Origin of the sequence: Methylobacterium planeticum (genome assembly GCF_008806345.1) — a bacterium.
Classification (GTDB): domain Bacteria; phylum Pseudomonadota; class Alphaproteobacteria; order Rhizobiales; family Beijerinckiaceae; genus Methylobacterium; species Methylobacterium planeticum.
The window spans coordinates 1-55,889 of record NZ_VZZJ01000006.1 but is presented as its reverse complement, the minus strand read 5'-3'; the positions used below and the strand labels follow the sequence as shown (position 1 = coordinate 55,889).

General features: G+C 68.8%; 51 protein-coding genes, 1 tRNA gene, 1 other RNA gene and 1 pseudogene (1 of these 54 running past the window's edge). 21 read left to right on the top strand and 33 right to left on the bottom strand.

Annotated elements, in window-relative coordinates:
• Positions 1-353 carry the end of a phosphoserine phosphatase SerB gene (gene serB, locus F6X51_RS09205; RefSeq protein WP_150962945.1) on the top strand. Its footprint begins 550 nt before the window's first position, so the window shows 353 of its 903 coding nt (coding positions 551-903); its start codon lies beyond the left edge, outside the window; its stop codon occupies positions 351-353.
• A 184-nt stretch (positions 354-537) separates the two neighbouring features.
• Here the strand turns inward: serB and F6X51_RS09200 are convergent, their stop codons facing one another.
• The 6 genes from F6X51_RS09200 to F6X51_RS09175 all read right to left on the bottom strand — a co-directional run bounded on the left by F6X51_RS09200 (position 538) and on the right by F6X51_RS09175 (position 6,872).
• Positions 538-2,070 carry a Do family serine endopeptidase gene (locus F6X51_RS09200; protein WP_150962944.1) on the bottom strand — a complete coding sequence of 511 codons (1,533 nt, stop codon included), beginning with the start codon at positions 2,068-2,070 and terminating at the stop codon, positions 538-540.
• A 167-nt stretch (positions 2,071-2,237) separates the two neighbouring features.
• Entirely contained in the window at positions 2,238-3,200 is a 963-nt protein-coding gene (gene hflC, locus F6X51_RS09195; RefSeq protein ID WP_150962943.1) for a protease modulator HflC, read from the bottom strand.
• Positions 3,197-4,354: an FtsH protease activity modulator HflK gene (gene hflK / locus F6X51_RS09190; RefSeq protein ID WP_150962942.1), complete on the bottom strand. Its 1,158-nt coding sequence runs from the start codon at positions 4,352-4,354 to the stop codon at positions 3,197-3,199. The genes hflC and hflK overlap by 4 nt, the downstream gene beginning before the upstream one ends.
• Positions 4,355-4,635: 281 nt before the next feature.
• Positions 4,636-5,127 (bottom strand): dihydrofolate reductase, encoded by a 492-nt coding sequence (locus tag F6X51_RS09185; protein WP_150962941.1) that lies wholly within the window; start codon positions 5,125-5,127, stop codon positions 4,636-4,638.
• A 53-nt stretch (positions 5,128-5,180) separates the two neighbouring features.
• On the bottom strand, positions 5,181-5,975 hold the full coding sequence (locus tag F6X51_RS09180; RefSeq protein WP_150962940.1) for a thymidylate synthase: 795 nt from the start codon (positions 5,973-5,975) through the stop codon (positions 5,181-5,183).
• A gap of 99 nt (positions 5,976-6,074) precedes the next feature.
• On the bottom strand, positions 6,075-6,872 hold the full coding sequence (locus F6X51_RS09175; RefSeq protein ID WP_150962939.1) for a CPBP family intramembrane glutamic endopeptidase: 798 nt from the start codon (positions 6,870-6,872) through the stop codon (positions 6,075-6,077).
• A 15-nt stretch (positions 6,873-6,887) separates the two neighbouring features.
• Here F6X51_RS09175 and ssrA point away from each other — a divergent pair.
• Together ssrA and F6X51_RS09165 are read left to right on the top strand one after the other, a co-directional pair.
• Positions 6,888-7,259, top strand: a transfer-messenger RNA (tmRNA) gene (ssrA, locus tag F6X51_RS09170).
• Between the two features lie 69 nt (positions 7,260-7,328).
• Positions 7,329-7,970: an SspB family protein gene (locus tag F6X51_RS09165; RefSeq protein WP_150962938.1), complete on the top strand. Its 642-nt coding sequence runs from the start codon at positions 7,329-7,331 to the stop codon at positions 7,968-7,970.
• Positions 7,971-8,224: 254 nt separating this feature from the next.
• On the opposite strand, the gene F6X51_RS09160 is transcribed toward F6X51_RS09165, so the two are convergent.
• The gene (locus tag F6X51_RS09160) at positions 8,225-9,694 is read right to left on the bottom strand and encodes a cytochrome P450 (protein ID WP_150962937.1); all 1,470 of its coding nucleotides are present in this window, start codon (positions 9,692-9,694) and stop codon (positions 8,225-8,227) included.
• A 129-nt stretch (positions 9,695-9,823) separates the two neighbouring features.
• Here F6X51_RS09160 and fumC point away from each other — a divergent pair, with 129 nt between their 5' ends.
• The 3 genes from fumC (at position 9,824) to F6X51_RS09145 (ending at position 11,757) form a co-directional block, all read left to right on the top strand.
• Complete coding sequence (fumC, locus tag F6X51_RS09155) at positions 9,824-11,239, top strand: class II fumarate hydratase (RefSeq protein WP_150962936.1); 1,416 nt, start codon at positions 9,824-9,826, stop codon at positions 11,237-11,239.
• Positions 11,240-11,314: 75 nt separating this feature from the next.
• A complete protein-coding gene (locus F6X51_RS09150; RefSeq protein ID WP_150962935.1) occupies positions 11,315-11,521 on the top strand; it encodes a DUF4169 family protein in 207 nt (68 codons plus the stop codon).
• 11 nt (positions 11,522-11,532) lie between these two features.
• Positions 11,533-11,757, top strand: coding sequence for a ribbon-helix-helix domain-containing protein (locus F6X51_RS09145; protein WP_150962934.1), 225 nt, complete (start codon positions 11,533-11,535; stop codon positions 11,755-11,757).
• 17 nt (positions 11,758-11,774) lie between these two features.
• On the opposite strand, the gene glcF is transcribed toward F6X51_RS09145, so the two are convergent.
• From glcF to F6X51_RS09130, 3 genes are all read right to left on the bottom strand, one after another.
• Entirely contained in the window at positions 11,775-13,118 is a 1,344-nt protein-coding gene (gene glcF, locus F6X51_RS09140) for a glycolate oxidase subunit GlcF (protein WP_150962933.1), read from the bottom strand.
• Positions 13,119-13,246: 128 nt separating this feature from the next.
• Positions 13,247-14,434 (bottom strand): glycolate oxidase subunit GlcE, encoded by a 1,188-nt coding sequence (gene glcE, locus F6X51_RS09135; protein ID WP_150962932.1) that lies wholly within the window; start codon positions 14,432-14,434, stop codon positions 13,247-13,249.
• Positions 14,435-14,531: 97 nt separating this feature from the next.
• On the bottom strand, positions 14,532-15,974 hold the full coding sequence (locus F6X51_RS09130) for a lipopolysaccharide biosynthesis protein (RefSeq protein WP_150962931.1): 1,443 nt from the start codon (positions 15,972-15,974) through the stop codon (positions 14,532-14,534).
• Between the two features lie 229 nt (positions 15,975-16,203).
• Between F6X51_RS09130 and F6X51_RS09125 the strand changes: the two genes are divergently transcribed.
• Positions 16,204-16,443 (top strand): hypothetical protein, encoded by a 240-nt coding sequence (locus F6X51_RS09125; RefSeq protein WP_150962930.1) that lies wholly within the window; start codon positions 16,204-16,206, stop codon positions 16,441-16,443.
• Between the two features lie 45 nt (positions 16,444-16,488).
• On the opposite strand, the gene F6X51_RS28560 is transcribed toward F6X51_RS09125, so the two are convergent.
• Both F6X51_RS28560 and F6X51_RS28555 read right to left on the bottom strand, forming a co-directional pair.
• A complete protein-coding gene (locus F6X51_RS28560) occupies positions 16,489-17,025 on the bottom strand; it encodes a GNAT family N-acetyltransferase (RefSeq protein WP_407658491.1) in 537 nt (178 codons plus the stop codon).
• Entirely contained in the window at positions 17,022-18,650 is a 1,629-nt protein-coding gene (locus F6X51_RS28555; protein ID WP_246696717.1) for a glucan biosynthesis protein G, read from the bottom strand. Before F6X51_RS28555 ends, F6X51_RS28560 begins: the two co-directional genes overlap by 4 nt.
• Positions 18,651-19,347: 697 nt before the next feature.
• Between F6X51_RS28555 and F6X51_RS09115 the strand changes: the two genes are divergently transcribed.
• Entirely contained in the window at positions 19,348-20,514 is a 1,167-nt protein-coding gene (locus F6X51_RS09115) for a type III PLP-dependent enzyme (RefSeq protein ID WP_150962929.1), read from the top strand.
• Positions 20,515-20,667: 153 nt separating this feature from the next.
• Positions 20,668-21,219: a GNAT family N-acetyltransferase gene (locus tag F6X51_RS09110; RefSeq protein ID WP_150962928.1), complete on the top strand. Its 552-nt coding sequence runs from the start codon at positions 20,668-20,670 to the stop codon at positions 21,217-21,219.
• A gap of 84 nt (positions 21,220-21,303) precedes the next feature.
• Here F6X51_RS09110 and F6X51_RS09105 read toward each other — a convergent pair whose 3' ends face one another.
• The 4 genes from F6X51_RS09105 to fliL all read right to left on the bottom strand — a co-directional run bounded on the left by F6X51_RS09105 (position 21,304) and on the right by fliL (position 24,482).
• Positions 21,304-22,089, bottom strand: coding sequence for a MotE family protein (locus tag F6X51_RS09105; RefSeq protein WP_150963209.1), 786 nt, complete (start codon positions 22,087-22,089; stop codon positions 21,304-21,306).
• A gap of 146 nt (positions 22,090-22,235) precedes the next feature.
• Positions 22,236-22,736, bottom strand: coding sequence for a DUF6468 domain-containing protein (locus F6X51_RS09100; RefSeq protein WP_150962927.1), 501 nt, complete (start codon positions 22,734-22,736; stop codon positions 22,236-22,238).
• A gap of 6 nt (positions 22,737-22,742) precedes the next feature.
• Positions 22,743-23,960, bottom strand: a complete 1,218-nt coding sequence (gene fliM / locus F6X51_RS09095; RefSeq protein WP_150962926.1) for a flagellar motor switch protein FliM — start codon at positions 23,958-23,960, stop codon at positions 22,743-22,745.
• Between the two features lie 18 nt (positions 23,961-23,978).
• A complete protein-coding gene (gene fliL, locus F6X51_RS09090; RefSeq protein WP_150962925.1) occupies positions 23,979-24,482 on the bottom strand; it encodes a flagellar basal body-associated protein FliL in 504 nt (167 codons plus the stop codon).
• Positions 24,483-24,745: 263 nt separating this feature from the next.
• Here fliL and flgF point away from each other — a divergent pair, with 263 nt between their 5' ends.
• The 4 genes from flgF to flgH are packed head-to-tail and all read left to right on the top strand — an operon-like array spanning position 24,746 to position 28,186.
• Complete coding sequence (gene flgF, locus F6X51_RS09085) at positions 24,746-25,486, top strand: flagellar basal-body rod protein FlgF (RefSeq protein WP_150962924.1); 741 nt, start codon at positions 24,746-24,748, stop codon at positions 25,484-25,486.
• Positions 25,487-25,514: 28 nt separating this feature from the next.
• The gene (flgG, locus tag F6X51_RS09080) at positions 25,515-26,306 is read left to right on the top strand and encodes a flagellar basal-body rod protein FlgG (protein ID WP_150962923.1); all 792 of its coding nucleotides are present in this window, start codon (positions 25,515-25,517) and stop codon (positions 26,304-26,306) included.
• A 17-nt stretch (positions 26,307-26,323) separates the two neighbouring features.
• Positions 26,324-27,391, top strand: coding sequence for a flagellar basal body P-ring formation chaperone FlgA (gene flgA / locus F6X51_RS09075; protein ID WP_150962922.1), 1,068 nt, complete (start codon positions 26,324-26,326; stop codon positions 27,389-27,391).
• Positions 27,392-27,436: 45 nt separating this feature from the next.
• Entirely contained in the window at positions 27,437-28,186 is a 750-nt protein-coding gene (gene flgH / locus F6X51_RS09070) for a flagellar basal body L-ring protein FlgH (protein ID WP_150962921.1), read from the top strand.
• A 53-nt stretch (positions 28,187-28,239) separates the two neighbouring features.
• Here flgH and F6X51_RS27790 read toward each other — a convergent pair whose 3' ends face one another.
• From F6X51_RS27790 to F6X51_RS09050, 5 genes are all read right to left on the bottom strand, one after another.
• Positions 28,240-28,416 carry a hypothetical protein gene (locus tag F6X51_RS27790; protein ID WP_191970057.1) on the bottom strand — a complete coding sequence of 59 codons (177 nt, stop codon included), beginning with the start codon at positions 28,414-28,416 and terminating at the stop codon, positions 28,240-28,242.
• Between the two features lie 204 nt (positions 28,417-28,620).
• Entirely contained in the window at positions 28,621-29,040 is a 420-nt protein-coding gene (gene dksA / locus F6X51_RS09065; RefSeq protein WP_150962920.1) for an RNA polymerase-binding protein DksA, read from the bottom strand.
• 175 nt (positions 29,041-29,215) lie between these two features.
• The gene (locus tag F6X51_RS09060; protein ID WP_150962919.1) at positions 29,216-30,241 is read right to left on the bottom strand and encodes a hypothetical protein; all 1,026 of its coding nucleotides are present in this window, start codon (positions 30,239-30,241) and stop codon (positions 29,216-29,218) included.
• 4 nt (positions 30,242-30,245) lie between these two features.
• Complete coding sequence (locus F6X51_RS09055) at positions 30,246-31,619, bottom strand: MBOAT family O-acyltransferase (RefSeq protein ID WP_150962918.1); 1,374 nt, start codon at positions 31,617-31,619, stop codon at positions 30,246-30,248.
• A gap of 113 nt (positions 31,620-31,732) precedes the next feature.
• Entirely contained in the window at positions 31,733-32,158 is a 426-nt protein-coding gene (locus F6X51_RS09050) for a flagellar assembly protein FliX (protein ID WP_150962917.1), read from the bottom strand.
• A gap of 243 nt (positions 32,159-32,401) precedes the next feature.
• Between F6X51_RS09050 and F6X51_RS09045 the strand changes: the two genes are divergently transcribed.
• The 3 genes from F6X51_RS09045 to F6X51_RS09035 are packed head-to-tail and all read left to right on the top strand — an operon-like array spanning position 32,402 to position 34,424.
• Positions 32,402-33,535, top strand: a complete 1,134-nt coding sequence (locus tag F6X51_RS09045) for a flagellar basal body P-ring protein FlgI (protein ID WP_150962916.1) — start codon at positions 32,402-32,404, stop codon at positions 33,533-33,535.
• A gap of 42 nt (positions 33,536-33,577) precedes the next feature.
• A complete protein-coding gene (locus F6X51_RS09040; protein ID WP_150962915.1) occupies positions 33,578-33,952 on the top strand; it encodes a rod-binding protein in 375 nt (124 codons plus the stop codon).
• Positions 33,942-34,424 (top strand): hypothetical protein, encoded by a 483-nt coding sequence (locus F6X51_RS09035; RefSeq protein WP_150962914.1) that lies wholly within the window; start codon positions 33,942-33,944, stop codon positions 34,422-34,424. Before F6X51_RS09040 ends, F6X51_RS09035 begins: the two co-directional genes overlap by 11 nt.
• 158 nt (positions 34,425-34,582) lie before the next feature.
• Here F6X51_RS09035 and F6X51_RS09030 read toward each other — a convergent pair whose 3' ends face one another.
• The 4 genes from F6X51_RS09030 to F6X51_RS09015 all read right to left on the bottom strand — a co-directional run bounded on the left by F6X51_RS09030 (position 34,583) and on the right by F6X51_RS09015 (position 40,221).
• Positions 34,583-34,972: a porin gene (locus F6X51_RS09030; protein WP_246696715.1), complete on the bottom strand. Its 390-nt coding sequence runs from the start codon at positions 34,970-34,972 to the stop codon at positions 34,583-34,585.
• Positions 34,973-35,073: 101 nt separating this feature from the next.
• Positions 35,074-36,870 carry a hypothetical protein gene (locus tag F6X51_RS09025; protein WP_150962913.1) on the bottom strand — a complete coding sequence of 599 codons (1,797 nt, stop codon included), beginning with the start codon at positions 36,868-36,870 and terminating at the stop codon, positions 35,074-35,076.
• Positions 36,871-36,878: 8 nt separating this feature from the next.
• Entirely contained in the window at positions 36,879-38,753 is a 1,875-nt protein-coding gene (gene flgK / locus F6X51_RS09020; protein ID WP_150962912.1) for a flagellar hook-associated protein FlgK, read from the bottom strand.
• Between the two features lie 43 nt (positions 38,754-38,796).
• Positions 38,797-40,221, bottom strand: a complete 1,425-nt coding sequence (locus tag F6X51_RS09015) for a flagellar hook protein FlgE (protein ID WP_150962911.1) — start codon at positions 40,219-40,221, stop codon at positions 38,797-38,799.
• 245 nt (positions 40,222-40,466) lie between these two features.
• On the opposite strand from F6X51_RS09015, the gene F6X51_RS09010 reads away from it, so the two are divergent.
• Together F6X51_RS09010 and F6X51_RS09005 are read left to right on the top strand one after the other, a co-directional pair.
• Complete coding sequence (locus F6X51_RS09010) at positions 40,467-40,934, top strand: BLUF domain-containing protein (protein WP_150962910.1); 468 nt, start codon at positions 40,467-40,469, stop codon at positions 40,932-40,934.
• 59 nt (positions 40,935-40,993) lie between these two features.
• Positions 40,994-41,446 carry a response regulator gene (locus tag F6X51_RS09005; RefSeq protein ID WP_150962909.1) on the top strand — a complete coding sequence of 151 codons (453 nt, stop codon included), beginning with the start codon at positions 40,994-40,996 and terminating at the stop codon, positions 41,444-41,446.
• A gap of 56 nt (positions 41,447-41,502) precedes the next feature.
• On the opposite strand, the gene F6X51_RS09000 is transcribed toward F6X51_RS09005, so the two are convergent.
• From F6X51_RS09000 to F6X51_RS08990, 3 genes are all read right to left on the bottom strand, one after another.
• Complete coding sequence (locus F6X51_RS09000; RefSeq protein ID WP_150962908.1) at positions 41,503-42,294, bottom strand: DUF2189 domain-containing protein; 792 nt, start codon at positions 42,292-42,294, stop codon at positions 41,503-41,505.
• 165 nt (positions 42,295-42,459) lie between these two features.
• Entirely contained in the window at positions 42,460-44,076 is a 1,617-nt protein-coding gene (locus F6X51_RS08995) for a peptide chain release factor 3 (RefSeq protein WP_150962907.1), read from the bottom strand.
• Positions 44,077-44,238: 162 nt separating this feature from the next.
• Positions 44,239-44,997 (bottom strand): SDR family oxidoreductase, encoded by a 759-nt coding sequence (locus F6X51_RS08990; protein ID WP_150962906.1) that lies wholly within the window; start codon positions 44,995-44,997, stop codon positions 44,239-44,241.
• 98 nt (positions 44,998-45,095) lie between these two features.
• On the opposite strand from F6X51_RS08990, the gene F6X51_RS08985 reads away from it, so the two are divergent.
• Positions 45,096-45,170, top strand: a tRNA-Gln gene (locus F6X51_RS08985).
• 592 nt (positions 45,171-45,762) lie between these two features.
• Here the strand turns inward: F6X51_RS08985 and F6X51_RS08980 are convergent.
• From F6X51_RS08980 to F6X51_RS08960, 4 genes are all read right to left on the bottom strand, one after another.
• Positions 45,763-46,122 (bottom strand): hypothetical protein, encoded by a 360-nt coding sequence (locus tag F6X51_RS08980; RefSeq protein WP_150962905.1) that lies wholly within the window; start codon positions 46,120-46,122, stop codon positions 45,763-45,765.
• Positions 46,123-47,578: 1,456 nt separating this feature from the next.
• On the bottom strand, positions 47,579-47,767 hold the full coding sequence (locus F6X51_RS08970) for a hypothetical protein (protein WP_150962903.1): 189 nt from the start codon (positions 47,765-47,767) through the stop codon (positions 47,579-47,581).
• Positions 47,768-48,101: 334 nt separating this feature from the next.
• A complete protein-coding gene (locus F6X51_RS08965; RefSeq protein ID WP_150962902.1) occupies positions 48,102-48,566 on the bottom strand; it encodes a hypothetical protein in 465 nt (154 codons plus the stop codon).
• A gap of 546 nt (positions 48,567-49,112) precedes the next feature.
• Positions 49,113-51,323, bottom strand: coding sequence for a TonB-dependent siderophore receptor (locus tag F6X51_RS08960; RefSeq protein ID WP_150962901.1), 2,211 nt, complete (start codon positions 51,321-51,323; stop codon positions 49,113-49,115).
• A gap of 987 nt (positions 51,324-52,310) precedes the next feature.
• On the opposite strand from F6X51_RS08960, the gene F6X51_RS08950 reads away from it, so the two are divergent.
• Together F6X51_RS08950 and F6X51_RS27785 are read left to right on the top strand one after the other, a co-directional pair.
• Positions 52,311-54,581: a TonB-dependent siderophore receptor gene (locus F6X51_RS08950; RefSeq protein WP_150962900.1), complete on the top strand. Its 2,271-nt coding sequence runs from the start codon at positions 52,311-52,313 to the stop codon at positions 54,579-54,581.
• Between the two features lie 563 nt (positions 54,582-55,144).
• Positions 55,145-55,288 (top strand): hypothetical protein, encoded by a 144-nt coding sequence (locus F6X51_RS27785; protein WP_191970056.1) that lies wholly within the window; start codon positions 55,145-55,147, stop codon positions 55,286-55,288.
• 224 nt (positions 55,289-55,512) lie between these two features.
• Here the strand turns inward: F6X51_RS27785 and F6X51_RS08945 are convergent.
• A pseudogene (locus tag F6X51_RS08945) lies at positions 55,513-55,824 on the bottom strand (carboxymuconolactone decarboxylase family protein); the annotation flags it as partial.
• Positions 55,825-55,889: the final 65 nt, after the last annotated feature.

Here is a 55,889-nt window from a genome sequence, read left to right as displayed (position 1 = left end):
TCACCGGCCCGATCGGACAGCGCATCGGCTTCCATGAAGACCGATCCAATCGACTTGTGGTGGTCGATCAGCATTTGGCAGGAACGGTTGAGGAGCCGATCGTCGGCAAGGCCGCGAAGCGCGACACGCTGATCGAGCTTCGGACACGGCTCGGCGTCGAGGCGAGCGAAACCATCGCGGTGGGCGATGGTGCCAATGACCTCGCGATGCTCAGCGAAGCCGGCCTCGGCGTTGCCTACCACGCGAAGCCGGCCGTCGCGCAATCCGCGAAGGTCAGGATCGACCACGGCGACCTGACCGCACTTCTCTACCTTCAGGGCTATAGTGCAAGCGAGTTCGTCTCCGCGACCTGAGCCTCGGATTTCGCCGCGCGCCAACCCGCTGTTTCAGCGCTGAAGTGCCTCCACCTCCGATCCGAATGATGCCCCACTGCGCTCCGCATGCGGAAAAGGCCACTGAACCGGGAGGCTTCAGTGGCCTTCTCATATTCAGCGCAAAGATGGCGCCCGCGGCTCTATCCGAGCGGGAAATCGGTCGTTAGTCGAGCCCGATGGCAACGAAGCGAACGTCACCACTCGCACTGGCAACCAGCAGCAGGACGGATTTGCGCCCCTCCTTCTTCAGAGCATCGACGCGCTTTGAGATGTCGGCGGGAATGTTGACGGCTTCCTGTCCGACTTCGACGATCACCTCGCCGGGCTGGATCCGCTTGTCGGCCGCGGTCGAGTTCGGGTCGACGCGGGTCACGACAACGCCCTTCACACTATCCTTGATGCTGTAGCGGCGACGCAGTTCGTCGGTGATCCCCGAGAGGTTGAGGCCGAGCACTTGGCGGACGGCGCTCTCGGGCTCGGGCTGCTTCACGTTGGCGAGCTGCGGCTTCTCGCTGTCCTCCAGACGTCCGAGGGTGACAGCCTTCGTCGATTCTTGGCCCTTGCGCACGACGACGACATCGACGGTCTTGCCAACCGGCGTCGCGGCGACGATGCGCGGCAGATCGCTCGATGCCTTCACGGTGTTGCCGTTGAACTTCACGATGACATCGCCAACTTCGAGGCCAGCTGTCTTGGCTGGGCCTTTCTCATCGACCCCTGCCACGAGAGCGCCTTTGGCTCCGCCCTTGAGACCGAGGGCTTCGGCGGTTGCGTCGTCCACATTCTGAATCCGCACCCCGAGCCAACCGCGGCGGACTTCACCGAACTCGCGCAACTGATCAATGACGGGCTTGGCCGTTCCGGACGGCACAGCGAAGCCGATGCCAACCGAGCCGCCGGTCGGCGAGAGAATGGCCGTGTTGATGCCGATGACCTCGCCATCCATGTTGAACAAAGGGCCTCCAGAATTGCCCTTGTTGATGGCGGCATCGGTCTGAATGTAATTGTCGTAAGGGCCGGACTCGATGTTTCGGCCGCGTGCCGAGACGATACCGGCCGACACCGATCCGCCGAGACCGAAGGGATTGCCGATCGCAATCACCCAATCGCCGGGTCGCATCTTGTCGGAATCACCGAAGGGCACCGCCTTCAACGGTCGTTCGGCCGTCGGCTTGACCCGAAGGACCGCGAGATCGATCTTCGAGTCCTTGCCGATGATCTCGGCCTTCAGCTTCGTTCCATCGTGCAGAATGACTTGGATGTCATTCGCGTCGCCGATGACGTGGTTATTCGTCACCACGATGCCCTGTGCATCGATGATGAAGCCAGAGCCGAGGGAATTCGACTTGCGCTGCTGGCGCGGCGCGTCGTTCTCGCTCCGGTCACCGCCCTTGTTGCCGCGGCGATTGAAGAACTCTTCGAACAGGTCCTCGAACGGTGTGCCCGGTGGCAACTGGGGCATATTGCGGGCGCTTGGCTTCGCATCCACGGTCGTCGAGGCCGAGATGTTGACGACGGCATCCGTGACCTGATCGGCAAGGTCCGCGAGCGAGTCTGGACCCTTCGCGAGGACGGCAAGCGGCAGCATCGCCGAAGCCACGGAAGCGCCGACCATGACGCCGAAGAAGGCGGAGCGGACACGGCCGCGGAGAGCCGGAAGACGTCGTGCCGGTGCGGCGCTCGCGACGGATTGCATGGTCGACCTCTTCAAGGAACGTTCCCCGGATTGTTGGTTCCGTTCGCCGGCTTCGGCGCCCGCGTGCGCTTTCGCGCCTTCGTGATAGATCGTCCGGCGCTGACGCCGTTCAAGGTCGAAGTTCCTGCGGCGGTTCGGCTGAACCGCCGCAAGCTTGCAGACATCAATCAGCGCGCGGCGCCGGTGGTCGAACCGGTGGTGTTGCCAGGGTCACCGGTTCCGCGCGCGGCGCCCGCCAACGGCTGGCGGCCCTGCGGATCATTGAAATAGCGAAAGAAATCGGAGTTCGGGCTGATGACGAGGCGCGTATCGGAGCCCTTCAACCCATTCTCGTAAGCCTGCATCGAGCGGTAGAAGGCGAAGAAATCGGGATCCTTGCTGAAGGCCTCGGCCAGGATCCGGTTTCGGTCGGCGTCGCCCTGTCCGCGCAACTGCTCGGATTTCTGGTTCGCTTCGGCCAGAATGACCGTCACATCGCGATCCGCCCGCGCCCGGATCGTCGCTGCGATCTGCTCGCCGTTAGCGCGGATGTCGGCCGCTTCGCGCTTACGCTCCGTCTTCATGCGCTCATAGACTGCCGTGCTGTTCTGGGCCGGCAGATCCACGCGAGTCATGCGGAGATCCACGATCTGCACGCCGAGCGCCTTTGCCTGGCGATTCACGTCCTCCTGGATCTCGTTCATCAGGCGCGTTCGGTCCGTCTTGACGATGGCGTCACGGGTCGAGCGGGCCAGAACGTTTCGCAGGCTAGAATTCGTGAAGCTGGCCAGACGCTGGTTGGCGAGCGCGATGTTGCCGACCGCCTGGTAGAACCGCAGCGGATCGATGATGCGATAACGCGCGAAGGCGTCGACCTCCAGGTTCTGGCGATCGGCCGTGAGGAGAGCCTGAACAGGCAGGTCCAGATCGAGAACGCGTTTGTCGAAGATGATGACGTTCTCGATGAACGGCACCTTGAAGTACAGGCCGGGCCGATCCTCGCCGGTCTGATTGAGGACGGCGCGGACGCGCCCGAACTGCAGCACCAGGGCCTGCTGCATCTGACCGACCGTGAAGACCGAGGCATAGAGGGCAATGACCAGCGCAGCCGCGATGACGATGAGGCCGGTCCGGAGAGCGTTGTTGTTCATCGTGCCGCTCCACCCACCTGCTGGCCCGAGCCGCCACGACCGCCATGGTCGTTCAAAGGAAGGACCGGAATGACGCCCGCCGCACCCGCGGCGGATCCGGCCGCACTCTGATCGATGATGACCTTGTTCACCGAGCCGAAGACCCTCTCCATCGTCTCAAGGAAAATCCGCTCGCGGCTGACGGCCGGCGCGGTCTTGTAGGAATCGTAGACCTGCTGGAAGCGGGCAGCCTGACCAGTCGCATCGGCGGTCGCCTGCGTCTTGTACGCTTCGGCAGCCTGCACGACCTGCGCGGCCTTGCCTCGTGCCTGCGGGACCTCGCGGCTCGCGTAGGTCTTTGCTTCGTTCTGGAGGCGCTCAGCGTCCTGCTGGGCTGCGTTCACGTCGATGAAGGAGGGGCGCACCTCGGGCGGCGGTGTGACACTCACGAGTTGCACGACCTCGATCCGGACGCCGGCGCCGTACTCGTCGAGGGCGGCCTGGGTGATCTCCTTCACCTCCTGGGCGATGCTCGATTGCTCGTTCGTCAGGATCGCCTGGATGTTGCGGCGCCCGATGACCTCGCGCATCGCGCTCTCGGCGATCGCCTTGATGGTGCCCTCGGGGTTCTGCAGGTTGAACACGTAGTCCGAGGCCTTGAGCGGGTTGACGCGCCACTGCACCTCGAAATCCAGGTCGACGATGTTCTCGTCGCCCGTCAGCATGAGGCTCTCCTCCGGCATGTCGCGGGAGCGGGCCTGGGCGCCGACCCCGGCGCGGAAGCCGACCTGGATCGAGTTCACCTGACCGACATTGGGCTTCACCACCGTGCCGACCGGATACGGGAAGTTGTAGCGCAGGCCCTCACCCTTCGCGCCGACGTAGCGGCCGAAGATCGTCTCGATGCCGACCTGATTGGGCGCCACCGTGTAGAAGCCCGTCAGTAACCAGACGCCGACAGCAAGCGCACCGATGACGATCACGCTCTTGCCGCCGCCGAGCGAGCCGCCCGGCATCACGCCGCGCAGCCGATCCTGACCGCGCCGAAGCAGATCCTCGAGGTCCGGCGGGGTCTTGCCACCGCCACCGGTGCCCCAGGGGCCGCCACCGTTGCCGCTGCCGCGACCCCAGGGCCCTCCCCCTCCGCCACCGCCGCTCTGATTGCTCCAAGGCATGCTCGCCGATATCTCCTGCTCGCCCTTGGACGGCCGTTTCCGCAACGGTGCCCGCCCAGTCCTGAGCGGTCCCGCCGAGATCGGCCGGATCCGCCTGTTCCTCGCCTGAAAATTCGTTGTGCGTCACCATCTTGGCGCAGCGCAACTGAGTGGGACCACTCAGTCCTGTCAAGGCACGCCGAGGTTTACCACTTTGGGGAATTGGGCACGCCGTGCCCGAATGGCAACCGGGTCCGTGCGCGCTTTCGGCAAAGCTTGCCGCGATGGGTCGTGGGGGGGCGCTAATGCGCGCGCACCAGTTCAACGAAGCTGAAGGCGCGCTCGTCGTGCTCGGAGGGGTTGTGGGCCTCGCGGGCGACTTCGCGGAACGCCGCGCGGTCGAAGGCCGGAAAGTAGGTGTCGCCCTCGGGCCGGCCCTCGACTTCCGTGAGGTGGATCCGGTCGGCGCCGGCGAGCGCCAGGGCGTAGATCTCGGCGCCGCCGACGACCATCAGCTCCTCCGCCGGGCCGGCCGCCGCCAGGGCCTCGTCCCAGGCATGCACGAGGGTGATGTCCGGGGCGCGGAAGCCGGGGTCGCGGGTGAGGACGATGTTGTGCCGGCCCGGCAGCGGCCGGCCGAGGGACGCGAAGGTTTTACGTCCCATCAGGATCGGTTTACCCATCGTCAGCGCCTTGAAGCGCTTGAGATCGCTGCGCAGGCGCCAGACGAGGCCGTTGTCGCGTCCGATGACGCCGTTCTGCGCCACCGCGGCGACGAGGGTGATTGTGGGCATTGCGTCTCGCGTTTGGGCCGGGTGACCAAGAAAGTTGCAGGTTCGAGAAGCGCTTACACCGCGATGGGCGCGCGGATGGCCGGATGCGGATCGTATCCCTCGACGTTAACGTCCGCGAAGCGGAAATCTTCCACCGCGCGGATCGCCGGATTGAGGCGCAGCCGCGGAAGTGGTCGGGGGGCGCGGCCGAGTTGGAGGCGCGCCTGCTCCAGATGATTCACGTAGAGATGCGCGTCCCCGAAGGTGTGCACGAAGTCTCCCGGCACGAGATCTGTGACCTGGGCGATCATCGCGGTGAGCAGCGCGTAGCTCGCGATGTTGAAGGGCACGCCCAGGAACGCGTCCGCCGAGCGCTGGTAGAGCTGGCAGGAGAGGCGCCCCTCGGCGACGTAGAACTGGAACAGGCAATGGCAGGGGGCGAGGGCCATCTGGTCGAGATCGGCCGGGTTCCAGGCGCTCACGATGAGGCGGCGGGAATCGGGGTTCCGGCGTATCTCGTTGATCACCCAGGCGATCTGGTCGATCGTGCCGCCGCCCGGAATCGCCCAGGCGCGCCACTGCTTGCCGTAGACCGGGCCGAGTTCGCCGTCGGCGTCGGCCCATTCGTCCCAGATGCTGACCCCCTGTTCCTGCAACCTACGGACGTTGGTGTCGCCGGCCAGGAACCAGAACAATTCATGAACGATCGAGCGCACATGCAGGTGCTTCGTCGTCACGAGCGGGAACCCGTCCGCGAGGTCGAACCGCATCTGGTGGCCGAACACCGAGAGGGTGCCGGTCCCGGTCCGGTCGTCCTTGCGCACGCCCTCGTCGAGGATGCGCTGGAGCAGCTGGTGGTAGGCTTGCATCGGGCTCGTCTCCTGCCCCGACTTAAAGGCTGCGGGGTCTTGACGCGAGGTATACGAGGGGCCCCGTCCCCGGAATCCCGCGGGGATGGGGCGTCGGCGTCAGCCCGGCGACGGCCAGAGCACGTAGGCCACGAGCGAGAGATTGCTCCAGCCGTGCAGTGCGATGCAGGGCCAGAGCCGCCCGGTGCGCCAGCGCAGCCAGCCGAGCATCAGCGCGAGGGGCAGGAGCGAGACCGGCCGCGCCAGCCCCCAGGCCGAGATGTGCGCGAGGGCGAAGAGCGCCGCCGTCACCAGGATCGTGGCGGCCGGCGAGAGGAAGCGGCGGGCGCTCGCGAAGATCTCGCCGCGCATCAGGATCTCCTCGGCGGCCGGGGCCAGCACGACGAGGTAGGCGAGCCAGGCGGTGACTGCGGCGGGGCTCAGGCTCGGCGACAGGTAGACGCCGCGGCCGAAGGCCGCCCCGAAGGCCTCGGCGGTGCCCGAGACCCAGGCGATGTGGACGATTGGCCAGAGCAGCAGCAGCAGGAGCAGGTTGCGGGCGCGCATGCCGTTCGGGGCCGCCCGGTCGAGGGCGAGCCGGCGTCGCCACTGCGCCGGCTCGCGCCAGATCACGGCGCCGAGGACGAGGGCGGCGAGGAAGACCTGGCGCAGGATGTCGACGGCAAGCTCCCGCGTCGCGAGGCGGGCCGGCCCGAGGGACGGGCGACGGGCCAGGTCGAGCAGGGGGTCGATGCCGTCGAGGAGGTCGGCCCCGACCCGCACCGCCAGGATCGCCATGAGGCTCGCCGCCGCGAGGTAGAGCAGGACGGCAACACCGAGGCCCGAGACCCAGAGGCAGGCGAGGGCGACCGCTCGGGCCGGGGAGGCGCTCCGGGCACCAGCCGCGTCATCGTGCATCGGCGGTCCATGATCGGGCTTCAAAACCGCCGCGAACCCCCCTATATTCGCTGTAGCCGGCCGTAAGGTCGGCACCGGCGATCAACGGTCTTCGCAATTAACCAATCGGACCCGGGGACGGTACCCGGCGCCTCCACCGAAACCCAGGGCTTTTGGACGCAGCGGCGCTGGGCTCCGGCGGGGGCGAGAGGGGATCGACGAGGGCGGAAGGGTCGAGCGTCCGCTCGGCGCGGGTCCGCCGTTATCGGGCCCTCGCAGGCGTCGCCGACGACACCTTCGCTCCGGTGGCGGCGGCTGCGCAGGCGGTCCTCAAAACCTTCTTCAAGTCCTAGCGGTTCGCGTCGTATAGGCGGGGTCAGGAGGCACCTGGTAACAGAAGCCTTCGCGTGATTTTCATGTCCCGGTACGCCCGACGTGCGGCGCGGTCGGCGGGCAGCCCGGGCAAAGCGACAGCCGATGGCAGATGATCTGATCCGTTACGATCTCCTGGTGCAGGATGCCCTCCGCGGCGTCGTCCGCAAGGTGCTGACCGATGCGGCGCGCGACGGGCTCGCCGGGGAGCACCACTTCTACGTCTCGTTCCGCACCGAGGCGCCGGGGGTGCGCATGTCGCAGCGCCTGCGGGAGAAGTATCCGCAGGACATGACGATCGTCCTGCAGCACCAGTTCTGGGATCTGTCGGTCAACGAGCACACCTTCGAGGTGGGCCTGTCCTTCTCGGGCGTGCCGGAGCGCCTGCTCGTGCCCTTCGAGGCGTTGACCGGGTTCTTCGACCCGTCCGTGCAGTTCGGCCTCAAATTCGACCTCAGTGACGGCGCCGAGTTGCCCGAGGAGGACGAGACGCCGGCCCCGGCGAAGTCCGGGCCGCGGGGCGCCGCCTCCGAGCCGAGCGAGACCAAGCCGCGCGGCACCGGGCTCGCGGCCATCGGCAGCAACGTGCCGAAGGTGGTGCCCAGCCTACCCGTCGCCCAGAACGGCGCCGCGGGCGACGAGGCGAAGGCCCCGCCCCGCCCGGCCGCCAGGAAGGACGGCGAGGCCGAGGCCGGCGAGAACGGCGCCGAGGTCGTCAGCCTCGACGCCTTCCGCAAGAAGAGCTGACCCTCAGGCGCCCTCGTCGGGCTCCGCATCACTGAAGGTCCGATTCGCCGAAGGCCCGAATCGCGCTGCACGGGATGGTGGCGTCAGCGGCGCGCCTGGATCGAGGGAACGGACGGCGACACCGGCCGTCCGGTTGCGCGGACCGGCGCCGGCGAAGCGCCGGCTCCCGGGCTCCGACCCCGTCGCGCCGGCAATCGCGGTCTCACCGATCGAAAGCCGGTTCGGGGCGCCGGTGACGGGCCCCTCCCCCGGGCTCACGGAGCCTGCCGTCCTGCTGCCGTCACGAACCCGGGCTGGGCGATGCGCCGGGCCAACGCGGCGGGGCCCGATCCCGGGCGACGCGCCTGCACGTCCATGTGCAGCCCGTGCGCCGGCCGCAGCGTCACCCGGTGGAGCGGCGTCACGGGCGGGTGGTCGGCCGGCAGGTCGAGCCGCGCCGTGCGGACGATATGCGCGAGCAGGATGACGGCCTCCTGCACCGAGAAGCTCTGGCCGATGCAGATCCGGGGACCGGCCCCGAAGGGCAGGTAGGAGAAGCGCGGGATCTGCGCCCGGGCCGCGCCGAGGAAGCGCTCCGGCAGGAAGGCCGCCGGATCCTCCCACAGGGTCTTGTGCCGGTGGAGCACGTAGGGAGCCACCATCACGATCGAGCCGCGGGGGATCTTGAGGCGGCCGATCCGGTCCTCGGCGATGGCCTGCCGGCTGAGGAACGGCACCGGCGGAAACAGCCGCATGGTCTCCTCCACCACCGCCTTGGCGAAGGGCAGAGCCTCGGCATCGAACCCCGCCGGGCCGGCCACGGCCGCGTCGACCTCGCGCTCGAGCCGCTCGCGGGCGGCCGGGTCCTGCGACAGGCAGTAGAGGGCCCAGGTCAGCGCGTTCGCGGTGGTCTCGTGCCCGGCCGCGATGAAGGTGACGATGTTCGCCTTGACCTCCAGATCGGTCAGGCCCTTGCCGGTCTCCGGGTCCTGCGCGGCGAGCAGCAGGGTCAGGAGGTCCTTCGGCGCCGCGCCGCCCCGCATCAGCGCCCGGCGGCGCTCGATCAAGGCGTCGACGATTTCGGCGAAGAAGCGGATGGCGGGGCGCGCCCGCAGGCGCCCGATTCGGGGCACGAAGGTCGGCACGCCGAACACGTCGAGGGGATCGATCGGCCCGACCGCCTCGAGGAAGCGCGTGATGGCGCGGCCGAGGGCGTCCGGGTCGCTCGGCAGGCCCTGCGTGAAGATCGTGCGTTCGAGGACGTCGAGGGTGGTGCGCGTCATCTCGAGCGCGACATCGACCCGGACGCCGTCGCGGCGCGCGAGGCGCCGGGCGATGCGGGCGCCGGCCTGGTTCATCGCGTCGGCGAAGCCCGCGACGTTGCGCGCCGAGAAGACCGGCGCGAGCATGCGGCGCTGCAGGCGCCACTCCTCGTCCTCGGCGGTGAGGAGGCCGTTGCCGAGGCCGGGCGCCAGGACGCGCCGCTGAAGGTCGTCCTTGCGGTAGTTCTTCGCGTTCTCGACGTAGAGGTAGCGGATCAGGCCAGGGTCGCTCACCACCGTCACGCGGCCGAGCGCGCCGTCCCCGGCGAGGACCGGCGCGGTGAAGTGCTCCTCCATCCAGGTCGTGATCGGGTTGGCGCGGGCCGCCTTGAGGAAGGCGAAAAGCCCCATCGGCTCGCGCAAGGGGGCCGGGACCTTCGGGCGGAAGCGGTCCGGGACGGGGAGGATCGGGGTCGTGAGCATTGAGGCGCCATCCTCGGCATAGGGCAGCGACAGCCCGCGCCGTTTGTCAGACGCCGTGAAAAGCGCCATCGCGATTTGCGTATCCCTGCCGTAAGTAGGGTCCGCTTGTTTCAAGACGTAGAGGCCACGATGTCGCCGCAGCCCAGCGAGACCGCCACCCGCACGGAATCCGACACCTTCGGTCCGATCGAGGTACCGGCCCACCGGTACTGGGGTGCCCAGACGCAACGCTCGATCCAGAACTTCCGGATCGGCACCGAGCACATGCCGGCGCCCCTCGTCCACGCCCTCGGCCTCGTCAAGCAGGCCGCCGCGCTCGTGAACAAGGATCTGGGCCAGCTCGACGGGACGATCGCCGCGGCAATCGCGGACTCCGCCGCCGAGGTGGTGGCCGGGCGCTACGACGACGAGTTCCCCCTCGTGGTCTGGCAGACGGGCTCGGGCACCCAGTCCAACATGAACGCCAACGAGGTGATCGCCAGCCTCGCCAACGAGCGCCTCGGGGGCCAGCGCGGCGGCAAGGCGCCGGTCCACCCGAACGACCATTGCAACCGGGGCCAGTCCTCGAACGACACCTTCCCGACCGCCATGCACATCGCGGTCGCGCGGGAGATCAACGACCGGCTGATGCCGGCGCTGACGCATCTGCACGGGGCGCTCGATGCCAAGGCGAGGGCCTTCGAGAGCATCGTCAAGATCGGCCGAACGCACCTGCAGGACGCCACGCCGGTGACGCTCGGCCAGGAATTCTCCGGCTACGCCCAGCAGGTGGCCCTCGGCGGCGCCCGCATCGCCGCGACGCTGCCGGGCGTGCTGGCGCTGGCGCAGGGCGGCACCGCCGTCGGCACCGGCCTCAACGCCCACCCGCGCTTCGCCGAGGCCTTCGCCGCCAAGGTCGCTGAGTTGACCGGGCTCCCCTTCACCTCCGCCGAGAACAAGTTCGAGGCGCTGGCGACCCACGATGCCCTGGTGTTCACGCAGGGCGCGCTCGCGGCCCTCGCCTCCGGCCTGTTCAAGGTCGCGCAGGACATCCGCCTGCTGGCGTCCGGCCCGCGCTCCGGCCTCGGCGAGCTGTCGCTGCCCGAGAACGAGCCCGGCTCCTCGATCATGCCCGGCAAGGTCAACCCGACCCAGTGCGAGGCGCTGACGATGGTCTGCGCCCAGGTCATCGGCAACGGCACGACGGTGGCCTTCGCGGGCAGCCAGGGCCATTTCGAGCTGAACGTGTTCAAGCCCGTGATCGCCAACGCGGTGCTGCAATCGGTGCGGCTGCTCGCCGACGCGGCGGTGAGCTTCGCCGACAATTGCGTCGTCGGCATCAAGGCCAACGAGGACAAGATCGCCGACCTGATGAGCCGGTCGCTGATGCTGGTGACGGCGCTGGCGCCCACGATCGGCTACGACAAGGCCGCCGAGATCGCCAAGACGGCGCACAAGAACGGCACCACCCTGAAGCAGGAGGCCCTGCGCCTCGGCTACGTCACGGAGGCCGAGTTCGACCGGGTCGTGCGCCCCGAGGACATGCTGGCGCCGAGCGCCGAATAGGGGCAGCATCCCCCGGCGCGGCCCTCATTCCGCGCCGGCTCCGGCCTCAGGGCCGCGTGAGGTGAGGAGGCAGGCATGGCCGAGATCATCAACCTGCGCCAGGTCCGCAAGGCGCGCGAGCGCGCCGAGAAGGCGGAGAAGGCCAGCGAGAACCGCGTGGTCTTCGGCCGGCCGAAGAAGGCCAGGACCCTGGCCGAGACCCGCAAGGCGCTGGAGGCCTCCCGCCACGAGGGCCACCGCCTGAAGGCCGACGACCCCGAGGCATCAGACCCGAAGGCATGAAACCGGAAGGCATGAGCGCCGGCATCGTCAAGCGGTCGGTGATGATCGCGGGGCACCGGACCAGCGTTTCCCTGGAGGAGCCGTTCTGGCGGGCGCTGCGGGAGATCGCGGCGGCGCGCGAGCAGTCGGTCCAGGCGCTGATCGGCACGATCGACGCGGGCCGGGCCGGGCAGAACCTCTCCTCGGCGATCCGGGTCTTCGTGCTGGACGCGGTGCGGGAGGCGGCGCCGGCCTGAGACCGCCGGGATCGCCCCTACTCCGCCGCCAACAGGGCGTCCCGCGGGCTCACCCCCGCGAGGGCCGCCGGCATCGGGCCGCCGGTGGCCCAGTCGAGGAGCTCGACCGTGTGCACGATCGGGAGGTTCGTGCCCTTCCCGATCTGGGTCGCGCAGCCGATATTGCCGGTGGCGATGAGGTCCGGCCGCATCCGCTCGATATTGGCGACCTTGCGGGCCCGCAGGCGCTCGGCGATCTCGGGCTGCAGGATGTTGTAGGTCCCGGCCGAGCCGCAGCAGATATGGCCCTCGGGCACGTCCTTCACGGTGAAGCCCGCCCGCTTCAGCAGGGTTTTCGGCTCGGTGCGGATGCCCTGGCCGTGCTGCATCGAGCAGGCGGAGTGGTAGGCCACCACGAGGTCGCTCTCGACCACGGGCGCGTCGAGGCCGAGGCTCGCCACGTATTCGGTGACGTCGCGGGCGATGGCCGAGACCCGCGCCGCCTTGTCGGCGTAGGCGGGGTCTTCGCGGAACATGAAGCCGTAATCCTTGATCGTGGTGCCGCAGCCCGAGGCCGTCACCACGATGGCGTCGAGGCCGGGGCCGTCCATCTCGGCGATCCAGGCGTCGATGGTGCGCCGGGCGTGGGCGTGAGCGGAGGCCTCCTTGCCCATGTGGTGGGTCAGCGCCCCGCAGCAGCCCTCCCCCTTCGGCTGCACCACCTCGACGCCGTGCCGGTTGAGGAGCCGGATCGCCGCCTCGTTGAAGTCCGGCCGCAGCACGCTCTGGGCGCAGCCGCGCAGCAGCGCGACCCGGCCGCGCCGGACCTCCGTTCCCGGCGGGAACAGGCCGGGCCGGTTCGTCGGGTTGCGGCCGGGCAGCGCCGCCGGCGCGAGGTCGAGCATCGCGGCGAGCCGGTTGCCGACGCGCGGCAGGCGCGCCACCAGCCCCCGGAGCGGCCGGCCGAGCTTCGCCCCGACGAGCGCGAGGCGGAAGCGCGCCGGATAGGGCAGCACGAAGGCGAGCAGCGCCCGCAGGACGCGGTCGTCGGCGGGCCGCGCGTAGGTCTCCTCGATATGCGTGCGGGCGTGATCGACGAGGTGCATGTAGTGCACCCCGGACGGGCAGGTCGTCATGCAGGACAGGCACGAGAGGCAGCGGTCGACGTGCTTGACCACCTCCCGGCTCGCCGGCTTTCCGCCCTCGAGCATGTCCTTGATCAGGTAGATGCGCCCGCGCGGGCTGTCGAGCTCGTCGCCGAGGAGGAGGTAGGTCGGGCAGGTCGCGGTGCAGAAGCCGCAATGCACGCAGGTGCGCAGGATCTTCTCGGAGGCCGCCATGGCCGGGTCGGCGAGCTGCGCCAGGCTGAAATTGGTTTGCACGGTCGTTTCCTCGGCCCGGCCGGCGGATCGGGAAATTCCCGTCCGGGCCCAGCGTCCTTTTGAATTGGAGCAATTATACCGAAGCGGGCGGCGTCGGGCATGGGGAATCGTCGCGCAGGCCCGAGGCGTCAGACGCCCGCGTACATGCGGCCGGGGTTGAACAGCCCCTTGGGGTCGTGCGCGGCCTTGATCCCGCGGGTCACCCGCATCAGCGGCTCGGTGAGCGGCTGGAACACCGGCACCGCGGCCCGCACCGGATCGGGGGCGCGGACGAGCGTCGCGTGCCCGCCATGGGTCGCGAGGCTCGCGCGGATCGCGGCGGCGCCGGCATCGCCCGCGCTCGCGGTCGCGAGCCAGATCAGCCCGCCGCCCCAGTCGTAGTACCAGCGCCCGGCCCGGGCCCGGCCGATCTCGGCGGCCACCGCGGCGCCCTTCACCGGGGCGGTGGAGATCCGCCACACGGCCTCGCCGTCCGCCTCGCAGAAGGCCTCGACGTCGCGCACGCCGCGCCAGAGGGCGGCACCCGCCTCGCCCTCGACGAGGTCGGGCTGGCCGAAGCGCCGGAGCAGGCGGCGCAGCGCGCCCGCCCGGTAATCGACGGCGCCGGCGAAACCCTCGATCCGCATGAGGGTCCGGGGCTCGGGCCCCGCGATGCCGGCGGGCAGGTGCGCGGCGCCGGTCAGCTCGAAGGGCGAGCCGAGGGCGGCACTCAGGGCCTCGACGGCGCGGGCCTCGTCGAGGCCGCCGAACACCAGGGTCGCGGTGCGCTCCTGCACGGGCAGGACCTTGAAGGTCACCTCGGTGAGGAAGCCGAGGGTGCCCCAGGAGCCCGCCATCAACTTCACGAGATCGAGGCCGGTGACGTTCTTCATCACCCGCCCGCCGGACTTGATGACCTCGCCGCGCCCGTTGACGAAGCGCACGCCGATGAGGCTGTCGCGCGCCGCCCCGGCGTTGATGCGGCGCGGCCCGGCATTGTTGGCCGCCGCCACCGCCCCGAAGGTCGGCTCGCCGGCCGTGCGCATCAGGCGGCGGTGGTCCGCGGGCTCGAAGGGCAGCATCTGGCCGCGCCCGTTGAGCAGGGCCTGGACCTCGGCGAGCGGCGTGCCGGCGCGGGCGGCCACCACCATCTCGGCGGGCTCGTACAGGGTGACGCCCGTGAGGCCTCGGGCGCTCAGGGTGGCGGCATCCTGCGCCGGCCGGCCGATGCCGGCCTTGGTGTCGGCGCCGACGAGCCGCAGCGGCTCGGACCGGCCCGCGGCCTCGCGGACGACGCCCGCGGCTTCGTCCTCGCCCGTCGGCTCGTATGAACGCATCGTTTCCTGCCCATCGCGGGACGGCCTGTACGGCCCTCCCTTTCGGCAGGATCATGCGGGTTTGCGCTCCGGTTTCAAGCGCCCGGGCGCGCTTCGACTAGTCGGCGAGGGCCGCTTGTCCGCGCCGCAGGCGCAGCGCCACGACGCTGCGCAGGCCCGCGATGTCGAAGAGCCAGACGAGGCCACCGTAGAGCGCCACCCCGAGGGGCACCGACACCGCCAGCGCGGTGACCGGCTCGAGATGGCGCAGCGGCGTCAGGGCGAGTCCCATGGCGAGGCTCGCGGCGCCGGCCCCCGCAAGGCCGCGCCAGGGCAGCCGCAGCGGCTCCGGCCCGGTCAGGGCCCGCAGCGCCAGCCAGGCGAAGGCGGCGCCGAGGCCCAGGCTCTGTGCCAGCGCGATGCCCGCCGCGCCGACGAGGGCCGGCAGGACGAGGAGGCCGACGCCGTTCACCGCGAGGCCGATCACCGCGGCGGCGATCACCGGCAGGGTGCGGCGCCGGATCTGGAAGATCGGGTTGAGGGCGAAGTTCATCATCGCGAGGCAGAACAGGCCCGGGATCATCAGGGCGGCGTAGAGCGCGAAGGGCCCGCGAAAGGCCTCCGGGACCACGAGGGCCTGGAGCGCCGGCAGCACCGCCCAGAAGCCGACGGCGCAGGGAAGCAGCAGCGCCACCACGGTGACGGCGTTGTCGGCGACCTGACGCTCCGCCGCCGCCCGGCCCTGGTGCTCCTCCGCCTGGACGGCGAGCTGGAACAGCAGCAGGTCGAGGGCGGTGCCGAGCGTCGAGAGGCTGCGGGAGGTGACGTCGGCCGCGAGCGCGAAGTAGCCGGCCTCGGCGAAGCCCGCCTGCGCCGCGATGGTGCCGCGGTTGAGGAAGGGCATCAGCTGGTAGATCGCGTTCGCGGCGATCAGCGGCAGGCCGTAGAGCATGAACAGCCGCCAGGTCTCGCGCAGGCGCACCCGCAGCACCGGGGTGGCGGGGTCGCGCAGGGGATGGCGCAGCAGGAACACGGTGACGACCTGCGCGCCCGCGAAGGCGAGGAGCACGTAGGTCGGCTGCGGCAGGTACCAGGCGGTCGCCGCCATCGCGGCGAAGCTGATCAGGTTCTTGAGGGCGACGAGGCGGAAGTAGAGCCCGCCGTCGAAGCGGGCCCGGGCGAGCGCGGCGTGGAAGTCGAAGACGCCGATGCCGAGGGCCGCCATCGCGGTTCCGGCGAACAGCGCTCCGCGGCTCTCGGGGCCCGCCTCCACGCCGAAGCCGGCGCAAAGGAGCGCCGCGGCGAGCAGCACGGCGGCGATGACCGCGTAGGCCCGGTCGAGGCCGTGGCGGATCCAGGGCTCGTCGGCGCGCACGCGGCCCGAGTAGAACCGCGTGGCGGAGAGGCGCAGCCACTCGAACAGCAGGGTGTTGAGGACGATCGCGCCCGCCGTCGCCAAGGCGAACCGGCCGAAATCGGCGGGGCCGAGGAGCTTTGCGATGATCAGGCCGAGGATGAAGTTCAGCCCGGCATTGAGCACAAAGGCGGCGATGACAGCCATGAACAGCCTTCAGCGAGCATCCTTCGGGGGCGCCGGGCGGGCACCGCCGCCGTGTTAGCGGCCTGCGGGTAAGAAACTCCTAATCCGGCGGCAGGAAGGCAGCCGGCGACCCCTTGCCGATTGGTTGAGCCCTTCGCCGACATTCTCGTGGAGCGTGCAAAATGGCCAGGAACCGTACTGCCAGGGTTGCCGTTGCTAGCGCAGATTCAACCACCAAGTGGAGAGACCCATGCGCACATCGCTCCTGACAGCCGCGTCCCTGTTCACGATCCTGGGGGTTCAGGCGGCGACCGCCGAGACGACCGTGATCCGCCGCGACGCGCCCGACACCGTCGTGGTCGACCGTCCCGCGACCGAGCACAAATCCGTCGAGACCCGCGAGACCAGCGACGGCTGCGCCTCGAAGACCGTGTCGAAGACGAACGAGTACGGGGACAAGAAGACCGTCACCAAGGAATCCTGCGACTGAGACCGACCGGCGCCCGTACATGATCCCGGCGCGAAGCCCGTCCCGTCACGCGCGGGGCGCGCTTCGTCGCGTCCGGGGTCCCGGCCTCGCCTCGCCGAGCGCCTTCTCGTAGCGCCAGGCCTCCATGCCGTCCTCGTAATAGTCCGGCCGCACCGTGAAGCGGACGTAGCCCCGGCGCTCGTAGAGCCGGATGCCGGCGCCGTTATCGGCCCGGACCTCGAGGCGGAGCCGGGTGCAACCGTGCCGGCGCGCGTCGGCCTCCGCGGCGTCGAGCAGCAATCCGCCGAGGCCGAGCCCGGCGCGGGCCGGTGAGACCGCGATCGAGGAGAGGCGTGCATTGCGGCTGCCGCGCCGCCGCTCGATCGTCGCGGCGCCGACGAGCACCGGCTCGGCGGAGGCCTCGTCCACGAGGGCGACCAGGAGGGTCATCGAGGGCGAAGCGATCGCGTGGCGGATCGCCCGCCGCTCGGCGCGATCGCTCGCGAACGCGGCGTGTTCGAGCGCCAGGAGGGCGTCGAGGTCGCCGCTTCGCGCTTCGCGGACGGTGACGACCGGGTTGAGCTTTGCGGCCGGCACGCTCACGCTGCGGCCCAGGCGTAGGTCCAGGTTTCCGAGAGTGTGCGGTTCCCGGCCCTGAGATAGGCCCGCAGCTCGGTCGATTGCCCGGCGCCGTCGAGGCGGACGTCGACCGCCGCGCGGAAGCCCGCGATGTGCGGGTTGGGCGTGATGGAGGTCGCCACGATCGTTCCCTGCCCGGTGCTGGCCACGACCTCGACGAGGGCCGGGTCGGGCATATAATAGGCGAGGTCGCCCCCGGTGAAGTCGATCAGGAAGCGGCGGCTCAGGGGCTTGCCCGCCGGGGCGGCGCGCGGGTCGCTCGCGGGCGCCGCGCCGCTCGCGGCAGCGCCGACCACGTAGGTGTTGGCGACCGTGGCACCGCCGTGGAGGCGTGTTCCCGCCGCCATGGCCCGGACCCGGTAGGCGACGGAGACCGGCTCTCCGGCTCTGTAGGGCTGCTTCGGCCGCCACCATGCCACGATGTTGTCCCCGGTCTCCGTGTTCGTCGGAAGTTCCATCAGGACGACGCTGCCCTCCCCCCAGGATCCCGCCGTCTCGACGAAACAGCTCGGGCGCCGATGATAGCCGGCCTCGAGGTCCTGGTAGTCCTCGAAGCTGCGGTCACGCTGCATCAGCCCGAAGCCCCGGGGGTTGGTGTCGGCGAAGGCGGAGAGGCGGCGGCTCGCCGGATTGTCGAGGGGCCGCCAGATCCACTCGCCGCTTCCCGCGGCGATCAGCAGCCCGTCGGAATCGTGCAGCTCCGGCCGGTAATCGTCCGAGAAGGCGCGGTCGTTCTCGCCGATGAAGTACATCGAGGTCAGCGGCGCGAGGCCGATGCCGTCGAGGTCGCGGCGGGGATGGAGTCTCGCCTCGACCGAGACCACCGTCTCGTCGCCCGGCTGGACCGTGAAGCGGTAGGCCCCCGTGACCGAGGGACCGTCGAGGAGCGCGTAGACCACGCAGGCCTCCGCCGCCTTCTCGGGCACCTCGACCCAGAATTCGCGGAAGAACGGGAACTCCTCCGGGCCGCCCGCCCCCTCGACATTCACCGCGAGGCCCCGTGCCGAGAGCCCGTAGAGCTGGTCGCGGCCGAGGAAGCGGTAATAGCTCGCGCCCACGAAGGTGATCAGCTCGTCGAGGACGTTCGGCTTGTTGAGCGTCGTGTGCAGGCGGATGCCCGCGAAGCCGAGATCGACGGGAAGCGGCTTGTCGAGATGGATCCGGCCGAAATCGAACAGACTCGCCTGATACGGGATCGAGGTCGCGACGCCGCCCCGGATCAGGCTCACGGTGACGGGGCGCTTGTAGAGGAAGCCGAGATGGAAGAGCTGCAGCCGGAACGGGCTGCCCTCGGCCCCGAGGAACGCCTTGGCAGGGCGGAAGCGGATGTCGCGCCAGGCATCGTAGTCGAGGCCCGCGAGCGGCGGCGGCAGCGCCGGCTCGCGCGGGTCGAAGGGCGCCTTGGCGAGGTCGCGCGCGCGCCGGTCGACGTCCTCCAGGCTGAAGCGCCTGGTGTTGCGCCCCTCCCCCTGGCCGAGCGCCCTTCCGGACAGGAAGGGGGCGGCGACACCGGTCGCGGCAAGGCTGGCCGCGGCGAGGCTTGCCACGGCAAGGCCCGGGACGACGGCGCGGCGGGTGGGCTCGGTCATGGTCCTCGACTTGAACGTGGGCGGATGCGGGATCGCGTCGGGGCGGGTGCGGCGCTTCCCCCCGGCAGGGTGAGATGCGCGCTCCGGCGGCGCTTGGAAAGCCTCCGCGCGGGACGCCGCGGCGTTTGTGCAACAATTGTGGGAAAGTCCGGGGATTCCGAGGCCCTGCGGCGCTGTTTTCCCTTGTGAGGAAGAGGGTCCGCACGTATATCCCGCTTGCCCAATTTCGCACGTGCCTGTGGCCGCGTGTCGGTTGGTGGGCATCCGGCCAACTGCCGGACAGCCGCCAGGGGTCTTAAAGGATCGATGGTCGACAGGGTGGATTCCCTCCGGCCGGCATCCAGGTGGCAACACCGGACCCCGACAACAACCGGCAGCCGGAGGCGAAACCGGCGAACCCCGCTCTCCACGGGGGACGCAGCTTAAAGCAACGACGAACGGGCTTTTTTGGTCTCGTCGGCCCTCCAAAGGCCGGCACCGAAGAGGCTTGTTTCTCCTTGCCCGCAGTGCGGTTGGGGTTCCCCCTACCAATCCAAGGCAGCTTCCGGGTGCTCTGCGCCCGCAATGCCCGTCGCGTCTCCAAAGCGCGCCGAGCGTCGCGTCGCATCGCCCCCTGACGCCGGCGGTCCTTCCGGATCGCTCGATTTCGACAACGCGCCCCTCGACGGGCGCCTGCGAACCTATGGTGGGGACGACCATGACCGATCGTATCCGCGACTTCCTGCGCGCACGCCGCGACATGGGCCGTGACGAGGGCCCGGTGATGGTGCTCGACCTCGACGTCGTGCGCGACAACTACACGGCCTTCGCCCGGGCGCTGCCGGACACCCGCGTGTTCTACGCCGTCAAGGCGAACCCGGCGCCGGAGGTGCTGCGCCTGCTCGCCGAGATGGGCTCCTGCTTCGACACGGCCTCGGTGGTCGAGATCGAGATGGCGCTCGCCGCCGGCGCCACGGCGGACCGGGTCTCCTTCGGCAACACCATCAAGAAGGAACGCTGCATCACCCGCGCTCTCAAGCTCGGGGTGCGCCTCTTCGCGGTCGATTGCGAGGCCGAGGTCGAGAAGATCGTGCGCGCCGCCGCCGCCGCCGGCATCGAGGCCGGCGAGGTCCAGGTGTTCTGCCGCATCCTCTGCGACGGCGCCGGCGCCGAGTGGCCGCTCTCGCGCAAGTTCGGCTGCGTGCCCGAGATGGCGATCGGCGTGCTGGAGCACGCCCACCGGCAGGGCCTCACCGCTTACGGCGTGTCCTTCCACGTCGGCTCGCAGCAGGGCAACACGGAAGCCTGGGACGGGGCCCTCGCCTCCGCCTCCATGATCTTCCAGGAATGCGCGCTGCGGGGCATCGGCCTGCAGATGGTCAATCTCGGCGGCGGCTTCCCGACCAAGTACCTCAAGGCGGTGCCGGGGGTGGAATCCTACGGCGACGCGATCTTCCGGGCGCTGACCAAGCACTTCGGCAACCGCCTGCCCGAAACGATCATCGAGCCCGGCCGCGGCATGGTCGGCAACGCCGGCATCATCGAGGCCGAGGTCGTGCTCGTCTCGAAGAAGTCGGAGGCCGAGGACGAGGTGCGCTGGGTCTATCTCGACATCGGAAAGTTCGGCGGACTCGCCGAGACCATGGACGAGTCGATCCGCTACGCGATCCGCACCGACCACGACGACGACCGCATGGCGCCCTGCGTGCTCGCCGGCCCGACCTGCGATTCCGCGGACGTGCTCTACGAGAAGAACCATTACCCGCTGCCGGTCTCCCTCTCGATCGGCGAGAAGGTCCTGATCGAGGGCGCGGGCGCCTACACGACGACCTACGCGGCGGTGGCCTTCAACGGCTTCCCCCCGCTCGAGCAGATCGTGATCTGACGGCGCTCGCGCCCTGACCGGTCCGGACGGGAACCTCGTCCGGGCCTCGCGCATTCCCTGCGCCCATCAGCCTCATCCATCCCGGACGGCCGGCCTCGTGGGAGGCCGGTGCGAGGGCTGTCGCTTCTCCCAACGCTTGGGAAGGGTACGGCCGTGATCCAGATCCGTGACGAGCATGCTGTCGATGTTTCGGCGCGCGAGCGACTGCTCGACGCGTGCTTCGGGGCCTCGCGCTTCGCCAAGACCTCGGAGCGCCTGCGTGAGGGCCGCCTGCCCGCGCGCCGCCTCGCCTTCTCCGCCACGCGCCGCGGCCGCCTCGTCGGGACCGTGCGCCTGTGGAACGTCGCAGCGGGCGAGGCCGGGGACGCCCTGCTGCTCGGGCCGCTCGCCGTCGACCCGGCCCTGCACGGCCAGGGGCTCGGCAAGGTGCTGATGCACGCGGCCCTCGGCCGGGCGGAGGCGCTCGGCCACGCCGCGGTGCTGCTCGTGGGCGATGCCCCCTACTACGCCCGATTCGGCTTCTCGCAGGCGCTCGCCGAGGGCCTGTGCCTGCCCGGCCCCTTCGCGCGCGAGCGCTTCCTCGGGCTGGAACTGCGCGCCGGCGCCCTCGCGGACGCGGCCGGTCTCGTTCGGGCGACGGGCGCGCGCGCGCCCGTGGAGATCGCCCCGGCCTTCGCCGCGGAGGCCCGACGACAGGCGGCCTGAGCCGCGGCCCGCCGGATGACTTGCCCATGATTTGCCCGATGCGGCCTCCCTCCATCCCGGGGGAGGCCGTCGGCTTGCGGTGCCTCAGCGCGGCAGGCTCGGCGGCGGGCTCGGCGTCGGGTCGATCGCCGGCAATTCGTTCGGCGGCAGGGCCGCGCCGGCATTCGCCTGCGCCTGCGGGCCCGTGACGCCGCGGGCCCGGTTCGCCAGGGCGACGGTGAGCTTCTCGGCGGTTTCCGGCTGCATCACGGCGAGGACCTCCGCCATCTTGCGTGGGTTCATCGCCAGCACGATCGGCACCAGCACGTCGTGATGAAGCCGGTCGAAGACGCGGGCGGCGTCCTTCGGCTTCATCGTCTCGTACATGGTGACGATGTTGCGCAGCGCCGCCTTCTCGGCCTCGGCCTTCTTGCCGCCCCCCGCATCGGCCTTGTCCTCGGCCTGCTTCAGGTCGTTGACGCCCCCCTCGAGCTTGCGCTCGGCCTCGCCGAGCATCTGCTCGCGCAGGTCGAGGTCCTGGCTGCGCTGCTTCAGCGCGTCGCGGCGGGCGCCGAGCTTCTCCAGCAGCGCCCGCTCGGTCGGCGAGACCGGCTCGGGCAGGGCCTGGACCGCCGCGGGCTCCGGCTTCCTGGCATCCGCCGGCTTCTCGGCCTCCTTCGGGCTGACGGAGCCGGTGGTGGTCGGATCGGGGATCTCGTAGCCGGTCCGGGCCCTGGCGAGGACGCGGGCGAAATCCGGCAGTTCCTGGTCGACCCTCGGCGGCTCGACCAGGAGGGTCGCGAGCTTCAGGACGAGGAGCCCGGCCGCCGCGAGGCTGACGGCATCGATCAGGCGCAGCTTCAGCGGGCGCACCGGGCGCTTGCGCGACAGGCCGAGGGCCGTGCCGGCCGCCGCGGGCTTGCGCGGGGCGGGATTGCGGGGGACGGCCTGCGCGACGGCGGTGCCGGCGAGGCTCGGACGCGCCGCCTGCAGCAAGGGTTGCGGTGCGGCCGCGACCGCGGCTTTCGGCGCCTCGCTCACGCGGCCCGGCTCCGGACACGGCTGAGGGCGCGCTCGGACATGGCGAGCGCCGCGGCGGCCGCGGCGCCGAGGCGCTCACCGTTCGGGCTCGCGGGCGGGGGCGGCGGAGCGGCGACCACGGGCTCCGGCGCGGGCGCCGGGACCACGGGGCGCGGCGCCCGGGCGGCACTGCCCATCTCGGAGACGATCGCGCCGATGCGGGCGAGCACGCCCTCCCCGGCCTGGACCTGCGCGGCGATGTCAGTGGCGTAGCGCTCCGCGGTGCCGAGGCGCTCGGCCAGGGTCCGGTCGCACTCGTCGAGGGCGTTGCGCAGGCCCGCGATCGCCCGCTCGGCGGTGTTGCTCGCCACCATGAGGTCGCCGATCGTCTGGCGCAGCGCCGCCTCGTCGCCCTTCATCACGGCGATCTTCCGGGACAGGCGCATCGAGGACACGATGGTGGCGACGAGGAGCACCGCCACGAGGAGGTCGGCGAGCAGCGTGACGAGGACACTCATGGGGCGCTACCCGTCGTTCCGGTTGTTCATCGAGGCCTCGAAGGCCTGGAGCGTGGTGCGGGAGCGGCGCAGCGGCCGCGTCACCTGCACGGCGATGGTGTCGTCGACCCGGCCGATGCGCCCCTGGGTCAGGGCCCAGTCTCCGCAGCGGACGGTGATCAGGTCGGTGGGCTTGGCGTCGAACATCAGGGTGTCGCCGACCTTGAGCGCTAGCACGCGCTTCAAGGGCAGCATCATCTCGTGGAGCACCGCCTCCATCGCCACGTCCGCCTGCCAGATCTCGGTGGCGAGGTGGCCCTCCCAGACATGGTCGCGGCCGAGCTTCTCGCCCATGAAGCTCTGCATGAGCAGTTCACGGATCGGCTCGATCGTGGCGTAGGGGAACAGGATCTGCAGCAGGCCGCCGCGCCCGTCCATGTCGAGGCGCAGGCCGATCAGGATCGCGGCGTTGGCCGGCCGGGTGATGGTGGCGAAGCGCGGGTTCGTCTCGATGCGGTCGATCAGGAACCGCACCGGCGAGAGCGGCTGGAACGACAATTCGAGGTCGCCCAGGATGATCTCGACGAGGCGGCGCACGAGCTGCATCTCGATCGTCGTGAAGGGCCGCCCGTCGAGCCGGCTCGAGGAGCCGCCGCGCTTGCCCCCGAGGAGGAGGTCGAGGGTCGAGTAGGCGAGGTTCGACTCGACCGTGACGAGGCCGGAATTCTCCCAGGCATCGGCCCGGAACACCCCGAGCAGCGTCGGCAGCGGGATCGCGTTGAGGTAGTCGCCGAAGCGCACCGAGGTGATGTTGTCGAGGGTCACCTCGACGTTGTCCTGGAAGAAGTTGCGCAGGCTCGTCGACAACAACCGGATCATCCGGTCGAAGACGATCTCGAGCATGGGCAGGCGCTCGTACTGGACGACGCCCGAATCGACGATGGCGCGCACGCCGCCCGCACCCGAGGCGGAGAGCTCGCGCAGGGAGAAGCCCAGGACGCCGTCGATCTCGTCCTGGTTCAGGATGCGGTCGTTGCCGGCGAGCTCGGGGAGGTTGTCGCTCTCCCCGTCCTCGATCATCGTCGCCCATTCGGCGGCGACGTCGCTGGCGTTGCGGGTGGTGCCCTGCTCGGCGAGGGCCGCGCCCCATTCCTCGGCGAGCGAGGCGTCGCCGCCGCCTTCCCCGTTCTGCTCGAGGAGGGCCGCGGACCAGTCGTCTTCCATGCTCGGGTCGTCGGGTTCCATGATCGTCTCGACAATCCGCTACTGGATGATCACGTCCTTGAAGAGCACCGCCTCGGCCTTGGCGGGATAGAGCGCGACGTTGACCCGTCGCAGGAGCTCCTCGCGCAGCCGGTAGAGCCCCATCGAGCCGGAGAGGTCGCTCGCGCGCAATTCGCGCATGTAGACCTGGAGCGTGTCCTCGACCCGGGGCATCAGCGGCTTGATCTCGCTCTCGGCCTTGGCGTCCTTCAGTTCGAGGGCGATGCGCAGCTTGGCAAAGCGCGCCTTGTCCTGCCCAAGCTCCGGAGTGAGGTTGAGGATCATCTCGCGGACGTCGAGGAAGACGACCGGCTTCTTGACCTCCTCGGCATGCTCGCCCTCGGCATGGGAAGCGGCCTTCTTCTTCATCAGGAAGAAGCCCCCGCCCCCGCCACCGAGGAGCAGCACCGCCGCCAGGATGATGACGAGCTTCTTCTTGCTCTTCGGAGCCTCGACCTCGCCGCCCTCGCCTTCGGCGGGGGCCTTCTTCGGCTTCTTGGCCATCGTGCCGCAACCCAGGATCCCGGAGGGCCGCGCGGGGTTCGGCGTCCTTCCTCCACGAGGTATCCGTTCGTACGGTTAATGACCCGTTAAGCCGGCAAGATCTGCCGGGTCGGCTTTGCCGCCTGTCCGTTCCTGCGTCCCCGGCGCAACACCGGGCGTTCCCCCTAAGCGACTGTCGGATAAGGGAATACGAGATCGTGGCGGACTGGCACGGCGGATGCGGTTGTCGTTAACGACGCCGCCCGCGTCGCATGGGTCCTCAGATGCAAAACGCCCTGTATGTCGGAGTCTCGAGCCAGGTCGCGCTGCAGCGCGAGCTCGACGTCATCGCCAACAACATGGCGAACGTCTCGACCACCGGGTTCAAGGGCCGCAACTCGCGGTTCCAGGAGTACCTGGCGCCGGTGGCGAGCGCGGATACGTTCCAGACGAACGATCGCCGCATCTCCTACGTGATCGACCAGGGCACGAACCTCGACCTTGCCCAGGGTGCGATCGAGCAGACCGGCAACCCGCTGCACGTGGCGGTGCGGGGCGAGGCCTTCCTGACGGTGCAGACGCCCCAGGGGCCGCGCTATACCCGCAACGGCGCCTTCGAGCTCGACAACCAGGGCAACCTCGTGACGAGCGACGGCTACGCGGTCCAGGGCGAGGCCGGGGCCATCACCCTCGGCCCGCAGGAGACCGGCGTCGCGATCGGGCCGGACGGCACCGTCTCGACCAATCTCGGCGTGCGCGGCCGGATCCGCCTCGTGAGCTTCGCCAACCCGCATCAGCTCAAGAACGAGGGCGCGAACCTCTATTCCGCGGCCGGCCAGCCGCAGCCCGCCGGCATCGCGGGCCGGCTCGAATCCGGCGCCCTCGAGCGCTCCAACGTCCGCCCCGTGGTCGAGATGACCCGGCTGATGGACGTGAACCGGAGCTACACGATGGTCTCCAGCATGATCTCGCGGCTCGACGAGATGCGGGGCACGGCGATCCGCCGCCTCGCCGACGTCGCCTGAGCCCGCCCCGGACAAGGAATAAGCACCGATGCGCGCGCTTTACGCCGCCGCCACCGGCATGGCGGCCCAGGAACTCAACGTCCAGGTCATCTCGAACAACATCGCGAACCTGCGCACCACCGGCTACAAGCGTCAGCAGGCGCATTTCCAGGATCTCCTCTACCAGAACCTGCGCCGCTCCGGCTCCTCGACCTCGGACCAGAACACGCAGCTGCCCGCCGGGCTCGCCCTCGGCTCCGGCGTTAAGACGGTCTCGACTGCCCGCATCATGTCGCAGGGGACGCTGACCTCGACCGAGAAGGATTACGACGTCGCGATCCGCGGCGAGGGCCTGTTCCGGGTGACGATGCCCGACGGACGCACCGCCTATACCCGCGACGGCTCCTTCGACCTCAGCGCGCAGGGCCAGCTCGTCACCCGCGACGGCTACCTCGTCGACCCGGGCATCACCGTGCCGAACACCGCCACGGCGGTCACGATCAGCGCCACCGGCGCCGTCCAGGCGACCCTGCCGGGCCAGACCGCGCCGCAGGCCCTCGGGCAGTTCCAGCTCGCCCGCTTCGTCAACAAGGTCGGCCTCGAATCCATCGGCGACAACCTCTTCATCGAGACCGCGGCCTCCGGGCCCGCGATCAACGGTCTGCCGGGCGCCGAGGGTTTCGGCAACCTGCAGCAATCCTACCTCGAGGAGGCGAACGTGAACGCCGTCACGGAGATCTCGTCCCTGATCGCCGCGCAGCGCGCCTACGAGATGAACTCGAAGGTCGTCACGGCGGCCGACCAGATGCTCTCCACGACCTCCCAGATGTTCCGCAGCTAAGGCTTCCGGTGATTCCGATGCTCCTGCCCGATTCCACGCAGGCCCTGAGGCCCCTCGCGGAGGCCAGCCCGCGCCGCGTCGCCCCCCTCGGCCTCGGGATGCTGGGGCGCGCCGCCCTCGCGCTCGCGGCCCTGCTCGCGGTCGGCGTCCTGACGCTGCCGGCGCTCGCCGGCGGCGCGCTGCGCCTGCGCGGCGACGTGACGGCGCGGGGCGACATCCTGACCCTCGGGGACCTCGTCGAGGGTGCCTCCCAGGAGGCCGGCCAGCGGCCCCTGTTCCGTGCCCCCGCGCTCGGCGCGACCGGAACGATCCAGGCCCGGCGCATCGTCGAGGCGGTGGCGGCGATCGGCCTCGGCTCGGTCGAGACCGGCGGCCGCGTGCAGATCGCGGTGCAGCGCGCGGTGCGCCGGGTCGGTGCGCCGGAGATCGAGGCCGCCCTCAAGCGCAGCCTCGAGACCGCCTATGGCCTCGACCCGCGCGGCATCAGCGTCCGCCTCGACGGGGAAGCGCCCGTGCTCCTCGCCCCCGTCGACCTCAACGGCCAGGCCGCCGCCCTCGACGTCACCTACGATCCGCGTTCGCGCCGGATCGGCGGCCTCATCAGCCTCGGTGAGCGCCAGGCCTCGCTGCGCGTCTCCGGCCTCGTGGTCGAGATGCGGGAGGTCGCGGTCCTCGCCCGCACGGTGAGCCGCGGCGAGCCGGTCCTGGCCGCCGACATCACGCTCGAGCGCCGCCCCCGCGAAGGCTCGCCGCCCGATGCGCAATCCGGCATCTCCGGCATCGTCGCCGAGGTTGCCCAGCGGACGCTCAGCGCCGGCTCGGTGCTGCGCACCGGCGACACCGCCCCGCCCGAACTCGTCAACCGCGGCGAGGCCGTGACCATCGTGTACGACGCGCCCGGCATCTCCCTGTCGATGCGCGGTTCGGCGAGCGAGAGCGGACGCCTCGGAGCCACCATCAACGTCGTCAACGGAGCCTCGAAGAAGATCCTCCAGGCCACCGTCGTCGGCCCGGGCCGCGTCTCCGTCGGCCCCGCCGCCCCGCAGCGGCAGGCCAGCGCCGCCCTCGACGCTCCGAGCCGCTGACGGCCCGCCGCCAGCGCCCTGAATTTCAGCACGAGTCCGCGTCCGATGCCCGCCAGCCGCTCCCTCGCCCTCGCCGCCGCCCTCCTCGCCTCGGGGAGTCTCGGCGCCTGCAACACCGTCGACCGGCTCTCGCAGATCGGCGCCCAGCCGAACCTCTCGGCGATCCAGGATCCGACCGCGCAGCCGGGCTATCGCCCGGTGCGCCTGCCGATGCCGGAGGTGCAGCCCGTCTCCTACGCGCCGAACTCCCTGTGGCGCACGGGCTCGCGCGCCTTCTTCAAGGACCAGCGGGCAGCCCGCATCGGCGACCTCGTCACCGTGAAGGTGAACGTCACCGACAAGGCGAATCTCAACAACGAGACCAAGCGCTCGCGCTCGAACACGGAAGGCTTCGGGCTGCCGAATGCCTTCGGGCTCGAGAGCAACGCGGGGGTGAAGGCCGCCGGCATCGCGGCCGACAAGCTGCTCAACGCCACCTCGAACACGTCGAGCGACGGCGCCGGCTCGGTGCAGCGCGCCGAGCAGGTGACCACGAACGTGGCGGCCATCGTCACGCAGGTGCTGCCGAACGGCAATCTCGTCGTCGAGGGCAAGCAGGAGATCCGGGTGAACTTCGAGGTCCGCGAGCTGATCGTGGCCGGCGTCATCCGGCCCGAGGACATCGAATCCGACAACACGATCGATTCGACGAAGATCGCCGAAGCCCGCATCGCCTACGGGGGCCGCGGTCAGATCACGGATGTGCAGCAGCCCCGCTACGGGCAGCAGCTCGTCGATATCCTGCTGCCCTTCTGAGACGGTTCCGGGCGCCGCGCCGGCATCGACGCCCGCGCCCGGCGCTCAGCGCCTCAGTGCTCGGTGCCCGGCCGGTTCTGCCGGGGGGCGCCGCCATGGTGCTCGGTGAAGGCCGAGCGGCCGGGATCCCCCTTGGCCGCCGCGACGCGCGAGCGCTGCCAGAGGGCGACGCCCGCGACGATCACCAGCGTCGCAAGCGCCAGCACGATGATCAGAATACTGTTGTCCATCTCGAAATCCTCGCCCGAGGTATCTGTCGAGAATGGGCAGGACGCGCCTAAGTTCCGTCACTGCTAAAGTTGTCGCAGCTCGGAACGGTGTAGAATCACACTATTGGCGCGCGAGAAACTCAAGCGTTGCCGCACTGCAATATTCGAAATCTCGACGGCCGCGCGCGATTTCATTGTGCGCACGCGGCCGGGCAATCCTCGAGGTCAATCGTCGCGGTAAACCCGCTCGCGTCGCTCGTGCCGCTCCTGCGCCTCGAGCGACAGGGTCGCGATCGGCCGTGCATCGAGGCGCCTCAGGGAGATCGGCTCGCCGGTCTCCTCGCAATAGCCGTAGGAGCCGTCCTCGAGGCGGGCGAGCGCCGCATCGATCTTGCCGGTGAGCTTGCGCTGGCGGTCGCGGGCGCGCAGCTCGATCGCCCGGTCCGTCTCGGACGAGGCGCGGTCCGCGAGATCGGGATGATTCTCGTTCTCGCTCTGCAGGGCGACCAGGGTGTCCTGGGCTTCCCGCAGGATGTCGTTCTTCCAACCGAGCAGCTTGCGCCGGAAATACTCGCGCTGCCGGTCATTCATGAAGGGCTCTTCGTCGGTCGGAACGTAGCCGTCCTCGAGCACCACCTTCGCCATTCGTCGCCCTCACACTTCCCGTACGGCCGGTCCGCGGCGATAATTTCGTGCCGTATAGTCGAGGTCAGAGGTCGCGACAACGGACACTGACGCCGGAACCGGATTAACCGTGCAGATGCAGCGAGCCATGCGGCAAACACGTCACGGTGGTACGGATGAGAACAGTCCAGTCGGATTAGTCCTGGTTGGGCCGGGACTGGATCAGCCGTCGCAGGCTCGCTCCCATCTCGTCGGTGAGTTGCCGGGCGAGCGGGTGGCGGTAATGCGTCTGATCGAAGAATTGTGCCGAGTCGTGCAAGTCCGGCCGGTCGCGGCGCCAATCGAGCACGGCGCTCGCCGGATGGCTGGCGAGCGCCCGCCGGACCGCGTCCTTGCAGGCCTGCTCGGCCGCCTCCCGCGGGCTGCCCGGCCGGGGCAGGCCCGGCGCGTAGAGGGGCGGGAAGACGAGAAGCACCGGCGTCGCGGACGGCAGGCGGGCGAGGAGCGCGGCGAAGCGGTCCGCCGCCGGGAACGGGCCGGCACGCCCGGGATCCGGTGTCTCGGGGGGGCGCCGGTCGCGGTCGGCGACGAGGCGCGGGTCGTCCGCGTAGCCCTGGCGCAGGTAATCCGGCTCGTAATCCCACCAGCCGTCCGCGGGCGCGAGGGGGCGGCGCGCGCGCAGGAGCCAGCCGATCCGGCCGATGACCTCCTGCGCCACGGAAAAGCGCATCAGCCCGCGCAGATAGGCCGGCGCGCCGTCGGAAAACAACCAGAACGGGAATGGCTTGGCGTTCGGCAGGGCCGGGTCGTTCGTGCACCAGTACTCGTCGGCTGCGACCACGAGGGCCCGCGGGGCCGGATGGTGGCGCAGGTACCAGTCGAGCAGAACGAATTGCTCCCCCGGCCCCGTGGCGGGCACCGAGAGCTGCACGAAGGGGATTCCGGTCAGCGCGCCGAGGCGGGCCGGCTCGACGAGCTGGATGTGCGAGTTGCCGATGATCGCCCCCGTGAAGGCGGGGTTCCGGCCGCGGCTCGCGGCGGCGGTGCGCGGACCCTGCGGGCGCACGCCCCCGACCGAGAGCAGCCGCGAGCGCCCGCTGTCGTAGGGATCGACCACGACGGCGAGCGCCAGGTAGGCGGCCACGAGCCCCGCGGCGGTGGCGGCGAACACGGTCGCGAAGCGGCGCCAGGATCGGGTCTGGGCGATGTGGGCGGTCTCCATCGCGTCAGAACTGGAAATAGATGAAATCGTAGTTCGCATCGTCCCCGATCTTCAGGAGGACGATGACGAACAGCACCGCGAAGGCGGCGGCGAGGCCCCGGTGCGGCGGCAGGCGGTGCACGGCCGCCCAGGCGCTCGGCCCCAGCATCGCCACCGCGGCCGCGATCAGGATGGTGCGCCACTTGAAGCCGGCCCCCATCGGCGCAAGGCCGAACAGTCCCTTGAACACCGCGAGCGCCGCCTCGAAGCTCGTGGCGCGGAACAGCACCCAGGTCAGGATCACGAACAGGGCGGTGAGGCCCCAGCCGAGGAATGCCGGCATGCGCCCGCCCGCGCGGCGCCAGAGCACCCCCAGGCCGAGGCCGAGCCCGTGGAGCGCTCCCCAGGCCACGAAGGTCAGGCCGGCCCCGTGCCAGAGGCCGCCGAGCGTCATGGTGGCGAGGAGGGCCGCGAGCTGGATGCCGAGGCCGCTCCGGTTTCCGCCCATCCCGATGTAGAGGTAATCCCGCAGGAAGCGCGACAGGGTCATGTGCCAGCGCCGCCAGAAGTCCCGCAGCGAGGTGGCGCGGTAAGGCACGTCGAAGTTCTGGGGCAGCACGATGCCGAACAGCAGCGCCAGGCCGAGCGCCATGTCGGTGTAGCCCGAGAAGTCGAAGTAGATCTGGAAGGTGAAGCCGAGGGTCGCCTGCCAGGCCTCCGCGACGGTCACCACCTTGCCGGCGGCGGCGGCCTGGAACACCGGGTTGACGTAGGTCGCCAGGGGATCGCCGAGGAAGACCTTCTTGGCGAGGCCGACGCAGAGCAGCATGACCCCCCGCCCGATGCGTTCCGCCGCGTCGGGCCGGGCGTAGGGCCGCTCGTCGAACTGGTGCATGATCTCGCTCCAGCGCACCAGCGGGCCGGCGAGAACCTGCGGAAAGAACCCGATATAGAGGGCGTACTTGACGAGGCCGTAGGCCGGCGCGCGGCCGGCCCGCAGGTCCGTCAGGTACATCACGTGGTGGAAGGTGAAGAACGAGATCCCGAGCGGCAGGACCCAATCGAGGCGGGGGGCCGCGACGCCGGGGATCAGGTTGGCGAGGTCGGCGAAGAAGTTCAGGTACTTGAAGAGGCCCAGCACGACGAGGTTGAGGGCGATCGCGAGGGGGATCAGGCTGCGGCCCCGGCCGCGCAGGAAGGCCCGCGCCACGAGCCAGTTCACCCCGATCGAGCCGGCGAGGAGCGGGACGAAGCGCAGGTCCCACCAGCCGTAGAACACGAAGGACAGGAGGACGAGGACCGGCAGGCGCCAGTCCGGCCGGAAGCGCTCGGCGAGCCCGTGCAGGATCAGCGCGGCGGGCAGGAAGGCGAGGAGGAAGACGAAGGAATTGAACAGCATCGGCGCCGGTGGGACGGCGCGACGGTGAGGCGTCCCGGTCGCGCCGCCGGGTCTGAGGCGGGCGCTTTGTCGGGGATCGCGGCTTAGCCGTCAACGCCGGAACGGCCGCGCGCTCAGACGCCGCGGCGCATCTCGAGCTTGGCGAGCTCCACCGCCGCGCGCAGCTCGATGTCGGCGACGAGCCCGTCGAGGCGCGGATCGCCGCTCGTCGCGGCCCGGTCCGACAGGCGGCCGGCGATCGCCTGCAGCTCGTGCGTCGGCACCCGGCCCGACAGGAGCGCGGCCTTGAGCCGGTCGAGGCCGTCGAGGAGGTCGTGCCCGCGCTTGGCCGAGCGGCGGCGGCGCTCGCTCGGCGTCTCGTTCTCGCCCTGCAGCGTCAGGACCGCGTCGAGCCCGGCGAGCGAGGACGCCGCGGCGGGCGCGTGGGCCGAGGCCGCCTCGGGCGCGGCGCCGAGGGAGAAGCTGCGTCTCTCGTTCGTCCGCCGTCCGGCGGCGACGGAGGCCGGGCCTTGGGCGGCAAAGCGGGAATCGACGCGCATCGGTGTACCGTTCGGAGGAGGCGAGCGAAGCCGCCTTGAGGCGACCTTCCGTCCCGCGTGGTTAAGCGTTCGTAAACGGCCGGGCAGAACCTGCCGGGTCGGCACGGAACGGCTCTCCGGAACGGCGCTGCGGCCGAGCGCGGTCTTCGGTAAATCCGAGCAAATGCAAAGTTTTAGGGAAATCTCCCGAATGGCATGATGCTGGCAGGATGAGGCCCGACCCGTTCCCGATCGAAGCCCGGCATGAACACGCGAATCCCCGGCCTACGCCTCGCCCGCCTCCTCGTCCTCGCGCTGACGACGCTCGTCGTCAGCGGGGCGGCGCCGGCCTGGGCCCTGTCGCGGGTGAAGGACCTCGCCTCGATCGAGGGCGTGCGGCAGAACCAGCTCGTCGGGTACGGCATCGTGGTCGGCCTGAACGGCACCGGCGACACCCTCAACAACATCCCGTTCACCAAGCAGTCGCTCCAGGCGATGCTGGAGCGCCTCGGCGTCAACACCCGGGGCGCCACGATGCGCACCCAGAACCTCGCCGCCGTCATGGTCACGGCGAACCTCCCGCCCTTCTCCGCGCAGGGCACGCGCATCGACGTCACGGTCTCATCCCTCGGCGATGCGAAGTCGCTGCAGGGCGGCACCCTGCTGGTGACGCCGCTCCTCGGCGCCGACGGCGAGGTCTATGCACTGGCCCAGGGCTCCGTCGCCATCGCGGGCTTCGCGGCCGAGGGCGACGCCGCCAAGGTCACCCGCGGCGTCCCGACGAACGGACGGATCTCGAACGGCGCCAATGTCGAGCGCGAGATCGCCTTCAAGCTGAACGACGCGCGCAGCCTTCGGCTGTCCCTGCGCAACCCCGACTTCACGACCTCGAAGCGCATCGCCTCCGCCATCAACGACTTCATGGGCGGCGACACCGCCGAGCCGACCGATCCCGCGACCGTGACCCTGCAGATCCCGGCCCGCTACCACGGCAACATGATCCGCCTCGTCACCGAGGTGGAGCAGCTGAAGGTCGAGCCGGACCAGACCGCCAAGGTGGTGGTGGACGAGCGCTCCGGCATCATCGTGATGGGCCGCGACGTGCGCGTCTCCACCGTGGCGATCGCGCAGGGCAACCTCACGGTCACGATCACCGAGCAGCCGCAGGTGAGCCAGCCCAACCCGCTCTCGAACGGCCAGACCGTCGTGGTGCCGCGCACCGGCGTGAAGGTCGATACCGGGGACGGCAACAAGCTGGCCCTGGTCAAGGAAGGCGTCACCCTGCGCGAGCTCGTCGACGGCCTGAACGCCCTCGGGGTCGGCCCCCGCGACCTGATCTCCATCCTCCAGGCCATCAAGGCCGCAGGTGCCCTCCAAGCAGACATCGAGCTGATGTGATGCCCTGCCCCGTCCCTCCCTCCGCCCCAGCGAGGTAACCCCATGCTGCCACTCGCCACCTTCGCCGCCTCGGCGGCCATGCAGGTCGGAAAGTCGATCGCCGGCAATGTCGCGGCGAGCGTCACCAAGACGGCCAACGACGCCACCAAGGCCGCCGATACCAAGGCCGCCGACACCAAGGCGCGCAAGGCCGCGACCGACTTCGAGCAGATGTTCCTGGAGCAGAGCCTCGACCGGGTCGCGCAATCGGACGGCACCGAGGGGCCGCTCGGCGAGAACGGCACCGGCGGTGGCGTCTATCGCTCGATGCTGACCAAGGAATACGCCACGCAGGTCGTGAAGAGCGGCGGCGTCGGCATCGCCGACCAGGTCTATCGCGAGATGATGAAGATGCAGGAGGCCGCCCGTGCCGCGTGACGCCGATGCGAAGCCGATCCGCGTCGCCGACCGTTCCGGCGCCGACGCCCTCGTGGCGCACGTGATGTCGACCATGCAGGCGCTGGCCGGGATCCTCGCGGAGGAGAGCGGGCATGTCCGCGCCGGGCGCCTGCGCGAGGGCCTCGCCGCATCGGAGCGCAAGACGGCACTCTCCGGCGCCTATCTGCAGGGACTCGAGGCCGCCAAGGCCAACGCCATCGCGCTCGCCCGGTTCGCGCCGCAGGGCGTCGAGACCCTCAAGGCGGCCCACCGGCAATTCATGCTCGAGGTCGAGACCAACCAGGCGGTGCTGGCCACCGCGCGCAGCGTGTCCGAGGGCCTGATCAAGACCCTGGCCGAGGAGATCGGTCGCTCGCGCTCGGCCACCATCTACGGCGCGCCCTCGCTCGCGCCCTCGCCCTACGGCCGCGGCGCGCGGAGCGGCCCCCTGGTCCTGTCCCGCAACCTCTGAGCGGGCCTCAGGGGCGCCCGTTGCCGATGCGGACGAAGGTCCGCACCGGCCCGAACTCGGATTCCGAGCGGGTGTCGATGGCGAAGCGGCCCGCCGCCGCCGGAGCCGCGGCGCGCGGAGCGGCCCCCTGGTCCTGTCCCGCAACCTCTGAGCGGGCCTCAGGGGCGCCCGTTGCCGATGCGGACGAAGGTCCGCACCGGCCCGAACTCGGATTCCGAGCGGGTGTCGATGGCGAAGCGGCCCGCCGCCGCCGGAGCCGCGGCGGCGCCCCTGTTGCCGGATTGCAGGTCCATCCCGGCACCGACCCGACCGGAGAGCCGGATGCAGCTGCGGCTTCCCGGCAGCCGCACGAATCCGGATCCGTAGGCGGGACAGGGGCGAAGCGCCTCTGTGGTGGGTGCCTTGATCGGCTCTCGCGCGGCGGCCGGCGTCAGGCCGGCTGCCAGCAGGGCGCCGAGGAGACCCGCACGCATTCGATCCGCGATCATCATCCGGGCTCCGGCCTCGCTGACCCGCCAGAGATAGGCGAAGGCGCCGCCGCCGATCAAGCGGCTTCGCCGGCGGGGTGCCGGACGGAACGAACACGGTCTGTCCGGATCGGCAGGGACCGCTCGCGTCGGGCGGGCCGCGCCCGGGACGCCCCGAAGCCTCAGCTCAGGTAGTTCACGAGGGACAGCTTCGACAGCATCGAGGTCACCTGATAGCTCGCCTGCAACTGGTTCTGCACCGCCAGGAGCTTCGCGGCCACCTCCTCGGTCGTGACGGATTCCACGCCGTCGACCGCCGATTGCAACGTTGCCCGGGTGGTCTTGTTCTGCGCGGCCGCGTTGCCGAGCGAACTCGCCGCGAGGCTGAAATCCGCCGTGATCTCTTCCAGGCCGCCGGAGGCCGGCAGGAGGTTGGTGGCGCGGGCCGCCACGGCCTTCCAGCGGTCGGCGGAGGTCGTCGTCGTCGTGCCGACATCCGACAGGGCCGCCGCGGCGAAAGCCGAGAGGGCGTCCTTGATGGCGGGCTCGTTCGCCCGGGCACCGAGCTGGGTGGTGCTGTTCGCGCCGATGCGCGCCGTCACCGAGGCGCGCGCATCCGTCGCCGATGCCTCGCCCTTGTACCAGATCACGGTCTTCGCAGACGCGGCCTGGGAGAAGGTCGGCGCCGATCCGGAGAAGTCGATGCGCCGGGGCGCCAGGCCGGGCGTGTTGGAGCCTGCGAAGAAATCCTCGGTCGCGCGCGTCGTCGAGCTCGCCGCCAGCGTCGTGTCGGAGGCGTATTTCAGCGCCCGCTGCAGGGTGTCCGACAGGTTCTGGGCGGTCTCGGCCGGCGTCGCCCCGATGGTGAAGCCCGAGGTCGAGGTCGCGTCGGCCTTCGACTGCGCCTGGAGGGTCAGGGTCGTGGTGGTGCCGTCGCGCAGGGCGAGCTTGATCGTGATGCTGTCGCCGACCGCCGGCTGCGAGGCGACGTCGATCGAGAAGGACGCGCCCGGTGAAGCCGCCGCGGTCGGGAAGGTCGCGGTGAGGTTGGGCGGAGCGGCACTCTGGACGCTCGCGAGCTTGCCCGGACTGAGCTTCGCGAGCAGCGAGGCCTTCGCGGCGGCGGCCGTGCTGATGTCGGCGAGGTCGGCGCCGGTCAGGTCGTAGGTCGCCTGGCTGCCATCGGCCTGGTTGACCACCACCCGAAAGGCGTCGGTCGCATTCGGGGCGGCGGCGAAGGTCGGGTCGGCGGCGGCCGTCGAGGCGCCCGACGTGATCGAGGCCGGACTGACCGTGGCGAAGGCGCTCGACGCGGTGGGGGCCGCCGCGAGGGTGAAGCCGAAATTCGCCCGGGCGCCCGGATCGGCCTCTTCGGAAACGCTGACGCTCGTCGCGCCCGCCGTGTAGGACTGGGTCAGCCGACCGGCGCCGCTGCCCTGATCGGCCTTCATCTGTTCGGTCACGAGGGTCTTCAGGCCGGCCAGGGGCGCTGCCGGGTTGCTGGCATCGCCGTTGAGGAGGACGTCGCTGGTGACGACGGGCGGGCTGTCGATGGCGCGGCCGCCGAAGAGGTACTGCCCGGCTGATTGCTGGTTCAGCGCGTCGAGGGCGGAATCGAGGCTGTTGCGCGCGAGGAGCGCGTTGTTGGCTGCCGTGGCGCCGTTGTTCAGGGCGCTGTTGTCGATGCTCTTGCGCAAGGTCGCCGTGAGGCTCGTGATCTGGGTCATGCTCGCGGAGGCGAGCTTCACGCGGGTCTGCGCCCCCGTGATGGTGGAATCGTAGCCGTCGAGCGCGCTCAGGGTCGCGTGCGCGCTGAGGCTGGTGGACCGGTCGCTGCCGAGGCCGCCATAGGTTTCCGAGGCGCGGCCCGTGGTGAGCTGCGTCGTCAGACCGTCGAGCTGGCTCTTGAGGTTGACGAGGTTCGCGGTGTTCCGGTTGGTGATGTAGCTGCCCGCGGCGAAGGATCCGATGGTCGTCATGGCTGTCCTCAGATCCGCAGGAGGGTATCGAGCATGTCGCGCGCCGCCGTCAGCACGCGGGCATTGGCCGTGTAGGCCGTCTGCAGCTCGATGAGCCGCGACATCTCCTCGTCGATGTTGACGCCGGCGCTCGTCGCGAAGCGTCCCTGCGCGGTGGCCAGGGCCACGCTCTGGCCCTCGTCGAGGCTCTGCGCGGAGGTGGCGGCGGCGCCCTGGGCGGAAATGATCTCCTGGGCGAAGCCGACGACGCTGGCGCTGTGGGGCGCGTTGATGCCGCCGATGCCGCTCGCGGAGGAGAAGGTCTGCTTCGTGCTCGTCAGCGCATCGTAGAGCAGCTGCGGGCGCTCGCCGTTCGGCGAGCTCGTCGTGGCGTTGGCGACGAGCGACGAGCTGTCGTTCTTGAGGAGCGCGTTCACCGAGATGCGCTGGGCGAGGCCGGTGCGCTGCACCGATCCGTCGAGCGACCCGGTGATGAGCGTGTTGCCGGAGCCATCGGTGAAGAACGGGATCTGCGGGTAGGCGCCGGTCAGGGCGCTGGCGCTCGCCGGCACCGTGATGCCCGCGCTGACGCCCTTCAGGTTGCCGCCCGAGAAGGTCAGCGCGCCGGTCGTCGCGTCCGCCGCGACCGTCGGGGCGCTGTAGCCGGTGGGCAGCCGCGCCGAGGCCGCCGTCAGGGCGCCGTTGAGCGCGGTCGCGAGGCTCGCGGCCGTGAGCGGGCTGGGGATCTGGAAGGTCTGCGCGGTCGCGTTCGAATCGACGGTCTGGCTCGGATCGACGGGGCCGCCCGCGTTCTTGGAGGCGACCAGGATGATGTTGCGAACGGCCGCGCCCGAGCCGACCGGGATGGTGATCGTGTTCCCCGGCTTGAGGTTCTGCAGGTCGCTGATGTTCAGCGCGAAGTCTGAGCCGCTCGGCGTGCCGGCCACCGTCTTGTCGCTGAGCGACGCGGCGAGCCCGGCCGCGAGATCGTCGAGCTGGCGCTGCGCCTGCGGCAGGACCATGTCGCGCAGCTCGATCTCCGCCGCGATCGAGCCGGAGCGGAGCGCGCCGGATGCCCCGAGGTCGATGGTGCCGCCCCCCGGGAGGGTTGCCGTGATGGTGCCGACGCTGCGCTTGCCCGGGTCGCTCGAGTAGGCCGACTCGGCGCTGAGGGTGCCGCGCCCGTCGAAGCTCAGCGTGGTGGCGTTGCCGCGGTCGACCAGGGTCACGCCGGAATTCGTCAGCACCGAGACGGTGCCGTCGGTCTGGTTGACGGTCTTGATGTCGAGATAGGAGGAGAGCTGCGTGATCTGCTGATCGCGCTGATCGAGGATGCCGGCGCGGACCGAGTCGTCCGACGTGCTTGACGCCTTGAGGTTCAGGTTCGCGATCGAGGCGAGCAGGCCGTTCGCCTCGGACGTCTCGGTCGACAGGCGGCTCTCGGCGCCGGTGCGCAGGTCCTGGACGCTGCTCGCGATGCTGCCGATCTGGGTGGTCAGGATGGTGGCGGCATTCACCACCGTGGTGCGGGCGGAGGCGAGGGTGGGGTTCGAGGCGAGCCCCTGCAGCGCCTGGGTGAAGGTGTTCAGGGTCGCGTCGAGGGCCGTCGAGTCGCCGGGCGTGCCGTAGAGCTTGTCGATCTGCGCCAGGATGTCGGCCTTGGTCGAGGTGTAGGCGGCGCCCGATGTTTCGAGACGCAGCTGCTTCAGGGCGGCGTCGTCGAAGGTGCGGCTGATCGAGCCGACGGCGACGCCCGAATTGGCCGCGCCGTTCGACACCGTCGTGACGGTGCGCTTGACGTAGCCGGCGGTGCCGGCATTGGCGACGTTCTGCGAGACGACGCCGATGGCCGTCTGCATCGCCTGCAAGCCGGCGGTCGCGGTGCTCAGGGCGTTGATCGACATGCTATCCCTCCCGGAGCCCGGACCTCACGCGTGCGGGCTGCCGTCAGCGGATCACGTTGAGCAGATCGGACATCATCTGCTGGGCCGTCGACATGACGCGCGTGTTCGCAGAGTAGGCCTGCTGGGTTACGATCATCTTAGAGAACTCGCCCGCAATGTCGGTGTTCGAGGATTCGACGTTGCTGCCGATGAGGGTCGCCCCGCTGAGCCCCGCGATCGGCACGCCGGACTCGAGGGTCTGCTCGTAGTTCCCCCCCGATTCCGGCTTGAGGCCGTCCGGATTCATGAAGCGGGCGATCCCGACGGTGGCGACCGGGATGGTCGATCCGTTCGAGAACGAGCCGACGATCTTGCCGTCGGCCGTCACCGAGACGCTGTTGAGGGTGCCGGCCGCGTACCCGTTCTGCGTCAGCGTGTTGGTGGAGACCGACCCGGCCGGGGAGGCGTACTGGGTCAGGGCATTCGCCCCGATATTGATCGTCAGGTCGCCGACATCGGCGCCGTCGACGGTGACGTCCGAAAGCTTGATCGCGGCCGAGCCGTCGGTTCCGACCGTCGCGACGGCCGTATTCGTGGGCGGGACGAACTTGCCCGAGGCATCGAAGCTGAAGGCGGCTCCGGCATTGATCCAGGCGGAGTCCTTCGCCGCCGCGGACGCGTTCGAGGCGTAGTACAGGTTCCAGACCGCATCCTTGGGCGGCGTCGTGGTCGAATCCGCGTCCTGAACCTTGGCCCAGCGGGTCGAGAGTGAGATCGGCGCGCCGCTCGCGGTGTAGACCGTCAGGGCGGGCCCCGCGATGCTCTTGTTCAGCAACGCCTCCGCATCCGCCGCCGCGACCGTGATCGGCGGCGTCGCGGGGGTGGCGGCCTTGTCGGTCACGATGGACGCGGTGACGCCGTAGGGCGTCGCATCGCCCCCCTGCGAGGCGGTGGTGACCGGGACCTTGGGCAGGTTCGCGCCGTACTGGATCGAGGTCGTCTGCTTGGCTGGCAGGGTCGAGTTGGTGATCTTGATCGGCCCCGAGGAGACGACCTGTCCGGATTCCGGGTCGAGGTTGTCGCCGAGCAGGTAGGCGCCCGCCCCGTTCGCGAGGTACCCGTTCTTGTCGAGGCTGAAGTCGCCGCGCCGCGTGTAGAGGTTGTTGCCCGAGAAGGTCGGTTGCCCGTTGGCGTCGCCCGTCTTCTGCTGGACCGTGAAGAAGCCCTGGCCGTTGATCGCCATGTTGGTCGGCACGCTCGTCGAAGTGATCGGCCCCTGCAGCGAGTTCGTCAGCTGCGCCTGCGACATCACCGTGCCGGCGACCTCGTGCTTGGGCGTCTGCTCGGCGATCAGGTCGACGAAGCTCGTGTCGATGCGCTTGTAGCCCGTCGTCTGCGAGTTCGCGATGTTTCCCGAGATGTTGCCGATGGCGTAGGACTGCGCCTTGAGTCCGGTGACGGCCGTCTGCAGCGCGGTGAAGATGTCCATGATGGGTCCCGGCCTCACTAACCGTGGGCGCCGCCCTGTCGGCGGACGCCCTCAAGACCCGGTCCCGCAACCGCCGTGCCACGGATAAGTCGTTGATTTCACGCGCTCATGCCGAGGGCGCCCGGCAAATTCGCGCGGACGTGATCGCCCCGCCGGGCAACTTTTGCCGGTCGCCGCGCCCGTTTACGTGCCGTTATCGCCGGGCCCGGTAATGTGCGGCCAGGCGAGCCGGAACGAAGTCAGTCATGCGTGCCAAGAGGACGAGCCTCGTCCACCTGATCTACTTCTCCCGACTGAACCTGTCGTCGGATCCGCAGCTGCGGGTCAACCAGCTCGGCGACATCACGCGGCAGGCCCAGAAGAAGAACGAGTTCTCCGTCATCACGAGCTTCCTGATCATCGAGCAGAACTTCGCCGCGCAGGTGATCGAGGGGGAACGCATGTCGATCCACGAGACCTTCAACCGGATCGCCGAGGATCAACGGCACCGGGACGTCCAGATCTGCGAGTGGCGCGAGATCACGAAGCGCGAATTCGTCCATTCCTTCAAGACCGGCCTGCGCAGCACCGCCACCGAGACGCTGTTCAACAAGGCGAACCTCCTGCCGACGCTTCAGCGCGGCACGCCGAAGGCCTCGACCATCCACGCGCTCGCCGTGTCCCTGCAATCCGACGCGATGTCGAAGCAGGGCATTGACCACCTCTTCATCTAGCCGACCGCATCCTCGGAAACCGGCCCGTCCGCCGCCCCTGACACGAGCCAGCCCGCGCCATGAGCGATACGCCACCGATCCTCGTCGTCGACGACCAGGAAAAGCTCCTCAAGCTGGTCATCATGCTGATGAACCGGCTCGGTTTCCCCGAGGTCGAGGGCGTGACGAGCGGCCCCGAGGCCCTGGAACGCCTGCGCGAACGGAAGTACGCCCTGGTGATCTCGGACCTCGACATGGAGCCGATGGACGGGATCGGGCTGCTGCGCGAGATCCGCGGCGACGACGCCCTGATGAACACGCCCTTCATCCTCACCGAATCGTCCTTCGACTTCGAGGATATCAACGTCGCCCACCAGGCCGGTGCCGACGCCTTCATCCTGAAGCCCTTCGACATGGCCGTGCTGAAGGGCAAGCTGAAGCAGGTGCTCAACCGCAAGCCGCGCCGGCGCGAGGCGCCCCTCGCCACGGAATCGACGCTCAGCATCGACTTCCCGATGCTCGGCAAGTTCTGACGAACGCCCGCCCCGGGGGCAAACGGGCCCGGAGGCCGGCCCCGCGGAGGCGGTCGTCAGCCGGCGACGATGCGCTCGTACAGGTGCCAGGTTGCGTGGCCGAGGATCGGCATCACCACGGCGAGCCCGACGAAGAGCGGCAGCGATCCGAGCACGAGCAGGCCCGCCACGATGCAGCCCCACGCCAGCAGCGTGCGGGGGCTCTGCCGGAAGGCCGCGACCGAGGTCTCGAGCGCGGTCAGCGCGTCGACGTGGCGGCCGACGATGAGCGGCACCGACACGACGCTGACGGCGAGCGTGATCAGCGAGAAGGCGAAGCCCGCGAGGTTGCCGAGCACGATCAGTACCCAGCCGCGCTCGGTCGTCAGCACCTCGTGCGCGAAGCCGAGGATCGTCGCCGGGGCGTAGGAATCGTAGAGCGCCCAGTAGATCCCCTGCGCCACGACGAGCCAGCAGACGAGGATCGTGGCGAGCAATCCGCCGACAGCGAAGAGCGAGCCGACGGCGCGGCGACGCAGACCCCTGAATGCATGCGCCCAGCCCGTGTCGAGCCCCCGCGCGCGGCGCCGGCTCAGTTCATACAGGCCGACCGCCGCGAAGGGACCGATCAGTGCGAAGCCGGAGGCGAGCGGAAACAGCAGCGGGATCACGTTGCCGTCGAAGGTCATCACCGCGAGCACCATGCCGATGATCGGATAGATCAGGCTGATGAAGATGACGTGCGTGGGCATCGCCAGGAAGTCGTCGAACCCGGCGCGGAGTGCCGCCCTCAGGTCGTCGGCACCGATGTCGCGCACCGGGAGAGCGGCCGATCGATGGCCGTGGGTGACCGCGTGGAGTGTCGTCATCGCTTAACCTCCGGAACGGGGAAGCAGCTCGCGACGGGTGGCAGCCGTGACGTGACGCGTGCTCGACTGGCAGGCGCCGAGAGCGGGATAGGTCAAGATAGGGGCTCCGGGCGGCGATGTCGCCCGGTCTTCGGCCCCGTCGCCGTGACAGAGCCGTGCCGCCTGTCAGGCCGCGCGCTTCTGGTAGTCCTTCACGTCGGTGAAGCGGATCTCCGGATAGCGCTCCTCCTCGTACCGGAGCGAGAACGCCGTCGTCGCCATGAAGACCGGCGCACCGTCGAGGTCGCTCGCCATCGCCGAGCCGTGGCTGCCGATGAACGTGTCGAGCTCGGCCTCGGAATCGGATGAAACCCAGCGGCAGACCGAGAAGCGCGTGGTGTCGTAGTCGATCGGCAGGCCGTACTCGGCCAGCAGCCGCTCCTTGAGAACGTCGAGCTGGAGCGCGCCGACGACGCCGACGATCGCCCCGGACCCGTCCTGGGGCAGGAACAGCTGCACCACGCCCTCCTCGCCCATCTGCTGCAGCGCCTCGCGCAGCTTCTTGGCCTTCATGGCGTCGGTGAGCTTGATGCGGCGCAGGATCTCCGGCGCGAAGCTCGGCACGCCGCGGAACAGGATGTCCTCGCCCTCGGTCAGGGTGTCGCCGATGCGCAGGGTGCCGTGGTTCGGGATGCCGACGACGTCGCCCGCGAAGGCCTCGTCCGCGATGGCGCGATCCTGCGCGAAGAAGAATTGCGGTGCGGAGAGCGAGATCGGCTTGCCGGTGCGCACGAGGCGCGCCTTCATGCCCCGGTTCAGGCGCCCCGAGCAGACCCGCATGAAGGCGATGCGGTCCCGGTGGTTCGGGTCCATGTTCGCCTGGATCTTGAAGACGAAGCCGGTCATGCGCGGCTCGGTTGGCTCGACGAGGCGCTTGTCGGCATCCTGGCCGCGCGGCGGCGGCGCGAACCGGGCGAGCCCGTCGATCAGGTCGCGCACCCCGAAATTGCGCAGGGCCGAGCCGAAGAAGACCGGCGTGAGATGCCCCTCGCGGAAGGCCGCGAGGTCGAAGGCCTTCAGCCCGCCCTCGGCGAGCTCCGCCTCCTCGCGCCAGTTCGCGGCTTCGCCGGTCTCGGTCAGGAGGGCGTCGAACAGCGAATCGTCGAGGCCCGATACCGACACGGTCCCGGCATCGTCAGCGGCGTCGAGCCGGCGCACGCGGTTCGCGCCGAGCTCGTAGGTCCCCGCGAAGTTCCGGCCGCGGCCGATCGGCCAGGTGACCGGGGCCACGTCGAGGGCGAGCGTCTTCTCGATCTCGTCGAGGAGCTCGAAGGGATCGCGTGCCTCGCGGTCGAGCTTGTTCACGAAGGTGACGATCGGGATGTCGCGCAGCCGGCAGACCTCGAACAACTTGCGGGTGCGCGCCTCGATGCCCTTGGCGGCATCGATCACCATCACGGCCGAATCGACGGCCGTGAGCGTCCGGTAGGTGTCCTCCGAGAAGTCCTCGTGGCCCGGCGTGTCGAGGAGGTTGAAGACGCAAGGACCGTACTCGAAGGTCATCACCGAGGTGACGACCGAGATGCCGCGCTCCTTCTCGATGCCCATCCAGTCCGAGCGGGTCGAGACGCGGTTGCGCTTGGCCTTGACCTCGCCCGCGAGCTGGATCGCGCCCCCGAACAGCAGCAGCTTCTCGGTGAGCGTGGTCTTCCCGGCGTCCGGGTGCGAGATGATCGCGAAGGTGCGCCGGCGGGCGACCGGATCGGTGGCAGGGCTGGTATCGCTCTGGGTCTGCATCAACATGGCGGGCAACGGCTCTCACGCCCAGGCCGGGGCGATCGTCTGAGGCGATGGGATCAAGGGATTCGCTGCGCCCGGCCGGGGCCGGGCGCCATCGCGAGGCTATGTAGGCGCAAGGTGGGCAAAGCGCAAAAGCCGCGGCACCGCGACGGGCCCGCCCGAGGCTCAGCCGCGGCCGATGAAGGGCATCTTCGTCGCCATCACGGTCATGAACTGGACGTTGGCCGAGAGCGGCAGCCCGGCCATGTACACCACGGCATCGGCCACGTGGCGCGCGTCCATCACGGGCTCGGCCTGGATCGAGCCGTCGGCCTGCCGGGCGCCGTGGGCGAAGGTGCGGGTCATTTCGGTCTCGGCGTTGCCGATGTCGATCTGGCCGCAGGCGATGTCGAAGGGGCGCCCGTCGAGGGAGGTCGCGCGGGTGAGCCCGGTGATCGCGTGCTTCGTCGCCGTGTAGGGCGCCGAGTTGGGGCGCGGGACCTGCGCGGAGATCGATCCGTTGTTGATGATCCGGCCCCCGCGCGGGTCCTGCGCCTTCATGATCCGGAACGCCGCGCGGGTGCACAGGAACGCGCCCGTGAGGTTGACCGCGACCGCGCTGTGCCAGTCGTCGAGCGGAACCTCATCGATCGAAGCGCCAGGCGTGAAGATGCCCGCATTGTTGACCAGCAGATCGAGACGGCCGAAGGCCTCGGCGGTCCGGGCGAAGAGGCGCTCCACCGCCTCCGGGTCGGCGATGTCGGTCTCGACCGCGAGGGCCTCGGCCCCGTTCGTCGCCGCCCTGATCTCGGTCGCCACCGTCTCCAGGGGAGCGCGCCGCCGCCCCGCGAGCACCACCCGATAGCCCGCGGCGCCGAGCCCCAGGGCCACGGCCCGGCCGACCCCCGATCCGGGCCCCGTCACGATCGCGACCGGCTGCGTCATCTCACCCCTCCATCCCGGACCTGTTCGCCGCGGCTGTGCAAACCGCTCAACCCTGTTGCCTCGAAACGCGACCGCGTCTAGACAGCGCTCGGCCACATTGGGGCGTCGCCAAGTGGTAAGGCAGCGGTTTTTGGTACCGCCATTCCCAGGTTCGAATCCTGGCGCCCCAGCCAACTTCTCCTAGGCCCGCAGGCACTTGCGCGCCGGGACATTTCGACCGCACCAGACCATAACGCGGTCTGCGCCGTCACACGATCCGCCTCGCGTCGTTCGCCGTCGAATCGCGGCGACGCGCGACCCGGCCGATCTGATCGGAAAGTCCGCGAAGGAACTCGCGCGCCTTGCGAGGAGCAACGACGCGTTCGTGCGCGCCATCGACCGTGCCCTGGAGGCAGACGACGGGCTCGAAGGGTTTCGCGCATGGAGGGAGGGAGAGCGAGGCGGATGCGCTGCACGAACCCGTTGACGGAGCCCGACACCAATATCCGCTCCTAGGCCGGCATCATCAATGGCTTGGGAGATCGGAAAACGGACTCAAGTGTGGAGTTTTGACAGCCGCCGAGGCAGGGGCCGTCGATCAGACGAGAAGGGCGGTACGAACATCTCCTGTGCCACCCTAGCGACCCGCCGCCCGTCCGGCTTGGCTTGGCGGCATGACCGAGACCCGTCGCTCCCCTCCGGCCCCAGCGCGTCGTCGCAGCAGGGCGCGACGGGAACCCGCTGGCACGCCATCCGAGCCCCCTGGGCCCGTGCCGGAGAGGCGGGTCAGGATGTCCGCCGCACCTTGGCGGGCAACCGCGCCCGCTCACCGCTGCTACCCGGGCTGAGCATAGGAACGGTTTCACCGACAGCGGCATGACAATAAGCGGCAGGGCTCAGCCGCTTCGGGCGATCACGCGTGTTTCGATCATCCGCGGCGCAGCCACCCTGGATGAGCTTGAGCGTCGGAGCCGACCTTGCGCGCTCTGCGGCCAACATCGCGATGCCCGCGTCGGCCATACGCCGCTTCTCGCCCTCGCTCAGGTCACCGAAAAGATCGTCAACGGCGCTAAGCCAATCATCCCGTGACGGCCGATCTGTCTGCGACAGAAGGAACAACAGAACGTCCACGATGCGCTCGCGCACAGGTCGGATTTCTTGCAACACGATCCCTCGCATCGACAATCTGCCGGAATGCAGCTGTCCGCGGCAGCGGTGTGATCGGATCAAATCATATTAACATTCTATGTAATAGGTTCTGATTCATACGAAGCCGAAGCAAAGTTTCGGATTCGCTTGTGCCCTGGAACGGCCCGCGCGGCGCGAGAAGCGTTGAGCGATCAACTCGTGAGTTAGGGTCCGCTGACCGCCGTGGACGCAGTCATCCTGGCCGCCCTCGTCCTGGCTGACCTTCTCAATCAGCCCGGTCCAACCCCGGACGGTCAGGTCAGAGCAGAGGCCGCCCTCCACTCCTCCGGCTCTGAGCCGAACTCCAGTTCGTGCCCGTGCCCAACTTCCCCATTGCATCGCCTTCACGGGATGGCATGCGGAGGAATGCTACGAGTTCTTCAGCCAATGTGCGCAGGAGCGAGGGGCGGTTGCGCATCGGTTTCTGCCAACGAAAAGCCCCGCGAGCCATGAAGCTGCGGGGCTGAGGCGTTCATCTCGGTATATTCGATCACTGACGGCTTCGCGCGGCAAGTGTCAGCGAATCGGACTTTAGCCCGATGCAGCATTGGCTACGCTCAAGGTAACAGCGTTCGTCTACAAATGTGAAGCGTCAAACGCACAAAGCACCTCCAAGCCTCAGGCCGCGGGGTGAGCGCTAGGGCAAGTTGGCCCCGTCAGCGACCTGAGGGGGGTCAGGGAAGCCGACGGAGCCGTGTCGGCCTCGTGCACCGACCACCCCACCATGCCACATCACGAGTCGGCGAGACCGATCATAGGTCCGGTGCGGAACGCACGAAATGCCCGCCGCGGCGAACCGGGCGGGCCGTTGATCCCGCGGCCACGTCTTAATAGCCGTAGCCGTAGTAACCGTTGCAGTTTCCGTAGGCATCGTAGCCATAGGCACAATCGTTGCCATAGTAGCTACCAAGGCCGTAGCCCGCTCCAAGGCCAAGGCCCACACCGAGCGCGCCGTAACCTAGCCCGCGCCCGTAATAGCCACGGCCACCGCGGCCATAGCCCCCCACGAACCCGCGCCCAGCGTAGCCACGGCCTGCGAATGCCCCGCCTCGGCCGGCGAACCCGCCGCCACGCATTCCACCACCACCGCCGTGGAAGCCTCCGCCGCCACGGAACCCGCCACCTCCGAAGCCGCGCGCATCAGCAGTTGCCGGGACCATAGCAAGAGCGCCGGCCATTGCAGCCGAGGCCAAGAGAATGCGCTTCATCGGATTTACCCACGTTGGAGGGGCCGCCCTCCGAAGGAACGCATCAGTTAACAGGCAGTTCACGCAGCAAATCGTACTGAGCCGGATAACGTACCCCGTGTGATCGAGGCGAAGGAGAAGGCCGCCGGAGGCAGGCGAGATCAGAGTTTGTCTTGTTTCACCATAATCGAGCCAGCCGCGGCCGGCCTGGGCGGATAGACGCGCATTCAGATCGGCTCACCAAGCTTGCCGATGCCGACCCGGTCCGCAGCCTCAGATGCGCGGCCGTGCGCGTAGATCGCGGCCTTCAGGTCGTCGAGGGCGGCCAAGGCATGGCGTCGCGCCCTGGTCACAGACTGCGGGTTCACGGTGCCAGAAGCAGTACAGATCTCAGCCACCTTTTCGACCCGCTCCATCAATGTCCGATGAGCCTCACGAATGTCCGGGTTGGCGCCAATGAACCGCGCGGGGCTGCCGATCCAGCGTCAGACCGTGCCGGTAAGATCCTCATCGTCCGATGTGTATGCTTTGATGCAGTCCGCGGCTGTCCCGAAAGCCCTGGCGAAATCGTCGCGAAGCTGTGAAGGCATTCTCTCGGAATTCTGCTGCGAGCGCGACAGTCCCACGCGTCTCGACATTGGATCCGAGATCGGTCGATTTGACCATCGGTCTAGAGTACCAGCGCCCGGCGGACGAAAAGTCCGCCGCGGTGAACCGGGTGGGCTGCCGCGCTTGAAGCCGTTGCAGGCATCACTGCCTCGGCATGCGCCTGATCTGGCCCACCGTTTCCGGCGAGAGATCGGAATAGAGCCGGCGCCCGTATTGCTCCGAGATCGCCTCGCGCGGTGCCGGCTGCTGTCTGGAGGCCACCGAAACCGCACCAGGGTTCGTACCGGCAGTGCTCTTCCGAGAGGAGAAGTCCTTCTCGATCGTCTTACGATATGACGGCGTATCACCGCAGCCTTCGCAGATGGAGGTGGTCCACGACTGCCAGAGGCCTTCTGTCTTCTCCTGCACCGACGCAGCCCGCACACGTTGCGCCGAAGCGAGCTGCAGGGTGTCGATATCTTTCGCCTGCTTCGGCTCAGGAGCCGCGCGAAGCACGTTCAGTCTCGCGTCCTCAAAGGTTCGCGCAGAAGGCGTGGCATTCTGGGATTGAGCAAACGCCGGCCCCGTCGAGCAGATGAGAGCGGCAGCGAAAACAGCGTATCGCACGAGACACTCCTTTTCGGAATGAACTCAGCGAGCCAAGGCTTAGTTCTGTGCGAAGCATACGAAAAGGCCCACGCCGGCGTACCGGGCGGGCCGAGTGACGTTGGAAGATGGGGGCCGTGGCAGGCTGGGCGCGTCACTCACTCTCGCCGCTGGTCTACCCGAGCTGCGCTGACTGCAGGGCCGACGCGCAAGCCAGGGAGGCCCGCGGTCGCGATGGCGCCCTCGCAGATCATGGCTCACTCGGCCGGCGAGCCACAATCTCGAACTCGAGCGGCGGCGGAACGCTGACGATCGACCAGCCCAGCGCCCGCTGTAGTGGAATGAAATCATGGGCCTTGGACCACAAGCCGGGGCAGCTGCAGAGACCCGGAAGCTCACCCTTCGGCCGGATCAGGATCCGGAGGACCCTCAAGCCGCCGATCGTGGCGCAAGCGACGCGGACATAGACTGAAGCATTCGGAGCAATCCACGGCCAAGGCTGTATCGTGGCAGCGTGATTTAAAATCTCTATTTAGAATCTCTTAGCTGGAGCAAGAGGCGGACCCGTCACCACCGGTAGATCAGGCTGCCGATGACGGTCGCCGGCTGGTTGTAGTTGCAGAAGCCAAAAGAGCAGGTTGTGTAGTTACGGTCAAAGATATTGTAGGCGTTGATCTGCGCGCGGAAGCCCTTGTACTTTGGATCAAGGGCTGCAAAATCGTAGGCGATCAGTGCGTCGTAGAGCGTGACGGCCGTGTTGCGCACCGTGTTCTGGTCGTCGGCGAAGCTCGTGCCGATAAAGCGGATGCCGCCGCCGATCTGCAAGCCGCGCAGCGGGGAAGACGGCGGGAAGGCGTAGGTCAGGAACGAGGCGTAAGTGTCCGCGGGGATGCCCGAGACGCGGTTCCCGTTGAGGGACTCGCCGGCGAACGAGGTCGAGTTCACGAAACGAATGTCGACATGGGTGTAGGCAATCGTCAGGTTCGTGCCCGGCGCGATGTTGGCGGTGGCCTCGGCCTCGAAGCCCTTCGAACGCACGGCGCCGGCAGCGGTCTGGAACGAAATGTTGGTTGCGTCGGGCACCAGGATGCTCGACTGGGTGATGTCGAAGCCCGCGAACGCGGCCTGGATGTTGGTGCCGGGGATCAGGTATTTGACCCCCGCCTCGATCTGGTCGCCGGTGGCCGGCTTGAACGCTTGGCCGTTCCGATCCAGGCCGACCTGCGGCGTGAAAGTCGTGGCGTAGCTCGCGTAGGGCACGATGCCCGGGGCCAGGACGTAGCCCAACCCCACGCGGCCGGTGAAGGCGGTGTTGTCCTGGCGTGAGACCGCGCTGTCGGGCGTGGCCAAGTTGTCCTGCGAGACCCAATCGTGACGCCCGTTCAGGGTCAGGATGAAGTCGCCGAACTTGGCCTGATCCTGCAGGTAGACGCCGATCTGGTCCTGGGTCTGGCGCGAACTGGGCCCGAGCGTCGGCGTCGCGATGAACTGTTGGCCGTAGTTGCGCGTGACGAGGTTCAGGTCCGGGACGAAGCCTGCGCCGAAGCGGGTGGTCAGGCTGTATCGGGCGTAGTCGACGCCCCCGACCACCGTGTGGGCGATGGGGCCGGTCGCGAAGCGCGCCTCAAGCTGATTGTCCAGCGTCTGCTGCACCAAGCCGTTACGCTGGTAGCCGCTGTCCCTCGTGCCGATGGTGCGTTCGTCGTTGATGGACAGGATGTCCGTGTACTTTGCGCTGAGGAACAGGCCGTAATGCCGGAAGTTCTGGCGGAAGATCAGGTCCGGCGTGAACTTGTGCTCGAAGGCGTAGCCGACCCGATACTGCGTCTGGTCGAGACCCGCGAAGCGCGGATCGCCCATGTAGTAGTTGCTCACCCGGAAGCCCGGGTCGTTGAAGAAGAACGTGCTCGCCGGGGTGTTGGTGATCTGGAACTCGCTCAGGAACGTGAACGTGGTATCGGCCGACGGCTTCCAGGTGAAGGCCGGGGCGATGTTGAGCATGTCGTTGTTCGTGCCCAGGCCGATGAAGGTGCCGGCCTCCCGCCGCACGCCGGTGAGGCGGTAGGCCATGGTCCCGTCCGAGCCGGAGACCGGACCGCCGACATCGAAGTTACCCTGGAAGCGGTCGAAATTTCCGGCCTGGAACTGCACCTCGCCGAACGGCACGAAGACCGGACGCTTCGACGTCGCGTCGAGGATGCCGCCGGGCGAACCGAGGCCGTAGAGGCCGGACGCCGGTCCGCGCAGGATGGTGACCGCCTCCAGGCCGTAGGGTTCTGTCTTCGGGTAGGCGAAGCCGCTGCCGATCACACGCAGTCCATCGCGGTAGATGCCCTGGTTGGTGAGCACGTCGAAGCCGCGGATGAAGATCTGGTCGAAGCGCGGGTCGAAGCCCGATCTTGCGCTGATGGCGCCCGGAACGTAGGCCACGGCATCGGCGAAGGTCTGGACGTTGCGGTCGTTGAGCTGCTCGCGGGTGACGACGGAGACCGACTGCGGGGCCTCAATCAGCGGGGTGTTGGCCTTCGTCGCGGCCGTGGCAACCCGGGCGACGTAGCCGGTGATCCCCGATGGGCCGCCCCCGCCTCCACTGGTCGCTGCCGTGTCGCCATCTCCGCCGCTGACGTTGCCACCGCCTCCACTGCCTACCGCAGGTCCAGGCGCCGTGCCTTCAACCGAGAGTTGGTCGAGCCGTACGCTCGGTTCCTGCGCGGCTGCGGTCCCGGTGAGGGCGGTCGTCGCAAGGAGCAGAACGATAAGGGAGGAGCGGTTGGACATGGAGCACGCTGACACGTGCCTTGAGCGGCACAATATCCATTTCTTCGCCGCTCGCGGATGATGAAGCAAGTCGAAAACGTGTTAGAAATCACACACTTAGAACACTTCAAATCTGGATTGCTTCTAAGCTTGGGGGATGCTCGGACGAGTAAGAACGTTGCCAAGTCGTCTGACCTTCGGCGTTCGAGGCCATCCAGCTCCAAACCTCATGGCATAGCTTCGTCGGTCGCTTGCAATGGGGCAGGCCAACTCGATCGCCTTGGGCAGCCCTATGCATTAGTCGGAGTTAGTATCTAGAACAAGACGTTGCTTATTTTGATAACAAACGGCTGAGTGTGCTTTATACAAATCTTCATGTTTCTCTAAATCCCAATCCGACAGCAATCGCCGAGTCGGTTCGATGAACATCGCTCGAAACGCCTGAATCTGCCGCGGTCAGATCGACAAACGGATCAGCGAGAGCCTCGCCGGCATGCGCTCGCTGGGCCGCTCTTCCCTTTTTACGTGACCTTCGGCGCTACGCTCGGCCTTCTCTCCGGTGGGGCACTCCTGATCCTGAGGTCCCGGGGCATGGATCTAGCCGAGGTCGGCCTGCTGCAACGCATCAACCTGCCAGTCCGCCTCATCTATCTGGAGGCCTCGGCGCTGGTCTTCCTCGCCTGTCGTCGACCGCGGACAAGGCGCGAGCCTCACTGTTGCAAGTTGTCGAGAAGGGTCGGTCCGATTTGCACCCTGATTCCTGCTTGGGAAGGGCCCTGTCTGTTTAGACAGCTGGCTGGCGCTTCGAGGCCATCGGTCGGAGGTGGCCAAGCTTCGTTGCAGAACGGTCACACGAGAGGTTTGCCCACAATCGACCTCTTGTAAGCAGCTCAGCTTGGCCGTAGCGAGAAAGCAGAAAAGCCAGAATAAACAGCAGTTTAGGATTGCTATAAACTACGGTCCGATCGCTTTCGGAACGGTGCTGGCGTATGCATTTGGGGCAGTCACATGCGGACAGTTCACTCGGTCTTTTCTCAACAGCGTCGCAATGCCGTCGCCCGGATCACCCTGACCGGCGTGTCTCTCGCGAGCCTGACCGTCGCGGCCTTTGCGCAGGACGCAACGTCGCCCCGTCGTGGGGTATCCAGCCCGCCAGCTGAAGCCACCGTTCAGCTCCAGGAACTGAATGTCGAGGGCACCGGCCGTGGCAATGGCCTTGGCGGCCTTGGTGGCGGTGCCGTTCGTGCCGTCGAAAGCCCGACGGGCCCGGTTGACGGTTACGTCGCTACGCGGTCGGCCACGGCGACGAAGACCAACACGCCCCTGATCGAAACCCCGCAATCGATCTCCGTCGTCGGTCGCCAGCAGATCGATGCGCAGAAGGCTCAGACCCTCACGCAGGCGACGCAATACGTGCCGGGACTTTACTCCGGCACGTTCGGCGCGGATTCCCGGCTCGATTACTTCACCCTGCGCGGCTTCGTGGCGAGCGATTACGGCCTCTATCGCGACGGTCTGCAACTCCTGAACTACGGCTTTGCCTATTTCCGGACCGACACGTTCGGCCTGGAGCGCATCGAGGTGCTGCGCGGACCTGCCGCCGTGCTGTTCGGCGCTGGCACGCCGGGCGGCCTGATCAACCAGGTCACCAAGCGCCCGCCGCTCGACCCTCTGCGCTACATCGAGGTGGGCGGGGGTGCCTTCGGACAAGGCGGCTTCGGCTACGCCGCCTTCGACGTCGGCGGCCCGTCCGACGCGGACGGCCACTGGTTCTACCGCCTCACCGGCATCGGGCGCGTGGGCGGCAACCAGGTCGAGGGCGCGCCGGAGGATCGCGGCTACATCGCGCCGGCGATCACCTACAAGCCGGACGGGGCAACGAAGCTCACCATCCTGACGAGCTTCCAGTACGACAACGCTGCGGTGACCGCGAACTTCTTGCCCTATTCCGGCACCGTGCGGCCGAACCTGTCGGGGTTCCGCATCCCGCGTTCGCTCAACGTGGGTGATGCGAACCTGAACACCTTCCGGCGCGAGCAGGCCCTCGCTGGCTACGAATTCGAACACGCCTTCAACGAGACCTGGACCTTCCGGCAGAACCTCCGCTACTCCTTCGTGGACAGCTTCCAAAACTCCTACATCGGCAACGGCTACACGGCCGGCACGGCGGAGACGAGCCTCTCCCGCTACCAGTTCCGCGACAGCGCGCGGGCGGCCCTGTTCCAGGTCGACAACCAGGCGGAGGCGCGCTTCTTCGACGGCTTCTTCCGGCACGACCTGCTGCTCGGCCTCGACTACAAGAACTACAACCTGCACGACAACCAAGCCTCGACCTTCCCGGGGCCAGACCTCAACCTCCTGTTCCCGGTTTCCGGCCTGCGCGTCGCCACGCCCTCGCCCTACCTCATCAACGCCAACTCCTTCGAGCAGCTCGGCCTTTATGCGCAGGACCAGATCAAGCTTACGGACCAGCTGAGCCTGGTGCTCGGCCTGCGTCAGGACTTCGCCGACAACCGCATCCGCAACCTGCTCACTCCGAGCGCCAGCAACGGCCGAAGCGACAACGCGCTCACCTACCGCACGGCGCTGATCTACAATTTCGACTTTGGGCTGGCACCCTATGTCAGCTACTCGACCTCGTTCCAGCCGCAGATCGGCACCGATGTCACGGGCCAGGGCTTCCGACCGGAGACGGGCGACCAGATCGAGGGCGGCGTGAAGTTCGAGCCGCCGGGACAAGGCTACTTCCTGACGCTCGCAGGCTTCGACATTCAGCGCCAGGGTGTGCTGGTGCCGAACCCGGCTTCCCCCTTCTTCAGCATCCAGTCCGGCATCGTGCGTTCCACGGGCTTCGAGGCCCAGCTCACCGTGAACCTCGCGGAGGGGCTCAACGCGGTGGCGGCCTTCACGACCTACGACCTCGTCACCACGCGGGACGCCGACCCGGCACGGGTCGGCCGCACGCCGACCAACATCCCGGAGACCTTCGCCTCGGCCTTCTTCGATTACACGATCCCCGTGGGCGAGTGGCGCGGCTTCGGCTTCGGCGGCGGCGTGCGCTACATCGGCAGCTCCTTTGCCGACGTCGCCAACACGCTGAAGGTCTCGGACTACGTTCTGTTCGACGCGCAGGTACACTACAACTGGGAGAACTGGCGCATCGCTGTGAACGCCACGAACATCGGAGATCGGCGCTTCGTCTCGTCGTGCCAGTCGACCACGGCCTGCTTTTACGGCGATGCTCGCCGCGTGGTCGCGAGCCTGAGCTACAAGTGGTGAGAGCCGGTTCACCCTGAGGATTTTGGCGAGAGGTAAAGGGGCGGCTGAGCGTCAGCTGCCTCCGACTCCGACCGGGCGTCCTGCAACGCCGTTTGCCAACCTCGGCGTCATCGTCGATCCGGAGGCGGAAGATGGTCGGTGATGACCTCCAACTGCGCACCTGTCAGCCAAAACAGGTTGGAGACGTCAGGATCGACATACGCCGAGGCAGCCTCAAGAAAGTCTTCGGAATGGTGCGTCGTCGCAGTTCGATCCACCTCCACTGTTGGTCAAGCCTGACGGCCCGTTCCAAAACCTCGGGTTTATGCAACGGCGCGATGTTCCACATGGGCCACAGCGCCGGCATCAGGAGCAGCATCGGCATTCGTGTGGAACAAATATCTAGAGCATGCCTCACCGGGCGACCCAGCCTACCCGACACCGGAGAGCCTGATGGCTTCGGTTCGTTTCAGCGTGAGCCAAGTCCAGTACAGAGAATACCTCTGACACTTTCTCGGGTTGTTTGCCGGAGCGTTGTATCCCTATCCTCACGTCCGACATCAAGACCTGATGGCGACACGTTGATGAGCGCGGCTTCCGATCGCGCCCTCACGGATGCTGAGGACGCAGCAGCCCGCTGGGAAACGTATGTCAGCGACCACTTCATCGAGCATGTGCAGTTGGAGGCGATCCGCAACTTGTTCAGCGAGCAGGCAGACAAGAAGTGACGTGCCTCGTGGCTTGCAGGGGACACTCTGAGCCAGTGAGCATCGTTGGGCGTTATGGAACGCGTTCACCTCGGCGTTCTGCGATGAGGACAATGACCGCTGCCGTTAACCCGACGAGAAGCGGCGCTACGGCGAAGACCAACAGGTTTATGGTCATAGCAACACCCTTGAGGATGCCACGGGCCAACACTCTAGGCCTGCTTGCGCCGCAAGCCAATCCGCGCTTATTCGCGAGTGCACGGGTTCGTCGGTCGCGAGCCGATGCCGAAATCGATGACCTTGTCAGGATGAGAGACCTCCTTGGCGGCGAAGAGGCCGTTCAGCGCGGCCGGGACGCTGGCATTGACCGCCGTTTGCATCAGGATCTCGATGATCTCAACGCGTCTGAGCCCGACATTGAGCCCTGCCGCGAGGTGGACCTCGAGCTGCGGCGTCGCGTTCCCCAGCGCGGTCAGGGCCGCGATGGAGGCGATCTCGCGGGCGCGCAGGTCGGGGCCCGGGCGGCTGTGGATGTCGCCGAACGGGAACTCGACGAGTTAGAGCGCTGTCCGAGCGGGCTGAAACGGATAGCCGGGTGAGAGGTTGGTCGGCGAAGGAGAGC

Bases quoted from the DNA above. Each gene is read 5' to 3' on its own strand.
- F6X51_RS09200 (WP_150962944.1), bottom strand. From the start codon at position 2,070: ATGCAATCCGTCGCGAGCGCCGCACCGGCACGACGTCTTCCGGCTCTC.
- hflC (WP_150962943.1), bottom strand. From the start codon at position 3,200: ATGAACAACAACGCTCTCCGGACCGGCCTCATCGTCATCGCGGCTGCG.
- hflK (WP_150962942.1), bottom strand. From the start codon at position 4,354: ATGCCTTGGAGCAATCAGAGCGGCGGTGGCGGAGGGGGAGGGCCCTGG.
- F6X51_RS09185 (WP_150962941.1), bottom strand. From the start codon at position 5,127: ATGCCCACAATCACCCTCGTCGCCGCGGTGGCGCAGAACGGCGTCATC.
- F6X51_RS09180 (WP_150962940.1), bottom strand. From the start codon at position 5,975: ATGCAAGCCTACCACCAGCTGCTCCAGCGCATCCTCGACGAGGGCGTG.
- F6X51_RS09175 (WP_150962939.1), bottom strand. From the start codon at position 6,872: ATGCACGATGACGCGGCTGGTGCCCGGAGCGCCTCCCCGGCCCGAGCG.
- F6X51_RS09165 (WP_150962938.1), top strand. From the start codon at position 7,329: ATGGCAGATGATCTGATCCGTTACGATCTCCTGGTGCAGGATGCCCTC.
- F6X51_RS09160 (WP_150962937.1), bottom strand. From the start codon at position 9,694: ATGCTCACGACCCCGATCCTCCCCGTCCCGGACCGCTTCCGCCCGAAG.
- fumC (WP_150962936.1), top strand. From the start codon at position 9,824: ATGTCGCCGCAGCCCAGCGAGACCGCCACCCGCACGGAATCCGACACC.
- F6X51_RS09150 (WP_150962935.1), top strand. From the start codon at position 11,315: ATGGCCGAGATCATCAACCTGCGCCAGGTCCGCAAGGCGCGCGAGCGC.
- F6X51_RS09145 (WP_150962934.1), top strand. From the start codon at position 11,533: ATGAGCGCCGGCATCGTCAAGCGGTCGGTGATGATCGCGGGGCACCGG.
- glcE (WP_150962932.1), bottom strand. From the start codon at position 14,434: ATGCGTTCATACGAGCCGACGGGCGAGGACGAAGCCGCGGGCGTCGTC.
- F6X51_RS09130 (WP_150962931.1), bottom strand. From the start codon at position 15,974: ATGGCTGTCATCGCCGCCTTTGTGCTCAATGCCGGGCTGAACTTCATC.
- F6X51_RS09125 (WP_150962930.1), top strand. From the start codon at position 16,204: ATGCGCACATCGCTCCTGACAGCCGCGTCCCTGTTCACGATCCTGGGG.
- F6X51_RS28555 (WP_246696717.1), bottom strand. From the start codon at position 18,650: ATGACCGAGCCCACCCGCCGCGCCGTCGTCCCGGGCCTTGCCGTGGCA.
- F6X51_RS09115 (WP_150962929.1), top strand. From the start codon at position 19,348: ATGACCGATCGTATCCGCGACTTCCTGCGCGCACGCCGCGACATGGGC.
- F6X51_RS09100 (WP_150962927.1), bottom strand. From the start codon at position 22,736: ATGAGTGTCCTCGTCACGCTGCTCGCCGACCTCCTCGTGGCGGTGCTC.
- fliM (WP_150962926.1), bottom strand. From the start codon at position 23,960: ATGGAACCCGACGACCCGAGCATGGAAGACGACTGGTCCGCGGCCCTC.
- fliL (WP_150962925.1), bottom strand. From the start codon at position 24,482: ATGGCCAAGAAGCCGAAGAAGGCCCCCGCCGAAGGCGAGGGCGGCGAG.
- flgF (WP_150962924.1), top strand. From the start codon at position 24,746: ATGCAAAACGCCCTGTATGTCGGAGTCTCGAGCCAGGTCGCGCTGCAG.
- flgG (WP_150962923.1), top strand. From the start codon at position 25,515: ATGCGCGCGCTTTACGCCGCCGCCACCGGCATGGCGGCCCAGGAACTC.
- flgA (WP_150962922.1), top strand. From the start codon at position 26,324: ATGCTCCTGCCCGATTCCACGCAGGCCCTGAGGCCCCTCGCGGAGGCC.
- flgH (WP_150962921.1), top strand. From the start codon at position 27,437: ATGCCCGCCAGCCGCTCCCTCGCCCTCGCCGCCGCCCTCCTCGCCTCG.
- F6X51_RS27790 (WP_191970057.1), bottom strand. From the start codon at position 28,416: ATGGACAACAGTATTCTGATCATCGTGCTGGCGCTTGCGACGCTGGTG.
- dksA (WP_150962920.1), bottom strand. From the start codon at position 29,040: ATGGCGAAGGTGGTGCTCGAGGACGGCTACGTTCCGACCGACGAAGAG.
- F6X51_RS09060 (WP_150962919.1), bottom strand. From the start codon at position 30,241: ATGGAGACCGCCCACATCGCCCAGACCCGATCCTGGCGCCGCTTCGCG.
- F6X51_RS09055 (WP_150962918.1), bottom strand. From the start codon at position 31,619: ATGCTGTTCAATTCCTTCGTCTTCCTCCTCGCCTTCCTGCCCGCCGCG.
- F6X51_RS09050 (WP_150962917.1), bottom strand. From the start codon at position 32,158: ATGCGCGTCGATTCCCGCTTTGCCGCCCAAGGCCCGGCCTCCGTCGCC.
- F6X51_RS09045 (WP_150962916.1), top strand. From the start codon at position 32,402: ATGAACACGCGAATCCCCGGCCTACGCCTCGCCCGCCTCCTCGTCCTC.
- F6X51_RS09040 (WP_150962915.1), top strand. From the start codon at position 33,578: ATGCTGCCACTCGCCACCTTCGCCGCCTCGGCGGCCATGCAGGTCGGA.
- F6X51_RS09025 (WP_150962913.1), bottom strand. From the start codon at position 36,870: ATGACGACCATCGGATCCTTCGCCGCGGGCAGCTACATCACCAACCGG.
- flgK (WP_150962912.1), bottom strand. From the start codon at position 38,753: ATGTCGATCAACGCCCTGAGCACCGCGACCGCCGGCTTGCAGGCGATG.
- F6X51_RS09015 (WP_150962911.1), bottom strand. From the start codon at position 40,221: ATGGACATCTTCACCGCGCTGCAGACGGCCGTCACCGGACTCAAGGCG.
- F6X51_RS09010 (WP_150962910.1), top strand. From the start codon at position 40,467: ATGCGTGCCAAGAGGACGAGCCTCGTCCACCTGATCTACTTCTCCCGA.
- F6X51_RS09005 (WP_150962909.1), top strand. From the start codon at position 40,994: ATGAGCGATACGCCACCGATCCTCGTCGTCGACGACCAGGAAAAGCTC.
- F6X51_RS09000 (WP_150962908.1), bottom strand. From the start codon at position 42,294: ATGACGACACTCCACGCGGTCACCCACGGCCATCGATCGGCCGCTCTC.
- F6X51_RS08995 (WP_150962907.1), bottom strand. From the start codon at position 44,076: ATGTTGATGCAGACCCAGAGCGATACCAGCCCTGCCACCGATCCGGTC.
- F6X51_RS08990 (WP_150962906.1), bottom strand. From the start codon at position 44,997: ATGACGCAGCCGGTCGCGATCGTGACGGGGCCCGGATCGGGGGTCGGC.
- F6X51_RS08970 (WP_150962903.1), bottom strand. From the start codon at position 47,767: ATGGAGCGGGTCGAAAAGGTGGCTGAGATCTGTACTGCTTCTGGCACC.
- F6X51_RS08960 (WP_150962901.1), bottom strand. From the start codon at position 51,323: ATGTCCAACCGCTCCTCCCTTATCGTTCTGCTCCTTGCGACGACCGCC.
- F6X51_RS08950 (WP_150962900.1), top strand. From the start codon at position 52,311: ATGCGGACAGTTCACTCGGTCTTTTCTCAACAGCGTCGCAATGCCGTC.
- F6X51_RS27785 (WP_191970056.1), top strand. From the start codon at position 55,145: ATGAGCGCGGCTTCCGATCGCGCCCTCACGGATGCTGAGGACGCAGCA.